This is a genomic window from Acidovorax sp. GW821-FHT10E03 (assembly GCF_059415205.1).
Genome location: NZ_JBWKMU010000017.1, coordinates 1 through 56,617, shown reverse-complemented (window position 1 = coordinate 56,617; position 56,617 = coordinate 1). Strand labels below are relative to the sequence as shown.

Annotated in this window: 51 protein-coding genes and 1 pseudogene (1 of these 52 cut by a window edge); 33 read left to right on the top strand and 19 right to left on the bottom strand. The window is 68.6% G+C overall.

The annotated features are described in order from the left end of the window. From AC07OD_RS25735 to AC07OD_RS25725, 3 genes are all read left to right on the top strand, one after another. Window positions 1-402 carry the 3' portion of a response regulator gene (locus tag AC07OD_RS25735; protein ID WP_494598347.1) on the top strand. Its footprint begins 258 nt before the window's first position, so only the last 402 of its 660 coding nucleotides appear in the window; its start codon lies beyond the left edge, outside the window; its stop codon occupies window positions 400-402. Continuing rightward, window positions 399-1,859 (top strand): sensor histidine kinase, encoded by a 1,461-nt coding sequence (locus AC07OD_RS25730; RefSeq protein ID WP_492253762.1) that lies wholly within the window; start codon window positions 399-401, stop codon window positions 1,857-1,859. The genes AC07OD_RS25735 and AC07OD_RS25730 overlap by 4 nt, the downstream gene beginning before the upstream one ends. 69 nt (window positions 1,860-1,928) lie before the next feature. Continuing rightward, window positions 1,929-2,573 (top strand): DUF2306 domain-containing protein, encoded by a 645-nt coding sequence (locus tag AC07OD_RS25725; protein WP_218295886.1) that lies wholly within the window; start codon window positions 1,929-1,931, stop codon window positions 2,571-2,573. Window positions 2,574-2,628: 55 nt separating this feature from the next. Here AC07OD_RS25725 and metG read toward each other — a convergent pair whose 3' ends face one another. Then, complete coding sequence (gene metG / locus AC07OD_RS25720; RefSeq protein ID WP_492244471.1) at window positions 2,629-4,743, bottom strand: methionine--tRNA ligase; 2,115 nt, start codon at window positions 4,741-4,743, stop codon at window positions 2,629-2,631. 181 nt (window positions 4,744-4,924) lie between these two features. On the opposite strand from metG, the gene AC07OD_RS25715 reads away from it, so the two are divergent. Further along, window positions 4,925-6,055, top strand: a complete 1,131-nt coding sequence (locus tag AC07OD_RS25715; protein WP_494598346.1) for an SMP-30/gluconolactonase/LRE family protein — start codon at window positions 4,925-4,927, stop codon at window positions 6,053-6,055. A 27-nt stretch (window positions 6,056-6,082) separates the two neighbouring features. Here AC07OD_RS25715 and AC07OD_RS25710 read toward each other — a convergent pair whose 3' ends face one another. Together AC07OD_RS25710 and AC07OD_RS25705 are read right to left on the bottom strand one after the other, a co-directional pair. Then, entirely contained in the window at window positions 6,083-7,357 is a 1,275-nt protein-coding gene (locus AC07OD_RS25710; RefSeq protein WP_218295883.1) for a patatin-like phospholipase family protein, read from the bottom strand. Between the two features lie 103 nt (window positions 7,358-7,460). Further along, on the bottom strand, window positions 7,461-8,045 hold the full coding sequence (locus AC07OD_RS25705) for a restriction endonuclease (RefSeq protein ID WP_494598345.1): 585 nt from the start codon (window positions 8,043-8,045) through the stop codon (window positions 7,461-7,463). Between the two features lie 115 nt (window positions 8,046-8,160). Between AC07OD_RS25705 and apbC the strand changes: the two genes are divergently transcribed. Continuing rightward, window positions 8,161-9,252: an iron-sulfur cluster carrier protein ApbC gene (gene apbC / locus AC07OD_RS25700; RefSeq protein WP_494598344.1), complete on the top strand. Its 1,092-nt coding sequence runs from the start codon at window positions 8,161-8,163 to the stop codon at window positions 9,250-9,252. A 25-nt stretch (window positions 9,253-9,277) separates the two neighbouring features. Then, the gene (locus tag AC07OD_RS25695) at window positions 9,278-10,222 is read left to right on the top strand and encodes a LysR substrate-binding domain-containing protein (protein ID WP_218339540.1); all 945 of its coding nucleotides are present in this window, start codon (window positions 9,278-9,280) and stop codon (window positions 10,220-10,222) included. Window positions 10,223-10,398: 176 nt separating this feature from the next. On the opposite strand, the gene AC07OD_RS25690 is transcribed toward AC07OD_RS25695, so the two are convergent. The 14 genes and pseudogenes from AC07OD_RS25690 to AC07OD_RS25625 all read right to left on the bottom strand — a co-directional run bounded on the left by AC07OD_RS25690 (window position 10,399) and on the right by AC07OD_RS25625 (window position 23,755). Next, a complete protein-coding gene (locus AC07OD_RS25690) occupies window positions 10,399-11,745 on the bottom strand; it encodes an ABC transporter substrate-binding protein (RefSeq protein ID WP_218339539.1) in 1,347 nt (448 codons plus the stop codon). 31 nt (window positions 11,746-11,776) lie between these two features. Then, on the bottom strand, window positions 11,777-12,331 hold the full coding sequence (locus AC07OD_RS25685) for a cache domain-containing protein (protein WP_370627781.1): 555 nt from the start codon (window positions 12,329-12,331) through the stop codon (window positions 11,777-11,779). A gap of 3 nt (window positions 12,332-12,334) precedes the next feature. Beyond that, window positions 12,335-12,949, bottom strand: a pseudogene (locus AC07OD_RS25680) (methyl-accepting chemotaxis protein); the annotation flags it as partial. A gap of 415 nt (window positions 12,950-13,364) precedes the next feature. After that, window positions 13,365-14,189, bottom strand: coding sequence for a carbohydrate ABC transporter permease (locus tag AC07OD_RS25675; RefSeq protein WP_218295878.1), 825 nt, complete (start codon window positions 14,187-14,189; stop codon window positions 13,365-13,367). A gap of 19 nt (window positions 14,190-14,208) precedes the next feature. Beyond that, window positions 14,209-15,084, bottom strand: a complete 876-nt coding sequence (locus tag AC07OD_RS25670; RefSeq protein WP_218339537.1) for a carbohydrate ABC transporter permease — start codon at window positions 15,082-15,084, stop codon at window positions 14,209-14,211. Window positions 15,085-15,096: 12 nt separating this feature from the next. Next, window positions 15,097-16,428, bottom strand: coding sequence for an ABC transporter substrate-binding protein (locus tag AC07OD_RS25665; protein WP_369643164.1), 1,332 nt, complete (start codon window positions 16,426-16,428; stop codon window positions 15,097-15,099). Between the two features lie 34 nt (window positions 16,429-16,462). Then, entirely contained in the window at window positions 16,463-17,557 is a 1,095-nt protein-coding gene (locus AC07OD_RS25660; RefSeq protein ID WP_218295875.1) for an ABC transporter ATP-binding protein, read from the bottom strand. Window positions 17,558-17,572: 15 nt separating this feature from the next. Beyond that, window positions 17,573-18,337 carry a cytochrome b561 domain-containing protein gene (locus AC07OD_RS25655; protein WP_218295874.1) on the bottom strand — a complete coding sequence of 255 codons (765 nt, stop codon included), beginning with the start codon at window positions 18,335-18,337 and terminating at the stop codon, window positions 17,573-17,575. After that, window positions 18,334-19,284, bottom strand: coding sequence for a YncE family protein (locus tag AC07OD_RS25650; RefSeq protein ID WP_369643161.1), 951 nt, complete (start codon window positions 19,282-19,284; stop codon window positions 18,334-18,336). The genes AC07OD_RS25655 and AC07OD_RS25650 overlap by 4 nt, the downstream gene beginning before the upstream one ends. Further along, window positions 19,281-20,228, bottom strand: a complete 948-nt coding sequence (locus AC07OD_RS25645) for an SMP-30/gluconolactonase/LRE family protein (protein WP_494598343.1) — start codon at window positions 20,226-20,228, stop codon at window positions 19,281-19,283. The genes AC07OD_RS25650 and AC07OD_RS25645 overlap by 4 nt, the downstream gene beginning before the upstream one ends. Then, window positions 20,225-20,563, bottom strand: coding sequence for a hypothetical protein (locus AC07OD_RS25640; RefSeq protein ID WP_218339533.1), 339 nt, complete (start codon window positions 20,561-20,563; stop codon window positions 20,225-20,227). Before AC07OD_RS25640 ends, AC07OD_RS25645 begins: the two co-directional genes overlap by 4 nt. A 14-nt stretch (window positions 20,564-20,577) precedes the next feature. Beyond that, window positions 20,578-21,507, bottom strand: coding sequence for a dihydrodipicolinate synthase family protein (locus tag AC07OD_RS25635; protein WP_369643158.1), 930 nt, complete (start codon window positions 21,505-21,507; stop codon window positions 20,578-20,580). A 10-nt stretch (window positions 21,508-21,517) separates the two neighbouring features. Continuing rightward, complete coding sequence (locus tag AC07OD_RS25630; protein ID WP_218295869.1) at window positions 21,518-22,690, bottom strand: L-rhamnonate dehydratase; 1,173 nt, start codon at window positions 22,688-22,690, stop codon at window positions 21,518-21,520. Window positions 22,691-22,708: 18 nt separating this feature from the next. Continuing rightward, on the bottom strand, window positions 22,709-23,755 hold the full coding sequence (locus AC07OD_RS25625; RefSeq protein ID WP_218339531.1) for a 4-hydroxythreonine-4-phosphate dehydrogenase PdxA: 1,047 nt from the start codon (window positions 23,753-23,755) through the stop codon (window positions 22,709-22,711). A gap of 154 nt (window positions 23,756-23,909) precedes the next feature. On the opposite strand from AC07OD_RS25625, the gene AC07OD_RS25620 reads away from it, so the two are divergent. The 24 genes from AC07OD_RS25620 to AC07OD_RS25505 all read left to right on the top strand — a co-directional run bounded on the left by AC07OD_RS25620 (window position 23,910) and on the right by AC07OD_RS25505 (window position 51,918). Then, window positions 23,910-24,860 (top strand): LysR family transcriptional regulator, encoded by a 951-nt coding sequence (locus AC07OD_RS25620; RefSeq protein ID WP_494598342.1) that lies wholly within the window; start codon window positions 23,910-23,912, stop codon window positions 24,858-24,860. A gap of 161 nt (window positions 24,861-25,021) precedes the next feature. Further along, a complete protein-coding gene (locus AC07OD_RS25615; RefSeq protein ID WP_494598341.1) occupies window positions 25,022-26,932 on the top strand; it encodes an NADH-ubiquinone oxidoreductase-F iron-sulfur binding region domain-containing protein in 1,911 nt (636 codons plus the stop codon). Continuing rightward, entirely contained in the window at window positions 26,929-29,838 is a 2,910-nt protein-coding gene (gene fdhF, locus AC07OD_RS25610) for a formate dehydrogenase subunit alpha (protein WP_494598340.1), read from the top strand. Before AC07OD_RS25615 ends, fdhF begins: the two co-directional genes overlap by 4 nt. 63 nt (window positions 29,839-29,901) lie before the next feature. After that, a complete protein-coding gene (locus tag AC07OD_RS25605; RefSeq protein ID WP_494598339.1) occupies window positions 29,902-30,489 on the top strand; it encodes a DUF3305 domain-containing protein in 588 nt (195 codons plus the stop codon). Then, window positions 30,482-31,201: a DUF3306 domain-containing protein gene (locus AC07OD_RS25600; RefSeq protein ID WP_494598338.1), complete on the top strand. Its 720-nt coding sequence runs from the start codon at window positions 30,482-30,484 to the stop codon at window positions 31,199-31,201. The genes AC07OD_RS25605 and AC07OD_RS25600 overlap by 8 nt, the downstream gene beginning before the upstream one ends. Then, window positions 31,161-33,236 (top strand): 4Fe-4S binding protein, encoded by a 2,076-nt coding sequence (locus AC07OD_RS25595; protein ID WP_494598381.1) that lies wholly within the window; start codon window positions 31,161-31,163, stop codon window positions 33,234-33,236. Before AC07OD_RS25600 ends, AC07OD_RS25595 begins: the two co-directional genes overlap by 41 nt. 14 nt (window positions 33,237-33,250) lie before the next feature. Next, window positions 33,251-33,865 (top strand): TorD/DmsD family molecular chaperone, encoded by a 615-nt coding sequence (locus tag AC07OD_RS25590; protein ID WP_494598337.1) that lies wholly within the window; start codon window positions 33,251-33,253, stop codon window positions 33,863-33,865. 146 nt (window positions 33,866-34,011) lie between these two features. Then, window positions 34,012-34,224, top strand: coding sequence for a formate dehydrogenase (locus tag AC07OD_RS25585; protein ID WP_492807080.1), 213 nt, complete (start codon window positions 34,012-34,014; stop codon window positions 34,222-34,224). A gap of 13 nt (window positions 34,225-34,237) precedes the next feature. Next, on the top strand, window positions 34,238-37,204 hold the full coding sequence (locus AC07OD_RS25580; protein ID WP_492253748.1) for a formate dehydrogenase subunit alpha: 2,967 nt from the start codon (window positions 34,238-34,240) through the stop codon (window positions 37,202-37,204). Between the two features lie 112 nt (window positions 37,205-37,316). Beyond that, the gene (gene fdh3B, locus AC07OD_RS25575) at window positions 37,317-37,934 is read left to right on the top strand and encodes a formate dehydrogenase FDH3 subunit beta (RefSeq protein WP_218295860.1); all 618 of its coding nucleotides are present in this window, start codon (window positions 37,317-37,319) and stop codon (window positions 37,932-37,934) included. Beyond that, window positions 37,931-38,167 carry a hypothetical protein gene (locus tag AC07OD_RS25570; RefSeq protein ID WP_494598336.1) on the top strand — a complete coding sequence of 79 codons (237 nt, stop codon included), beginning with the start codon at window positions 37,931-37,933 and terminating at the stop codon, window positions 38,165-38,167. Before fdh3B ends, AC07OD_RS25570 begins: the two co-directional genes overlap by 4 nt. A 13-nt stretch (window positions 38,168-38,180) precedes the next feature. After that, complete coding sequence (locus tag AC07OD_RS25565) at window positions 38,181-39,407, top strand: formate dehydrogenase subunit gamma (RefSeq protein ID WP_218295858.1); 1,227 nt, start codon at window positions 38,181-38,183, stop codon at window positions 39,405-39,407. A gap of 11 nt (window positions 39,408-39,418) precedes the next feature. Then, window positions 39,419-39,808, top strand: a complete 390-nt coding sequence (locus AC07OD_RS25560) for a hypothetical protein (protein WP_218295857.1) — start codon at window positions 39,419-39,421, stop codon at window positions 39,806-39,808. A gap of 126 nt (window positions 39,809-39,934) precedes the next feature. Next, window positions 39,935-40,876 (top strand): formate dehydrogenase accessory sulfurtransferase FdhD, encoded by a 942-nt coding sequence (locus tag AC07OD_RS25555; RefSeq protein WP_369643151.1) that lies wholly within the window; start codon window positions 39,935-39,937, stop codon window positions 40,874-40,876. 98 nt (window positions 40,877-40,974) lie between these two features. Continuing rightward, window positions 40,975-42,597 carry a C13 family peptidase gene (locus AC07OD_RS25550; RefSeq protein WP_494598335.1) on the top strand — a complete coding sequence of 541 codons (1,623 nt, stop codon included), beginning with the start codon at window positions 40,975-40,977 and terminating at the stop codon, window positions 42,595-42,597. Between the two features lie 40 nt (window positions 42,598-42,637). Then, window positions 42,638-45,157 carry an ABC transporter permease gene (locus AC07OD_RS25545; RefSeq protein WP_218295854.1) on the top strand — a complete coding sequence of 840 codons (2,520 nt, stop codon included), beginning with the start codon at window positions 42,638-42,640 and terminating at the stop codon, window positions 45,155-45,157. A 72-nt stretch (window positions 45,158-45,229) separates the two neighbouring features. After that, complete coding sequence (locus AC07OD_RS25540; RefSeq protein ID WP_494598334.1) at window positions 45,230-45,664, top strand: group II truncated hemoglobin; 435 nt, start codon at window positions 45,230-45,232, stop codon at window positions 45,662-45,664. Between the two features lie 343 nt (window positions 45,665-46,007). Next, entirely contained in the window at window positions 46,008-46,604 is a 597-nt protein-coding gene (locus AC07OD_RS25535) for a LemA family protein (protein WP_369643149.1), read from the top strand. 171 nt (window positions 46,605-46,775) lie between these two features. Next, window positions 46,776-47,867: a M48 family metalloprotease gene (locus AC07OD_RS25530; RefSeq protein ID WP_218295851.1), complete on the top strand. Its 1,092-nt coding sequence runs from the start codon at window positions 46,776-46,778 to the stop codon at window positions 47,865-47,867. Window positions 47,868-47,979: 112 nt separating this feature from the next. Continuing rightward, window positions 47,980-48,471, top strand: coding sequence for a RidA family protein (locus AC07OD_RS25525; RefSeq protein WP_492253742.1), 492 nt, complete (start codon window positions 47,980-47,982; stop codon window positions 48,469-48,471). Between the two features lie 49 nt (window positions 48,472-48,520). Then, entirely contained in the window at window positions 48,521-48,934 is a 414-nt protein-coding gene (locus AC07OD_RS25520; protein ID WP_494598333.1) for a GFA family protein, read from the top strand. A gap of 26 nt (window positions 48,935-48,960) precedes the next feature. Continuing rightward, a complete protein-coding gene (locus AC07OD_RS25515; RefSeq protein ID WP_218295848.1) occupies window positions 48,961-49,197 on the top strand; it encodes a DUF7661 family protein in 237 nt (78 codons plus the stop codon). 323 nt (window positions 49,198-49,520) lie between these two features. Next, entirely contained in the window at window positions 49,521-49,748 is a 228-nt protein-coding gene (locus AC07OD_RS25510) for a hypothetical protein (protein ID WP_218295847.1), read from the top strand. Window positions 49,749-49,842: 94 nt separating this feature from the next. Next, window positions 49,843-51,918, top strand: a complete 2,076-nt coding sequence (locus tag AC07OD_RS25505) for a bifunctional 2',3'-cyclic-nucleotide 2'-phosphodiesterase/3'-nucleotidase (protein ID WP_494598332.1) — start codon at window positions 49,843-49,845, stop codon at window positions 51,916-51,918. Between the two features lie 141 nt (window positions 51,919-52,059). Here AC07OD_RS25505 and AC07OD_RS25500 read toward each other — a convergent pair whose 3' ends face one another. Continuing rightward, window positions 52,060-52,707 carry a PepSY domain-containing protein gene (locus AC07OD_RS25500; RefSeq protein WP_492253739.1) on the bottom strand — a complete coding sequence of 216 codons (648 nt, stop codon included), beginning with the start codon at window positions 52,705-52,707 and terminating at the stop codon, window positions 52,060-52,062. A 123-nt stretch (window positions 52,708-52,830) separates the two neighbouring features. On the opposite strand from AC07OD_RS25500, the gene AC07OD_RS25495 reads away from it, so the two are divergent. The 3 genes from AC07OD_RS25495 to AC07OD_RS25485 are packed head-to-tail and all read left to right on the top strand — an operon-like array spanning window position 52,831 to window position 55,753. Beyond that, on the top strand, window positions 52,831-53,565 hold the full coding sequence (locus AC07OD_RS25495; protein WP_492253738.1) for a PepSY domain-containing protein: 735 nt from the start codon (window positions 52,831-52,833) through the stop codon (window positions 53,563-53,565). Further along, window positions 53,565-54,239, top strand: a complete 675-nt coding sequence (locus AC07OD_RS25490; protein ID WP_494598331.1) for a response regulator transcription factor — start codon at window positions 53,565-53,567, stop codon at window positions 54,237-54,239. The genes AC07OD_RS25495 and AC07OD_RS25490 overlap by 1 nt, the downstream gene beginning before the upstream one ends. Then, on the top strand, window positions 54,239-55,753 hold the full coding sequence (locus AC07OD_RS25485) for a sensor histidine kinase (protein ID WP_494598330.1): 1,515 nt from the start codon (window positions 54,239-54,241) through the stop codon (window positions 55,751-55,753). Before AC07OD_RS25490 ends, AC07OD_RS25485 begins: the two co-directional genes overlap by 1 nt. Window positions 55,754-55,883: 130 nt before the next feature. Here the strand turns inward: AC07OD_RS25485 and AC07OD_RS25480 are convergent, their stop codons facing one another. After that, window positions 55,884-56,528 (bottom strand): Smr/MutS family protein, encoded by a 645-nt coding sequence (locus tag AC07OD_RS25480; RefSeq protein ID WP_218339917.1) that lies wholly within the window; start codon window positions 56,526-56,528, stop codon window positions 55,884-55,886. Between the last annotated feature and the right edge of the window lie 89 nt (window positions 56,529-56,617).

Here is a 56,617-nt window from a genome sequence, read left to right as displayed (position 1 = left end):
CGCGTGCACGGCCTGGACATCGGTGCCGACGATTACCTGCTCAAACCCTTCGAGGTGGCCGAGCTGCTGGCCCGCATGCGCGCCGTGGTGCGCCGGCGCAGCGGCGTGGCCCAGTCGCTGATGGGCAATGGTGCCCTGCAGCTGGACCTGGCCACGCGCGAGGTGCTGCAGGGCGGCGCCCGCGAGGCCCTCACCGCCCGCGAATTCGCGCTGCTGCATGCGCTGCTGGAGCGCCCCGGCGCCATCCTGTCGCGCGAGCAGCTGGAAAACCGCATCTACGGCTGGGGCGAGGAGGTCAGCAGCAACGCGGTGGACGTGCTCATCCACGGCATGCGCCGCAAGCTCGGGCCCGACGCCATCCGCAACGTGCGCGGCCTGGGCTGGCGGGTGGCGGCGCCATGACGGGGCCGGTGCGCGAGCACGCGGCCCGCTGGTACCGCCCCCGGTCCCTGCGCGGGCAGATCCTGCTGTGGCTCGCGCCCTGGATCCTGGTGGGCGCCGTGGTGGCGGGCTGCGCGTTCTGGGCGAGCTACAGCGCGCTCATCCACACCTTCATGCAGTACCAGATGGAGGTGTTGGCGCGTTCCCATGCAGCCGGCGGGCAGGGGCCGGCGGGCACCAGCGATGGCGGCGACGGCCGGGACGCTGGCCACGGGGTCGAGCCCCTGCCGCTGCTCAGCGACACCAACATCCTGGACTGGGGCGCCTTTGCCGTGCAGGTGTGGTCGGCCGACGGGCGGCTGCTGGCCACGTCGCGGCCCGACACCGGTGTGCCACTGCAGGCCGCGCCAGGGCACGGTCTGCTGCGCACCCACGATGCCTGGGCGCCTGGGTGGCGCGTCTACACCGCGCCAGCGGCCGGGCCGCACCAGCGCCGCGTGCAGGTGCTGCAAAGCGAGAAATTCCTGCAGGAAGAAGTGGCGGTGCGCACGCTGTACGTCATCGTGCCCATGGCGCTGCTGGTACCGGCGCTGCTGTTCTCGCTGTGGCTGGTGGTGGGGCGCGCATCGCGCTCGCTGCGCATGGTGGCCGATGAAGTGGCCCAGCGCGACGACCGCAGCCTGGGCGCCATCCGCATGGACCGCGTGCCCGAGGAGATCGTGCCCCTGGTGGGTTCCTTCAATGCACTGCTGGCGCGCCTGGGCGAGGCCTTTGCCGCGCAGCGCCGCTTCGTACAGGACGCCGCCCACGAGCTGCGCACGCCCATGGCCGCGATGGCGCTGCAGCTGGAGAACCTGCGCCCCTTCGTGCCTGCGGGCGATGCGCAGCAGCAGTTCGCGCAACTGGACGCGGGCATGCGCCGGGCGCGGCACCTGGTCGGCCAGTTGCTGCGCCTGTCGCGGCAGGAGGCGCCGGTGTCTGCGCAGGCACCCACTGCGCCCGTGGACATCACGGCCCTGCTGCGCGACTGCGTGGGCCAGCTGATGCCCCTGGCGGACCAGCGCCGCATCGAGGTCGGTTTTGCCGGAGACGGGCAGGTGGCGGTCCACGCCGCTGCCAGCGAACTGCGCAGCGTGTTCGACAACCTGCTGGACAACGCCCTGCGCTACACGCCCGAGGGCGGTGCGGTCGAAGTGCGGCTGCACCGTCTGGACAGCGGCGCGGTGGTGGACATCGTCGACAACGGCCCCGGCATTCCGCCAGAGCTGCTGGAGCGGGTCTTCGACCGCTTCTTCCGCGTGCCCGGCAACGACGCCGACGGCAGCGGGCTGGGCCTGGCCATCACCCGCGCGGCAGCGCTGCGCCAGGGCTTGCGGGTGGAGCTGCGGGCGCGGGACGACGGCGCCGCGGGCCTGCTGGCGCGGGTGCATCTGCCCCCACTCCAGCCCGCGCCCGCGCCGCTGCTAACACCCGCCTAAGGCGCTGCTAACACGGGGCTCAGACGCAATTTCTAGAGTGGATGGACTTCCATTTCACAGAAAGTTGCCATGTCTCCACGTACTCTCGCCCCCGCCCTGGCTTGGGGTTTGCTCGCGCTGTCGGCCCTGGCCGTCGGCATTGTCTCGTTGCGCTATGCGCTGCCCGGCATGCCCTTCCCGATGGACCTGCCCAGCCTGCAGTCGGCGCCCCGGGCTTTCGTGGTGCATGCGGTCAGCGCATCGCTGGCACTGATGCTGGGCCCGCTGCAATTGATGGCGGCATGGCGCACCCGGTTTCCGGCCCTGCACCGCTGGGTGGGGCGCGGGTATGTGGCGGCGATTGCGGTGGGCTGGCTCTCGTCGTTGCCCCTGGCACTGGATGCGATGACGGGTCCCGTGGCCGTCCTGGGTTTCCTGGCGCTGGGCGTGGCCTGGATCGTGGCGACCGGCATGGGCCTGCTGCGCGCGCTGCAGCGCCGTTTTGCCGAGCACCGGCGCTGGATGGTGCGCAGCTATGCGCTCACGGCGGCAGCCATCACGCTGCGCGTCTACCTGGGGGGCAGCATGGCCCTGGGGGTGGATGAGCAGGTGTCCTACCCCTTCATCGCCTGGCTGTGCTGGGTGCCCAACCTGCTGGGCGCCGAGTGGTACCTGCGGCGTCAGGCGTTGCGCGCGGGCCGGCCGCAGCGGTCGCCGCCGCTGGCATCGCTGTGAGCGAACGAGCGGCGGGGCCCGGGAAGGCAACGGCCGGCGCGGCCGTTGCAGTGCTTCAGCGCACCCGCATGCCGGGCGTGGCGCCGGGCCAGGGGTTGAGCACGTAGATGCCGGGGTTGGCCTTCTCGTCGCCATGGCTGGCGGCCAGCACCATGCCTTCGGAGACGCCGAACTTCATCTTGCGCGGCGCGAGGTTGGCCACCATCACCGTGTGCTTGCCGATCAGGTCGGCGGGCTGGTAGGCGCTGGCGATGCCTGAAAAGACATTGCGCGTGCGGCCTTCGCCCACGTCCAGCGTCAGGCGCAGCAACTTGGTGGAGCCTTCGACCGGCTCGCAATTCACGATCAGCGCGATGCGCAGGTCGATCTTGGTGAAGTCGTCGATGGTGATGGTGGGGGCCAGTTCCTCGCCGCCGGGGGATGCTATTGTTTCAGTAGCTGCTGGCGCTTGTTCTGCCTGCGCTGGAGCCTCAAACAATGCTTCCAGCTGCTCGGGGGTCACGCGCTGCATCAGGTGCTGGTAGGGGGTGATCGCCTGCACGTCGCCCGCCACGTGCCACTGCCGCATGTCCACACCCACAAAGCCTTGCACGGCCTGGGCCAGGCCCGGCAGCACGGGCGCCAGGTAGCGCGTGAGCGCGGCGAAGGTGTTGATGAGCACCGAGCAGACCTGGTGCAGCGCCTCGTTGTTGGCCGCGTCCTTGGCCAGGTCCCAGGGCTTGTTCTGGTCCACATAGGCGTTGACCTTGTCGGCCAGCTGCATGATCTCGCGCGTGGCCTTGCTGTACTCGCGGGTTTCGTACATCTGCGCGATGGCGCCGCTGGCACCGCGCACCTCGGCCAGCAGGGCCGCGCCCGTGGCGCCGAAGTCGCTGGTGAGCTTGCCGTCGAAGCGCTTGGTCAGGAATCCCGCAGCGCGGCTGGCAATGTTCACGTACTTGCCGATCAGATCGCTGTTCACGCGCAGCATGAAGTCCTCGGCGTTGAAGTCGATGTCTTCGTTGCGCGCGCTGAGCTTGGCCGCCAGGTAGTAGCGCAGCCATTCGGCGTTCATGTTCAGGCTCAGGTACTTGAGCGGGTCCAGGCCGGTGCCACGGCTCTTGCTCATCTTCTCGCCGTTGTTCACGGTGAGAAAGCCATGCACGAACACGTTGTCGGGCGTCTTGCGGCCGCTGAAGTGCAGCATGGCGGGCCAGAACAGCGTGTGGAAGGTGACGATGTCCTTGCCGATGAAGTGGTACTGCTCGGTGTCGGCAGCGGCCATGTATTCGTCGAACGAGCGGGTGTCGCCGTGTTTTGCCTTGGGGCCGCCCTTGTCGAACCAGTTCTTGAGCGAGGCCAGGTAGCCCACGGGGGCGTCGAGCCACACGTAGAAGTATTTGCCCGGCGCGTCGGGGATCTCGATGCCGAAGTAGGGCGCGTCGCGGCTGATGTCCCAGTCGCCCAGGCCTTCGCTGGTCGTGCCGTCCGGATTGGTGCGCACGGTGAACCATTCCTTGATCTTGTTGGCCACCTCGGGCTGCAGCTTGCCGTCCTGCGTCCACTTCTCCAGGAACTCCACGCAGCGCGGGTCCGAGAGCTTGAAAAAGAAATGCTCGGAGTTCTTCAGCTCGGGCTTGGCGCCGGACAAGGCCGAGAACGGGTTGATCAGGTCGGTGGGCGCGTACACCGTGCCGCACACCTCGCAGTTGTCGCCATACTGGTCCTTGGCATGGCACTTGGGGCATTCGCCCTTGATGTAGCGGTCGGGCAGGAACATGTTCTTCTCGGGGTCGAAGAACTGCTCGATGGTGCGCACCTCGATCAGCGAGCCGTCGGCGCGGTCGCGCAGGTCGCGGTAGATCTGGCGGGCCAGCTCGTGGTTCTCTGGCGCGTCGGTGCTGTGCCAGTTGTCGAAGCTGATGTGAAAGCCGTCCAGGTACTGCTTGCGGCCCGCGGCGATGTTGGCCACGAACTGCTGTGGCGTGACGCCCGCCTTCTCGGCGGCGATCATGATGGGCGCGCCATGCGTGTCGTCGGCGCCCACGAAGTTCACCGCGTGGCCCTGCATGCGCTGGAACCGCACCCAGATGTCGGCCTGGATGTATTCCATGATGTGGCCGATGTGGAAGTTGCCGTTGGCGTAGGGCAGAGCGGTGGTGACGAAGAGTTTGCGTGCGGATGACGTCATGAAAAGCGGCTTTCTCAGGCGGAACCCGCGATTTTAGGCGTTTGGCGCCCTGCCTCGCGGCCGCGGGCGCTCCAGCCCCGCGCGCGGGTCGCGCAGGTGCCAGCGAACGGGCCCCGGGCAGGGTGCGCGGGGGCTCGCCGGGCCCACAATGCCTGGCACCGACCACAACGGAGGAACGCCGATGGCAAAGAAGCTGGTGAGGAGACTGGGATGGAGCGCCGCTGGCGCCGTGCTGGTGCTGGCGGCCTACCTGGCATGGTGGCCCGTGCCCATCCGGCCCGTGGCCTGGAGCGCCCCGCCCGCGCCCGGCTACCAGGGCGTGCATGCGCCCAACACGCGGCTGGCCCAGCTGCAGGTGATCGACCTCCACGGCGAGGTCGGCCCCGAGCACATCGCCGTGGGCAGGGACGGCAAGCTCTACACCACGGTGCTCAGCGGCAACATCCTGCGCATGAACCCCGATGGATCGGGCCAGGAGGTCTTTGCCAATACCGGCGGGCGGGTGCTGGGCTTTGACTTCGACGCGGCGGGCCACCTCATCGCGGCCGATGCGGTCAAGGGCCTGCTGTCCATCGCGCCCGATGGCAAGGTCACCGTGCTGGCCGACAAGGTGGGCAGCGATCCCATCCGCTATGCCGACGGCGTGGTGGTGGCCCAAAGCGGCAAGATGTACCTGAGCGACGCCTCCACGCGTTTTGCCCCCCAGGACTGGGGCGGCACCTTCGAGGCCAGCGTGCTCGACATCCTGGAGCAGGCCAGCACGGGCCGGGTGCTGGAGTACGACCCCGCGACTCGCGCCACGCGCGTGGTGGCCCGGGGCCTGAGCTTCGCCAACGGCGTGGCGCTCAGCCAGGACGAAAAGAGCCTGTTCGTCAACGAAACCGGCAAGTACAGGGTGTGGAAGATCGCGGTGGACGCGAACGACCTGGACATCAGCCTGCCCGGAGCCCAGGCTAGCGTGCTGCTCGACAACCTGCCCGGCTACCCCGACAACCTGATGCGCGGGATGGACGGCCGCATCTGGCTGGGCTTTGCCAAGCCGCGCGGCGCGGCCATCGACAACATGGCCGGCAAGCCCTGGCTGCGCAGCCTGACGCTGCGCCTGCCGCGTGCGCTGTGGCCCATCCCCCAGCCGTACGGCCACGTGATCGCGTTCACCGACGACGGCAAGGTGGTGGCTGACCTGCAGGACCCGGCGGGCGCCTACCCGGAAACCACGGCCATCACCGAGACGGCGGACCGGCTGTATGTGCAGAGCCTGCACGCGCACGGCCTGGGCTGGCTGCGCAAGGACGTGCTCAAGGCGCGGTAGCGGACGCCGGGGCGGACCGGCGGCCCTTCAGGCGTGCTCGCGGGTCTGAATGTCCGCGCCGCTGTCGGTCCAGCCGAAAAAGCGGCACACCTCGGCGCGCATGGCTAGCGTGTCGGCCCGGCCCAGGGCCATCAGCTCTTGCGTGTAGCCGGATTCGAACAGCAGGTAGCTGGCCAGCGCCGCGCCGCGCACATCCGCCATGTTGGACGTGACGCCCAGCGCCGCCAGCATGGCGCGCACGGGGGCCGGCAGATCGCCCACGTGGCGCGCGGCCACCGCGTCGAGCCGCTGCGAAGGCGCGATCACCAGCAGTTCGATGGGCCGCAGCGCGCTGTGCGCGCGCACGTCGGGGGGGATCAGCGACAGCGTCTGGTTGACCCGCTGCACCCGCTCCACGTCGACCGCCAGCGCGTCCAGAAAGATGTTGGACAGCGCATGCCCCGCGATCTGCGCGAGCGTGGGGTAGCTGGGCGTGGGGTTGGCCGCGGCGTCGCCCCGGGGCTCGTGCATGCGGCCCGCGCCGATCACCAGGATGCGCTCGGCCCCCAGGTGGATGGCGGGTGCGATCGGGGCCGACTGGCGCATGGAGCCATCGCCAAAGTACTCGGTATGGTCGTCGATCGTGATGCCCTTGGCCGGGAAGATGAACGGAATGGCCGAGGACGCGAGCAGGTGCTCGTGCGTGATGCGGTCGCGCGCGGCCTTGCGCTGCGAGCGCACCCAGGGCTGCACCGGCGCGTTGGATTCGAAGAACGTGACGTGCTCGCCCGAGCTGTAGCTCGATGCCGTGACCGCCAGCGCGGTGAGGTGCCCCTTGCGGATGAGCCGGGGCAGGCGCACCAGGGGCACCATCTTCACCAGCAGTTTCTCCAGGGGCGAGTTGTCCAGCAGCGACCGGGGCCGCATGCGGCGCCACCGCGCCAGCGCCCAGCCCATGGACAGCAGCGTGAGCCAGCGCGCCCCGCTGCGCATCACGGACAGCGAATCGGCGCCATACACCTGGCTGGCATGGAACTGGCGCCACACGCGTGCGATGCGGCGCACCGCGCGGTCGAAGTTGTCGGCCCCGCAGGCCAGCGCCGCCGCGTTGATGGCGCCCGCGGAGGTGCCCGTGATGATGGGAAACGGATTGGGCCCGCCGCCCGCGCCACAGGCATTGCGGATGTCGGCGATCGCCTCCAGCACGCCCACCTGGTAGGCGGCGCGGGCACCGCCGCCGGTCAGCAGCAGGCCGGTGGGGCGGGCGGGCGGGGCCGCGGGAGCGGGGGCGCAAGCGTCGGTGGGGGGGCTGATCGATGGCATCGTCGAAGGGGTGGGTGATGTGCCAAGTGTGGAGTCCGCCACCGGTCGCTCCATCTGGGAAAACCCGCATGGCGGGCTGCGGGGCGGGCCGGCGGGGCGTGGATCAGCGCCGGCTGCTCAGCAGCAGGGCCGCCACTGCATCGCCCTGCAGCACGGCGATCCCATGGTCGCGGGCATACAGGCGCGCGTTGTCGCTGACCTGCCCCAGGGCCGCCACATAGATGCCCGCCGGAGCGTCGCTGGCCACCATGGCCGCGTGCAGTTCGCGCAGGGGCTCCACGCCATGGGTGGCGGCCTTCCAGCGCTTGGCGCTCACCAGCGTGGTCTTGCCGCTCAGGGTCAGGCGCATGTCGGCCCCGGCGTTGTTGCCGTTGATCCGCTCCACGGTGTAGCCCGCCCGGGTCCAGGCGGATGCCAGGGTGTCGGCAAAGCTGCGCCAGGGCATGCTGCCCACGGCCTCCAGCATGTCGGCCACCTGGGCCGGGTTGGGGGCGCGCAGCTGCTTCCAGGCCGCGATGCAGCCCACCACGAAGATGGGGAAACCCGCGAGCGCTCCCACCACGAAGTACTCCTTGGGCAACAGGGCGCCCGCCGCCAGGACAATGAGGCCGACCACCACGAAGCTGACCCACCAGGGCGAGCGCAGCAGCATGGCAAACAGGGACTTTTCGGCCATCTTGAATTTCACGGGGGTCCTTTTCTTTCGGTTTTGGGCGCAGGCGGCGGCAACGCGGCGCATTGTCCTTCAGACGCGGAGGGCACGGCGCTTGGATAGACTACCCGCCTCTTCTGGAGATTATTGAATGGCAGTCACCGAACAGGGCCTCTTGGCCGCACTTTCCAGCGTGCTGGACCCCCACACCGGCAAGGATTTCGTCAGCACCCGGGCCCTGCGCAACGTGCAGATCACCGGCGGCGACGTGGCCTTCGACGTGGAACTGGGCTACCCCGCCAAGAGCCTGGTGCCTGAGCTGCGCCGCAGCCTCGTGGCGGCCGCCAAGGGGATTGCCGGGGTGGAGAACGTGTCGGTCAACATCACCACCAAGGTCATCGCGCACGCCGTGCAGCGCGGCGTGCAGCTGTTGCCCCAGGTCAAGAACATCATCGCCGTGGCCTCGGGCAAGGGCGGCGTGGGCAAGAGCACCACGGCCGCCAACCTGGCCCTGGCGCTGGCTGCCGAGGGCGCCAGCGTGGGTGTGCTCGACGCCGACATCTACGGCCCCAGCCAACCCATGATGCTGGGCATCAACCGCCGCCCCGAAAGCGACGATGGCAAGACCATGGAGCCGCTGGAGAACTATGGCGTGCAGGTCATGTCCATCGGCTTCCTGGTGGACCAGGACGAAGCCATGATCTGGCGCGGCCCCATGGCCACCCAGGCGCTGGAGCAGCTGCTGCGCCAGACCAACTGGAAGGACCTGGACTACCTCATCGTCGACATGCCGCCCGGTACCGGCGACATCCAGCTCACGCTGAGCCAGCGCGTGCCCATGACCGGCGCCGTGATCGTCACCACGCCGCAGGACATCGCGCTGCTGGACGCCAAGAAGGGCATCAAGATGTTCGAGAAGGTGGGCGTGCCCATCCTGGGCATCGTCGAGAACATGGCCGCCCACGTGTGCAGCAACTGCGGCCATGTGGAGCATATCTTTGGCGCCGACGGCGGCAAGAAGATGGCGGCCGACTACCACATGGACTACCTGGGCGCGCTGCCGCTCGACATGAGCATCCGCCTGCAGGCCGACAGCGGCAAGCCCACCGTGGTGGCCGACCCCGACGGGGACGTGGCCAAGATCTACAAGAAGGTGGCGCGCGACGTGGCGGTGAAGATCGCCCAGCAGGCCAAGGACTTCTCCAACAAGTTCCCCACCATCTCGATCAGCAAGAACACCTGATCTCCGTGGGCTGCCGCACTGTGCCATGAACCTGCTCGCGTCCCTGCGCTACCTCGTGGCGCTGCACGAGCACCGGCACTTCGGCCGGGCGGCGCAGGCCTGCCACATCACGCAACCCGCGCTGTCGAACGCGCTGCGGGCGCTGGAAAAAGAGTTTGGGGTGGTGGTGGTGCGCCGGGGCCGCAGCTTCGAGGGCTTCACGCCCGAGGGGGAGCGTGTGCTGGCCTCGGCCCAGCGCATGCTGCATGAACACCAGGTGCTGCAGCAGGACCTGTTGAGCGATGCCGCCCATCCGCGCGGCACCTTGCGCCTGGGCGCCGTGCCCACGGCCATGCCCATCCTGGCGCGGTTTGCGGCGCAGCTGCAGGCGCGGCACCCCGGCATCGCGCCCGTCGCGCTGTCCATGAGCTCGCAGGCGCTGGAGGCGGGGCTGGAAAGTATTTCCCTGGACCTCGCGCTGGGCTACACCGAGCGCATGCCCGCGCGCGGCGGCCAACTGCGGGCCTGGCCGCAGTACGTGGAGCACTACTTCCTGCTGCGGCGGGCCAGCAGCCCGAAAGGGCACGGCCTGCAGATGGGCGGGCCCGTTGGCTGGGCCGAGGCGGCGCGCCTGCCGCTGTGCCTGCTCACGCCCGAGATGCACAACCGCAGCCTGGTGGATGGCGCCTTCCGCAGCGCGGGGGCCACGGTGCGGCCCGCCATGGAAACCGATTCGGTCCTCACGCTGGCCTTGAGCGTGGTGGCCGGCAACCTGTGCAGCGTGCTGCCGGGCGCGCTGGTGGATGCGGTGCGGGGCCATGACGGGCTAGAGGCGCTGCCCCTTCTGGCGCCCGTGCTCACCACGCCCATCGGCTTCATGTCGCACCGCCAGGTGCAGCCCACCCGCGCGCTCGATGCCGCGCTGGCCTTGGCGCAGGATGCCGACTGGCTGCGCCACGCCGCCGCGCACAGCGGATTGCTGGCGGCGTAGCCGCAGGACTCTAGGGCCTTGCCGGCTGAGCCCGTGCGGCGCTCGGGACGGCCTGCACCGTGGCTGCCCCGGCCGCCACACGGGATGCCAGGTGATGAAAGCCGGCGCTTCGCCAGCTTGAGCAGCGTGAAACTCATGACGGCGAAGCAGGGGCGCCGCAAGCCGGACCAGCGGAACTAGCGGACCGGTGGCGGGGTGGTGAGGTACCCTTCGCGGCGCATCAGGTCGGCCACCGCCTTCGCGGCCTGCGCCAGCGCCGTCTCTGCGGGCTGCTTGCCTGAAATCACCTCGTGGATGCTCTTGCCCAGTATGTCGGTATTGATGGTGTCCCACTCCGGAATGATGGGCCGCCAGTTGGGGTTGGCATCCCCGATGCTGCGCAGGAGCATCTGGAACTCGGGGTATTTCCTCCCCAGGTCGGGGTCGGCCAGGGTGGACAGCCGGTGGGGCACGCCGCCCAGGTGGCAAACCGACTTGTCCTGCTGCTTGGCGGTGAGCCATTGCATCAGCAGGAATGCGCTGTCCGGGTTCTTCGACTGGGCGGGGATGGCCAGTCCCAGGCCTCCGGTCTGGGACGCATAGCGCGCGCCGCGGGGATGGCGCACATAACTTACCTTGCCATTGATCTTCGAGATCTTCTCGTCGCGGACCGCACCGAAGATGAGGGTCGAGTCCAGGTACATGGAGGCCTGCCCTTGCAGGAACGCATTGAGCATCTCCGTCTGGCCCGCCGCCAGCGCGTTGGGAGGGCCGGTGTCGATGATCTTCTTGAGCAGGTTGGCGGCTCGGACTCCGGCCGAATCATGCAGGCGGGGCTGCCAGTTGTTCTCGAACACGCCGCCATTGAGCGGGTTCAGGTGCAACAGCCAGGCATGCACGCACTGGTGGCCTTCCTTGCCGCGCGAGGCCAGCGACCCCATGGCGGTCTTTTCCCGCAGGAGCGGCAGCAGCTGTTCCAGCTGGAAGTACGACTCGGGCGGCTTCAGGTTGAACTTCTCGAAGATGTCGTGCCGGTAGGCCAGCACCGAGGTCTCGGCTCCATAGGGCAGCCCGTAGAGCTTGGCGGCCCCGCCGGCCAGGTAGCCTTTCCATCCCCCGACCAGGCCGATGTTCTCCCGGAATCCCGCGATGATGTCGGGCAGGTCGAAGTCCTCGGGGGTGAGCTGCCGGTTGTTCAGGTAGGGCTCGATATCCCGGATGAGGCGCTTCTTGACGTACTCGCCTTTCCACATCACCACATACGACACGAGGTCGAAGTCGCACTGCGGCTTGGCCATCTCCTCCAGCTGCCTCTTTTTCATCTCCGCGATGGGGAGCTGTTCAAACTCGACCTGAATGCCGGTTTCGCTGGTGAACGTGGGGAACAGTTTCGTGGCGGCGTCGTAGTGGTGGTGCCTGGGGATGCTGATCCTGAGCTTCTGGCCCCGGTAGGGGGCATACCTGTTCCGGGCGCGCGATGCCCCCGGGAAGAAGGCGGGGATGGTGGCGGCGCACAGCGATTGGACGAGCAGTCTGCGTTGCATGGGTTTTTTCCTGTCTCTGGGGGAGCGTCGATCAATCCAGGTCCACGGCGTAGATTCCGGACGAGACGAAGGTCTCTCCCACACGCTGGACAAACGCCTTCTTGACCATGATCTTCTGGGTGACCGGATTCAGGATGTGGTACGGCGCGGACCATCCAGAGCCCCTTTGCGTGGCCAGGTCGCGCGAGTTCCTGACGATCGCCACGCCATTCGCGTCGCGCATGTCGATGAGGACCTTTCCGACGTTGGCGGGATTGGCTCCGTGCGCGAGATTGCGGCCGTTGAAGTCGTAGACCGTGATGTACAGGTCCCGGTCCTTGAACGAGGTGCCGTGCGTGAATTCGCGGTAGGCCTTCTCGGCGCCGATGTCGCGGATCAGGTCCACGGCCCTTCGCACCTGCTCTTCGGCTTCGGACGGGCTCCCGTTGAGCGTGAACACGTTCACCGACCCGACGAGGCGCGCGGCCTGCGCCCGCAGTTGCTGCGAGGCGGAGGCTGTCTGCTCCACCAGGGCCGCGTTCTGTTGCGTGGCCTGGTCAATCAGCTCCACGGACTCGATGACCTTGCCCACGCTCTCGCGCTGCATCTGGCTGGAATGGGCGATCTCCGCCATGATCTGCGTCACCCGCTGTATGGCCTCGGTCATGCCGCCCAGCTGCTGGGCGGCCGTCTGCACCAGGGTCGCGCCGGTTTCGATGCGGGCGTTGCCGCGGGTCAGCAGCGCCTTGATGTCCTTGGCCGCGCTGGCGCTGCGCTGCGCCAGCGCGCGCACCTCGCTGGCGACCACGGCAAAGCCCCGGCCCTGCTCGCCGGCGCGTGCCGCCTCGACGGCCGCGTTCAGGGCGAGGATGTTGGTCTGGAACGCGATCCCGTCAATGAGCGCGATGATGTCGAAGGCCCGCGCGGAGTCCGACGCAATTTCCTGCATGGTCTGCTGCACGGACGCGAAGGCACGGTTGCCGTGATCTCCCGCCAGGGCGGTCTGCTGCGCGATGGCGTTGCCCGCATCCGCCTTCTGCCCCACCAGCAGGGCGCTGCTGGCGAACGCCTCCACCGCGTCCGTGGTGTCCTTCAGCGACAGCGCCTGGCGTTCCGTCCGTGCGGACAGATCGGTGTTCGCCTGGGATATCTCGTCGCTGGCCAGGGCCACCTCCTGCGCGCCCGCCCTGACCTTGGTGACGACCCTGGTCAGGGATTCCTGCATTTCGCGCATGGCCGCCATCAAGGGCGAGAACTCGTCGCGCTGCGCGTCGTGAATCAGGCTCGTCAGGTTGCCGATGCGCACATCGTCCGTGAATTTGCGGGCGACGGCGACGCGCGTGCGCAGCGCGCGGCCAATCCACCATGCCAGGGCCAGGCAGCCCCCCGCCACCACGGCGCTGGTCAGGGCCAGTATCCGCAGCGCGGCGGCCGCGCTTTCCACGACGGGATCGGCGTCTGGCAGCGCCGCGCCGAAATGCGAGATCGCCAGCAGGCAGCGCGCGACCTGCCAGGCCCCGAGGAAGAAGCACGCCACCAGCAGGAGCGCGAAGAGGAGCAGCTTCTGCGAAATGCGCAGTGTCTGGACGAATCTCATGGGGTGGGGCGGTAAGCGGGGGTATGCAGGCCAGGGTGCGTCCCTAGCCCTTGACGGCGCCTGCCGTGAGCCCGGTGATGATCTGGCGAGCTGCCACGAAGGTGAAGATCAGCGGGGGAATGGCGATGAGGCTGCCCATGGCCATGACCCGCCCCCAGTCCACCCCCATGTCGGTGACGAAAAGCGAGGCCGCCACGGGCAGGGTGCGCGAGTGGCGATCGGTGAGCACCAGCGCCAGGATGAACTCGTTCCAGGCGATGCGGAAGGTGAAGATCGAGGCCGCGGCGAGCCCGGGCGCCATGAGCGGAAGCAGCACCTTGGTGAACACGCGCAGGGGGCCGCAGCCGTCGATGGCGGCTGCCTCCTCCAGCTCCACGGGGACCTGCAGCACGAAGCCATAGAGCAGCCAGATCGTGAATGGCAGGTTGACCGCCACGTACAGCAGGATCAGGCCCCACAGGCTGTTGACCAGGTGCCATTCGTTCCAGATCAGGAAGACCGGTATGGCCATGACCGCCAGCGGCACGGTGCGCAGCAGCAAGGTGGTGTAGGCCAGCGCGCGCCGGCCGGGGAAGCGGAACCGCGCGAGGCCGTAGGCCGCCATGCAGCCCAGCACCAGGGTGGCGGCCGTGGAAATGAGCCCGACAAAAAGGCTGTTGTACAGATACCGGTCGAACTTGTCTTCCTGCAGGACGGCCCGGTAGTTCTCCAGGGTGGGGGTGAAGATGAAGTTCAGCGGCTCGGCGAAGATGTCCACCTGCTGGCGCAGGCTGGTGGCGAAGATGACCGCGATGGGGGCGATGCACAGCACGGCCAGGCCGACCAGCATGGCGTAGTGCGCGGTGGCGAGCAGGGGAGAGCGTTTCATGGGCATCTCGCGTTCCCGGTTACTTCTCGTTGTCCAGAGGGTTCGAGATGCGCAGGGCGATCCATGACAGCACGGCCACCACCACGAGCAGCAGCACGGAGATGGCGGCGGCCACGCCCAGCTGCTGGCCCACGAAGGCCGTCTTGTAGATGTGCAGCGCGAGGATTTCGGTGGAGTCGCCCGGGCCGCCGAATGTCAGCACGTAGATCACTTCGAGAACCCGGAAGGCATCCACCAGCCGCATCATCAGCGTGATGGCGATCACGTGCGCGATCATGGGCAGCTTGACGAGGGTGGTCATCTGCCACCAGTTCGCCCCGTCGATCCGCGAGGCCTCGATGACCGCGCTGTCCACGTTCGCCAGGGCGGCCACCATCATGATGAAGACGAAGGGCGTCCACTGCCAGACGTCCGCGATCACGATGGCGGCGAACGCGAGCGTGGGATCCGCCAGCCAGGTCAGGGGCGCGATCCTGAGCAGGCCGAGCACGGCGTTGATGAGCCCGAACTGCGCGTCGAACATGTAGCGCCAGGCCAGGCCCACGGCAATGGGCGCGATCATCATGGGCAGGATGAACAAGGTGCGAAAGACCGCCGTGCCCCGCACCGGCCGCTCCAGCGCCAGTGCCAGCGCGATGCCCAGCAGCATCTCGGCGGTGACGCAGACGCCGGCGAACAGCAGGGTTGTCCAGAGCGAGGACCACACCCGGGGATTGCTGAACGCCGCGGCGAATGCATCCAGCCCCACCCAGCGGGCCGCGCTCCAGGGGGTGCCCATGCTCCAGTCGTAGAGCCCCAGCTGGAAGGCCGAGATGACCGGGTAGAGGCACGCTGCCGCCATGATCGCGGCGGCAGGCCCCACGTAGAGGAGCGGAACCCAGGAAGGGGTGCGCATGGCGGGCGCGCCTCAGACTTTGTACCCGGCTTCACGCATGATCTGCATGACCGGGGCCACCAGGTCATTGAGCGCTGCCTCGGCCGTCTTCTTGCCGGTCAGGGCCTCGGAGATGCCGACCCCGAGCGCCTGCACGTTGATCTTGTCCCACACCGCGATGATGGGCCGCCAGTCGGGGTTGGAGTACTTGAGCGCCTCCTTGAAGGTGATGAACTCCGGGTACTGCCGCACGAGGTCGGTGTCGGCCAGCGTGGAGTTGCGGGTGGGCGCGCCGCCCGCCCGGGTGACGGCCTTGTCCTGGGCCTTGGAGGTGAGCCACTGCATGAGCAGGAAGCCCGCATCGGCGTTCTTCGCGTTCTTGGCGATGGCCAGGCCCAGCCCGCCGGACTGGGAGGCGCGGCGCGTTCCCATGGGGTGCAGGGCCCAGCTGACCTTGCCGGCGATGCGGGACTTGGCCGGGTCGTTCACCAGCCCGGCGAGGGAGGTGGAGTCCAGGTACATGGCGGCCTGGCCCTGCAGGAAGGCCGTGTTGCTTTCCCCCTGGCCATACCCCGCGATGCCCGCGGGGCCCGTGGCCACCACTTCCTGCAGGAACTTGAGCGCCTGCACGCCCGCCTTGTCATTGAAGCGCACGCGCCATTGATCGTCGAAGACGCTGCCGCCCAGCGGGTTCAGGTGCAGCAGCCAGGCGTGCACGGCCTGATGGCCCGCCTGGCCCCGGGACGCCAGCGCGCCGATACCCTCCTTGTCCTTGATCACGCGCAGCAACTGCGCGAACTCCGCATAGTTCTCGGGCACCTTGAGGCCGTGCTTGGCAAAGATGTCCTTGCGGTAGGCCAGCACCGAGGTTTCCGCGCCATAGGGCAGACCGTAGAGCTTGGCGCCCGGCCCCGCCAGGTAACCCTTGGGGCCCCCCACGAGCCCCAGGTTTTCGAGATAGACCGGAATGATGTCCTTGATGTCGTAGGCGGGGTCCGCCAGGGCTGGGTTCTGCAGGAACGGGTCGAGCGGCCGGATGAGATTCTTGGCGACGTACTCGCCCTTCCACATCACGACGTAGCAGCCCAGGTCGTAGTCGCCCTGCGGCTTGGCCATCTCCAGCAGCTGCTTTTCCTTCATGCGCCCCATGGCCAGGCGGTCGGTTTCCACCTTGATCCCGGTTTCCCTGGTGAAATCCGGCAGGATCTTCATCATCGCGTCGTAGTGGGGATGGGCCGGCACGCTGAAGGTGACCGTCTGGCCCGCGTACCTGGAATAGCGGCTCTGCGCACGGATTCCGCTCAAGGGCAGGCTGGCACCGAACACCGTGGCACTGGTTTTCGTTACGAAATCGCGTCTTTTCATGGTCTTGTCTCCTGGGTGGGGGTGTCGCGGTGTGTCAGGGGCGCAGGGAGCGCCCCGAGGCGGTGTCGAAAACGTGCATGTCCTGCGGGTCGAAGCTCAGGTCGACCCGCTGGCGCAGCCGGTCCTGCGCGTTGCCCGGCAGCATGGCGGCCACGCGCTGGCCGGAGGGAGTGTTCATGTGTCCCACCACCTGGCTTTCGGTGCCGAGGTACTCCACGACGTCCACCTGCAGGCTGAGCAGGCTCACGCCCGCGTTGGAAGGGTGCAGCGCCTGGGGGCGCAGGCCCAGCGTGAGCGACTGGTCCGCCCGTGGGGCCTGTGCCACCAGCCAGTCCGGCGCGATCCACGCGAAGCCTTCTCCGCGAAGCAGCTTGAGGCCATGTTCCTGGCTGTAGCGGGCCCGGAAGAAATTCATGGTCGGCGTGCCGATGAACCCCGCCACGAACAGGCTGGCCGGGCGTGTGAAGACGTCGGAGGGGGTGCCGATCTGCTGGATCTCCCCCTTGTCGAAGATCACGATGCGCGAGGCGAGCGTCATCGCCTCGACCTGGTCGTGGGTCACATACACCGTGGTCTTTCCCAGGCGCTCGTGCAGGATGGCCAGTTCCGCCCGCATGTGGCCGCGCAGCTTGGCATCCAGGTTGGACAGCGGTTCGTCGAACAGGAAAACCTTGGGTTCCCGCACGATGGCGCGCCCGATGGCCACGCGCTGGCGCTGGCCGCCAGACAGCTCCCTGGGCTTGCGTTCCAGCAGGTGTTCGATGCTCAGGATGCGGGCCGCGGACCTGACCTTCTCGAAGATCTCGGCGTAGGGCCGGCCGGACAGGCGCAGCGCAAAGGACATGTTCTCCGCCACGTTCATGTGGGGGTACAGCGCATAGTTCTGGAACACCATGGCGATGTCGCGGTCCATGGGCGCGGCATGGGTCACATCCCTGTCGCCGATCAGGATCTGCCCCTGCGTCACCTCCTCCAGCCCCGCGATCATCCGCAGCGTCGTGCTTTTCCCGCAGCCCGATTCGCCCAGCAGCACGACGAATTCGCCCTCGTGGATCGCCAGGTCCATCTGCTGGACGACGGTCACCTCGCCGAAACGCTTGACCACGTTGCGTAGCTCCAGTCCTGCCATGGGTGCTCCCGTCATCTATCGTTGTGGAGTGCGGCCGGGCGTGTGGCGCTGCCCGAATTTCCGCTGCCACTGGGCCGCCGTGTAGCGCCTGATGCCCCAGCCCACGGGCCGCTTGCGGCTGGCGGCCGTGCCGCTGCCGGGGCCCCAGATGGCCTGGTAGGTGTCGATGCACCGCCCCTGGCGCTGCAGGACCACGAATGCGCTCGCCAGCAGCAGCCACCACAGCGCGAGCGCCAGCCCCATCCAGCGGGGCGCGTCGGCCACCACCAGGCCCAGGACGATCGTGGCGATCGACAGAAGAATGGCGGCATAGCCTCCGGCCTTGTGCACGGATTCAAAGGCCACGCGCCCCGGGGTCATGTCGTAGTGGTCTCCGCGCAGCCGCACGTCGGTGGGGCCGCCCTTGCTGCCCCTGGCCCACGCCGATGCCAGCTGCATGAGCCCCAGCCCCAGCACCCCCCACCCCAGAATGGCGTGCCATGCCGCGGCCTGGCTCACGCCGCGGGCGTTGCCCCAGGCCAGCCCGATGCCTGCCAGCATCAGCGCCATGCCGCCGTACTGCAGCACGCGGTGCGCGTGCCACCAGGTCTTGTTGTCGCGCACCGCCGGCCAGTCCTGGCCGGGCATGATCTTGAAGAAGCGAGCAACCAGCACACCCAGCGGCAGCAGGATGGCCCAGGCCAGAACCATGAGGCGGGCGTGCCAGAAAGCCCACGGCGCGATCTCGTGGTGCGCCGCTCCGCTGATGGGCGTCAGCAGCCACTGCATGAGGCCGTTCATGCACCGCCCCGTGCAGGAAAGCGGGACAGCACGCGCGAGACATCCGGCTCGCGCTGGGTCGCGATCCAGCGTTCGAACTGCAGCGTCTCCATGTTGAGGCAGCCCAGCAGGTCGTTGTCCTGGCTCACGAAGGCCAGCGGCCGCGACGGGTGGAAGCTCAGGGCGATGGCCCGCGCCTCCATCGGCACGTGGGCCAGCTCCCGCAGCGTGGCGGGGTCCACCACGGACAGGCTGCGTTCGCCGTAGTTGGTGACCACCAGCCTGCCGTCCCGATACAGGTACAGGCGCGTGGGATCGTCGCGCGAGGGCGCCCGGTCCTTGACCTGCATGGTCGCGGTGTCGATCGCGCAAAGCGTGTTGCTCAAGCGGCAGCTCACGTACAGCGTCTTCTCGTCCCCGCTCAGCGCATAGCCTTCGGGTTTCTCGCCGGGAGCGCAGGCCACGGGAGCCACCGTGGCATCGTGGGGCCGGATCCTGGTCACGGTGTGCGACAGCAGGTTCATCGCATAGGCTGTCTGTCCGTCGCGGGTGAGCGCGAACAGGTGGCTCTTGATGCCCCCGGTGCTCACGGCCCTGCGCGGGGCCGTGTCCGTGGCGGGATGGTCCAGGACCACGAGTTGCGCTCGGTCTTCGCTGAGCGCGTACAGGCGATCCTGTGCGTCCATCTGCATGCCGTGCAGCCGGTTGAAGGGGGCGATGTCGATGCAGCGCACCAGCGTCCTGCGGGCGATGTCCACCTGAAGGATCTGTGTGCCCCCAGCGCCCGGATGGCCCGAGGTTTCCACGCCATAGTGGCCGATGTAGGCATAGGCCTGGTGCGAGTCGATCACGAACTCGTGCGGGAAGTCGGGCAGCGCAATGCTGGCCAGCCGTTCACCGCTGCCGATGTCGTAATAGCTCAGGCAGTGGCTGCACTTTTCCACCAGAAGCAGGACGTCGTCGGTCATGGCCGGGGGGCTCCGCGTGTGTTGAGAACGATGCTGTACAGCGAGGTGCTGGCGGCGATGAAGAGGGTGTCCCTGCGCGTTCCCCCGAAGGTCATGTTGCCCACCTTCTCGGGCACGGGAATCTTGCCCAGCAGCGTTCCGTCGGGGTGCAGCACCTGCACGCTGTCTTCGCTGCTGGTGTAGATCCGGCCGCGGTGGTCCACGCGGAAACCGTCCGGCACGCCCGGCGAGACCCGGGCGAACACGCGGGGGTCCTCCAGCGCATGTTCCCGCACGTCGAAGACCACGATGTGGTGGTGGCCCGTGCCGTCCGGGCGCAGCGCGGCCGAGGTGTCGCTCACGTACAGCAGGCTTTCGTCGGGAGAAAAAGCGAGGCCGTTGGGCTCCTGCAGGAACCCGGACGCCTTGTGCAGCTGTCCGTCCGACGGGTCGTAGCAGAACACGTAGTTGCCGCCCAGCTCGGGGGGCGCCTTGTGGCCTTCCCGGTCGCCGAGGATGCCGTAGGGCGGGTCGGTGAACCAGATGCAGCCGTTGCTCTGCACCACCACGTCGTTGGGGGAGTTGAGCCGCTTGCCGTGGAAGTGGCTGACCACCACCTCATCGGGCGTGTCCGCATGCAGGCGCCCCCCGACCTGGGGCGTGCGCACGATGGCGCGTTGCCCGTGGGAGCAATGCAGCAGGTTGCCCGCGCCATCGAGCGCGTGGCCGTTGGTGAAATCGACCTGGTCGCGCCAGACGCTCATGCCGTCGGCGGGGGACCAGCGCAGCATGCGATTGTTGGGAATGTCGCTCCACAGCACCGAATCGTCCTGGGGCAGCCAGACCGGCCCCTCGCTCCAGGCGGCCCCCGTGCACAGCCGCCGCAGCGCCGCGCCCTCGAAGACAGGGGCCAGGCGCGCATCCAGGATGTGGGGTGGTGGGGCGAGGAATTCGGTCACGGTCATCCCTGGGCGTGGTGTGCCTTGGCCGTGGCGGACGGCAGGTGGCAGTGGGTGCCCGCCGTGGGCGGGTTGGCTGTCGCCATCCCGGCCTGGCTGTGGCATTGGAAGCGCGCGGCGTGCGGGAGGCGGGGCCCGGCAAAGTCCGCGGGCAGGGCGGCGAAGGGCCTGCCCTGGGTGCCTTCATCCCCCTTGGCGCGGACCGCGCCGGCCACGGGGCGAAAGGCTTCCTCGCGGCGGATGCGCGGCGCGGCGGCGGTGGGGTGGGCGGGGCGGCGGTCATCGCTGGCCCACGCGGCAGCCCGGGGCCTGCGGGTGGTGAGGTGATCGCGAGGGCGCATGGCGGGCAGGGCTTTCAATGCGCCCAGCGCAGCACCAGCGGATCGAGCGGGCGTGCGATGGCCAGCAGCTGGCGGCGCACCTCCGGGTGCATGGGCGGCCAGGGCGCGCGCGGTGCGTCGCAGGCGATCACGCGGCCTTCCTTCATCAGCGTCTTGGCCGCCAGGAAGCCCGCCTGGCGGTTCTCGTGGTTGATCAGCGGCAGCCAGCGCTGGTACTGGGCGAAGGCCTGGTCCCTGTCGCCCTGGCGGTGGGCTTCGATGATGGGGCGTATGCCGTCCGCGAACCCGCCGCCCGTCATCGATCCGGTGGCCCCGGCTTCCAGGTCCGCCAGCAGGGTGATGGCCTCCTCCCCGTCCCAGGGGCCTTCGATGGCCTCGCCGCCCAGCGCGATGAGCTCGCGCAGCTTGCTCGCCGCCCCCGCGGTTTCCATCTTGAAGTAGCAGACCTGTTCGATCTCCTGCGCCATCCGGGCCAGGAAGGCCGCAGACAGCGGCGTGCCCGCGGCCGGTGCGTCCTGGACCATGACGGGGATGCCGACGGCGTCGGACACGCCCTGGAAGAAGCTCCGGATGCGTGCCTCGCTGAAGCGGAAGGTGGCGCCGTGGTAGGGCGGCATCACCATCACCATGGCCGCGCCCATGTCCTGTGCGCGGCGGCTGCGCGCGGCGCAGACGGCGGTGCTGGTGTGGGTGGTGGTGACGATGACGGGCACGCGGCCCGCCACATGCTCCAGTGCCGTGCGGGTGAGGGTTTCGCGTTCTTCGTCCGACAGCAGGAACTGCTCGGAGAAGTTGGCCAGGATGCACAGGCCGTCCACGCCCGAGTCGATCATGAAGTCCAGGCAGCGCTTCTGGCTGGCCAGGTCGAGCGTGCCGTCCTCGTGGAAGGTGGTGGGCACCACGGGGAAGATGCCACGGTAGCGGGGGGTGGAGCGTCCTGGCATGCCGCGACCCTTATCCGACGATGTGGAACTGGTCGAGGTACTCGGTCTTGAGCGCGAGGCCCAGGCCCGGTGCGTCGTCCCTGAGCTGCAGGAAACCGTTCTCCGCCACGGGCTCGCCATCGAAGAGGTACCAGAACAGTTCGTTGCCGACCTCCACGTCGAAGATGGGGAAGTACTCGGCCATGGGCGAGGCCAGCGTGCTCATGGTCAGGTGGTAGTTGTGCATCTGCCCCGCATGCGGCACCACCGGCACGCTGTGGGCCTCGCACAGGGCGTTGATCTTGTGGGCGGCGGTGATGCCGCCCACGCGGTTGGTGTCGTACTGCACGACGCTCACGGCCTTCTTGTCCAGCAGCTGCCTGAAGCCGTAGAGGCTGAACTCATGCTCTCCGCCCGAAATGGGGATGCTGCCCATGGCATTGAGTTCGGCATAGCCGTCGATGTCGTCGGCGATCACGGGCTCTTCCAGCCAGCGGGGCTCGAACTTCTCGAGCTTGGGCAGCATGCGCCTGGCGTATTCGAGGCTCCAGCCCATGTAGCACTCGAGCATCAGGTCGTTGTCGTAGCCGATGACCTCGCGCACGGCCTCGACGGACCTGAGGTTTTCCTGCACACCCTGCTGCAGATGGGCGGGCCCGTAGCCGAAGCGCATCTTGAATGCGGTGAAGCCCTGGTCCAGGAACTTCTGCGCTTCGGCCTGCATGGCGTCCAGGTCGGTGCGGTAGAGCTTGGAGTAGTAGCAGGGGATCTTTTCCTTGGTGCGCCCGCCCAGCAGCTTGAACACCGGCTTGTTCACGCTCTTGCCCAGGATGTCCCAGATGGCCAGGTCCACAGCCGAGATGGCGGCCATGGTCACGCCCTTGCGGCCCCAGGCATGGGTGGCGCGGTACATGCGCTGCCACAGGTACTCGTAGTCCCAGGGGTCCTGTCCGATGACCAGCGGCGCGAGGTACTCGTCGATGATGGCCTTGGCGATGCGCGGCGCCAGCGCCACGTTGCCCAGGCCCACGATGCCGTCATCGGTCTCCATCTCCACCACGGTCCAAGAGTGGAAGCGGAAGGTGCTCATGGTCTCGGTCCTGGAGTAGACGAGGTCCATGGCGTTGGCGCAGAAGTTGTCCTGGGGCGCGATGGTCTTGCCCTTCCATTCGTAGACGCGCGCGCGGACGGATTTGATTTTCATGGCGATTTCTTTTTTCTGTCATTCACCGGCCAGCGGGTCGCCCTGGCGGGCGCGCAGCTGGTTCGAGCCCATGCGTGCGGCGATCCGGAATGCGTTGTGCGTGGCATTGACATCGGCCACGCCCCTGCCCGCGATGTCGAAGGCCGTGCCATGGGCGGGCGTGGTGATGGGGATGGGAAGGCCGCCCTGGACGGTGACCCCCCGGCTGAATCCCAGCAGCTTGATCGCGATCTGGCCCTGGTCGTGGTACATGGTCACCACCGCCTGGTAGTGGCCGTCGCGCGCTTTCAGGAACACCGTGTCCGCGGGGAAGGGGCCTTCCACCGGCACTCCGGCTTCCTGGAGCGTCCTGACGGCCGGCGCGATGATGTCGATCTCCTCGCGCCCGCACATGCCGCCGTCCCCCGCGTGCGGATTGAAGGCCGCCACGGCCACCCTGGGATCGGGGAACCCGCTGTCCCGCAGCGACTGGTGGATGAGCCTGGCGGCGGCCACGATGCGTTCCTGACTCAGTGCCCGCGCGGCATCCTTGAGGGGAATGTGCGAGGACACCCGCGATGTCCACAGGCGGCCCAGGGTGTTGAACTCGCAGAAGTAGCCCTGCACTCCCAGGTACGCGGCGAAATGGTGCAGTTCGTCCTCGTGGCGGAGCCCGCCCAGCTTCATGGCGTGTTTGTTCAGGGGGGCGAAGCAGATGGCGTCCACATGGGCGGCCTGGGCCGCGTCCATGCAGAGGTTCAGCACCTGAAGGACGGAGGCCCCGCATTCCGCCGCCACGCGGCCGCAGCGGACCTTGCCGGCATCGATGGACGCCACCGGCACAAAGGCAGGTCGGTCCTGATGGGGGCGGTCGCGCACTTCGGCCAGCGTCGCGACGGGGTGTGTCGGCACGGCGACGCCAGCGGTCTGCTGGCCGGCATTCCACACCCAGATGTCGCCCACCACGACCACGTTGGCCTCCTCGTGGACATCAGGCCGGCTGAGCAACTTCGCGATGAGCTCAGGACCGATGCCCGCGGGGTCGCCCAGGGTCAGGGCCACGACCGGTTTTGCGGCGTTTGTCATGGATGGGATTCGGTTTTGGGTGGTGTCGCCTGCTGCATGTGGGCTGATTATTGGGAGGCGGATAGTTAACGTAAATTCAAAAATTGAACATAACTAATAATCACTGGTTATGATTTGACGCTGGGTTTTCCCGTAAGCCAGAGGCGGTTCCTCCATGCACAAAACAAGTCCTTTTGTCGTCTCGCAACTGCTCAACCGGCTGCGCATGCGGCAGGTCGCCCTCATGCTGGCTTTTGCCGAACATGGCACCTTGCGGGGGGCGGCGGTCGAGCTGGGAATGAGCCAGCCCGCCGCCACGAAGATGATTCAGGAGCTGGAGTCGGCGCTGGGGCAGCGCCTGTTCGAACGCGAGGGGCGGGGGCAGCGGATGACACCGGCCGGCGAGCGCGTGCTGGGGTACTTCCAGGGCATGCGCGGCTCGATGGAGTCCATGGCCCGCGAACTCGATGAACTGAAACTGGGAAGCGCGGGGCGCCTGGCGGTGGGCTGCATCATGGCGCCGCTGCCCACCTTGCTGAACCAGGCCATCATCGCTTTCAACAAGACCTATCCGCTGACCACCATCCAGGTGACGCTGGACACCAGCGACAGGCTGGTCGAACTGCTCAAGGACGGCCTGATCGACATCGCCATCGGGCGCGTGCGGCCGGAGCACAAGGCCCTGTTCGGCTTTCAGCCGCTGGCCAACGAGTCGCTGGCCGTGGTGGTGGGGATGGGGCACCCGCTGTCCAAGAAAAGGCAGGTTCCCTTCTCCAGCTTGCTGGACTACCCCTGGATACTGCAGCCCTCCGGCAGCCCCATGCGCGAGGTGCTGGACCAGGAGTTCCGCTCGCTCCACGCGCCGCCGCCCCGTGGCCTGATCGAGACGGCCTCCATCCTGACCACCATGCAGCTGATCGCGGACACCTCCATGGTGGCCGTGATTCCGCTGTCGATCGCCACGATCTATGCGCGGCACCATCTGCTCAAGATCCTGCCCTGCCACATCAAGCACAAGATGGGCGAGTTCGGCGCCATCACGCGCAGGGACCGCCCCCTGCCCCAGGCCGCGCGCTACTTCCTGTCGGCGCTGCATCGCAGCCGCCCGCCGCCGCCGCAGGCGTAGCGGCCGCGCAGGGGACGGCCCGGGCTCATTTGTTTTTGTGATCGTCCCATGTGCGTAAGCAATTTGACGCCCCCGCGGGCCTCGTCGACACTGCGCTCGCCAGCCTGCGGTATGCAGGCGGCTTCATAACCACCGCTGCGCGCCCCCCACGATCCCGATCCATGAATCCTGCACCCGAAGCCCCCACCGTGGCCGCCGTGTCCGTCAACGACATGCGCGAGCGCATCCGCCGCAAGAGCCGCCTGAAGGGCCGCCAGCCAGAGGATGCCGCACTGGCCGAGGTGGCGCAGCTGCTAGGGCCGCGCCCGGCCGATGGTTTTCGGCGCGATCTCCTCATCGAATACCTGCACCGGCTGAACGACCACTTTGGCGTGCTGCACGACCGCCACCTGGTGGCGCTGGCCAAGCAGCTCAACCGCCCGATGGCCGAGGTGTATGAAGTGGCCAGCTTCTACCACCACTTCGACATCGTGCGCGGCGAGGATGCCCAGGCCCCGCGCCTGGTGCTGCGGGTGTGCGACAGCCTGAGCTGTAGCCTGGCCGGCGCACATGAACTGCTGGCCGAGCTGCCCGGGCGCCTGCGCGCGATGAACCTTGGTGCAGGGCAGGGCGATGTGCAGGTGGTGGCCGTGCCCTGCGTGGGCCGCTGCGAGCAGGCGCCCGTGGCCGTGGTGCACCAGTGCCCGGTGCCACACGCCACGGTGGATGCCGTGCTGGACACCATCATTTCGAAGCCAAATCGGGCCCTGGCGCTTCATCCACAAGCGCTGGCAGCTATCAATTTTGATATTGCCGCGCTGGCCGAACACAGCGTGCCTGCGCAGCCAGACCCGGTCAGTCCCGCCCACACCGACCTCGCCACCTACCGCGCGCACGGCGGCTACCAGACGGCCGCCGCGCTGGTCAACGGCGAAATGGATGCCGAGGCAGTGCTCTCGGCCATGGAGAACTCGGGCTTGCGCGGCCTGGGCGGCGCAGGCTTTCCGGCGGGACGCAAATGGCGCATCGTGCGCGACCAGCCCGCGCCACGGCTGATGGCCGTCAACATCGACGAGGGCGAGCCCGGCACGTTCAAGGACCGCACCTACCTCGAACGCGACCCGCACCGTTTTCTGGAAGGCGTGCTCATCGCCGCGCAGGTGGTGGGCACCGAGGCGGTCTACATCTACCTGCGCGACGAGTACCACGGCTGCCGCGCGCTGCTGCAAGCGGCGCTGGACGACCTGCACGCCCAGCCGCCATGCCCGCTGCCCCACATCGAGCTGCGGCGCGGCGCGGGTGCCTACATCTGCGGCGAAGAGTCGGCCATGATCGAGAGCATCGAAGGCAAACGCGGCGAGCCCCGCATGCGCCCGCCCTACATCGCGCAGGTGGGCCTGTTCGGCCGGCCCACGCTGGAGCACAACTTCGAGACGCTGTACTGGGTGCGCGACATCGTCGAGCGCGGGCCCGAGTGGTTTGCCAGCTTCGGCCGCCACGGGCGCAAGGGGCTGCGCAGTTTCAGCGTCAGCGGGCGCGTCCGGCAGCCGGGCGTCAAGCTCGCGCCTGCGGGCATCACGGTGCAGGAACTCATCGACGAATACTGCGGCGGCATGGCCGATGGCCACCAGCTCTACGCCTACCTGCCCGGCGGCGCGTCGGGCGGCATCCTGCCCGCCAGCCTGAGCAACATCCCGCTCGATTTCGACACGCTGCAGCCCTACGGCTGCTTCATCGGCTCGGCCGCCGTCATCGTGCTCAGCCAGCACGACCGGGCGCGCGATGCGGCGTTGAACGTGATGCGGTTCTTCGAGCACGAAAGCTGCGGCCAGTGCACGCCCTGCCGGGTAGGCACGGCCAAGGCTGCGGCGTTGATGCGCGCCCCGCAGTGGGACGAAGAGCTGCTGGACGACCTGGCGCAGGTGATGGGCGACGCGTCCATCTGCGGCCTGGGCCAGGCGGCGCCCAACCCCATCCGCTGCATCCACAAATATTTTGCGCACGAGGTGGGCGAGGCGCCCTGGCCGGGCGACTTGCCCCGGCCGCGCAGCAGCCCGCTTGCCGAGCAACTGCCCGGAGGGCTGCAGCCATGAGCGCCGTGTTGACATCCACTGCAGTGCAGCCCGGCGTGGCCTTCGAGCTGGACGGCCAACCGGTCACCGCCCACCCCGGCGAAACCATCCTCAAAGCCGCGCAGCGCCATGGCGTGGAGATCCCGCACCTGTGCTACACCGACGGCCTGCGCCCCGACGGCAACTGCCGCGCCTGCGTGGTCGAGATCGCGGGCGAGCGCACGCTGGCCCCCAGCTGCTGCCGCGCACCCACGCCCGGCATGAAGGTGCAGGCCACCAGCCCGCGCGCCTGCAAGAGCCAGCAGATGGTGGTGGAGATGCTGCTGTCCGACATGCCCGATGTCGGATACCGGTGGAACGACGAAAAGACGTACACTCCTGATTTGATAGCTGTTAGCGCACGTCCATCCAGCGATAGCGGCAATTTTGATTCAAAAAATGATGCCCCAGTGGGCCAGCATGGCGAGTTGAGCGCCTGGGCCGGCCGCCTGGGCGTCTCGGTGCGCCCGGCCCTCCACGCCCTGCGCCGCGAGCAGCCCGCGCCCGACCTGAGCCACCCCGCCATGGCGGTGAACCTGGACGCCTGCATCCAGTGCAACCGCTGCGTGCGCGCCTGCCGCGAAGAACAGGTCAACGACGTGATCGGCTACGCGCTGCGCGGCGCGCAGAGCAAGATCGTGTTCGACCTCGACGACCCCATGGCCGAGAGCACCTGCGTGGCCTGCGGCGAATGCGTGCAGGCCTGCCCCACGGGCGCGCTCAGCCCCAAGACGCACATCGGCCCGCAGGCGGTGGACCGCAAGGTCGATTCGGTCTGCCCGTTCTGCGGCGTGGGCTGCCTCATCACCTACAACGTGCGCGATGAAAAAATCATCAGCGTCGAGGGCCGCGACGGCCCGGCCAACCATGGCCGCCTGTGCGTGAAAGGGCGCTTTGGCTTCGACTACGCCCACCACCCCGACCGCCTGACGGTGCCGCTGATCCGCAAGAGCGGTGTGCTCAAGGAGGTGCGGCCCTACGGCGCGGACTGGCGCGACACTTTCCGCGAAGCGACCTGGGATGAAGCGCTGGGCCTGGCCGCCGGCACGCTCAGGTCGCTGCGCGACACGCACGGCCCCAAGGCGCTGGCGGGCTTCGGCTCGGCCAAGGGCAGCAACGAAGAGGCCTACCTGTTCCAGAAGCTGGTGCGCACCGGCTTTGGCAGCAACAACGTGGACCACTGCACGCGGCTGTGCCACGCCTCTAGCGTGGCCGCGCTGCTCGAAGGCGTGGGCTCCGGCGCGGTGAGCAACCCGGTGCACGACGTGGAGCATGCGGAACTGATCTTCGTGATCGGCTCCAACCCCACCGCTAACCACCCGGTTGCCGCCACGTGGATGAAGAATGCCGCACAGCGTGGTGCGAAGATCGTGCTGGCCGACCCGCGCATCACGGACATTGGCCGCCATGCCTGGCGCACCCTGCAGTTCAAGGCCGACACCGATGTGGCCATGCTCAACGCGCTGATCCACACGGTGATCGACGAAGGCCTGGTGGATGAAGCCTTCATCCGCGACCGCGCCAACAACTTCGAGGCCTTGAAGGCCAACGTGATGGGCTGCAGCCCCGAGGCCATGGCCCCGGTGTGCGGCATCCCGGCCGAGACGCTGCGCGAGGTGGCGCGGGCGTTTGCAAAAAGCAAAGCCTCGATGATCTTGTGGGGCATGGGTGTGAGCCAGCACGTGCACGGCACCGACAACGCGCGCGGCCTGATCGCGCTGTGCGCCGTCACCGGCCAGATCGGCAAGCCCGGCTCGGGCCTGCACCCGCTGCGTGGCCAGAACAACGTGCAGGGCGCGAGCGACGCGGGGCTGATCCCCATGATGTTCCCCAACTACCAGCGTGTGGACAACGCCGGGGCGCATGCGTGGTTTGAACAGTTTTGGGGCACCCCGCTGGACGAGACCCCCGGCTACACCGTGGTCGAGATCATGCACAAGGCCCTGGCGCCTGACAGCGACCCGCACAAGGTGCGCGGCATGTACATCATGGGCGAGAACCCCGCCATGAGCGACCCCGACCTGAACCACGCGCGCCACGCGCTGGCCAGCCTGTCGCACCTGGTGGTGCAGGACATCTTCCTGACCGAGACCGCCTGGCTGGCCGACGTGGTGCTGCCCGCCAGCGCCTGGCCCGAAAAGACCGGCACCGCCAGCAACACCGACCGCATGGTGCAGATGGGCCGCCGCGCCTTGAACCCGCCGGGCGACGCGCAGCCCGACCTGTGGATCATCCAGCAGATCGCCGCGCGCATGGGGCTTGGCTGGAACTACGAGGGCGAAGAGTCGGGCGTGGCCGCTGTCTACGACGAAATGCGTCAGGCCATGCATGCCAGCATCGAGGGCATCACGTGGGAGCGCCTCGCGCGCGACTCCAGCGTGACCTACCCCTGCCTCACGCCTGACGACCCGGGCCAGCCCATCGTCTTCACCGAGAAATTCCCCACGCCCACGGGCCGCCTGCAACTGGTGCCCGCCAGCGTGATCCCGGCGGCCGAAAAGCCCGATGCCGACTACCCTCTGGTGCTCATCACAGGCCGCCAGCTGGAGCACTGGCACACGGGCAGCATGACCCGGCGCAGCACCGTGCTGGACGCCATCGAGCCCATGGCGACCGCGTCGCTGCATGGCGACGAACTGGCGCGGCTGGGTGTGGCGCCGGGTGCGCTGGTAGGCATCCGCTCGCGGCGCGGCATGGTGCAGGTGCGCGTGCGGCGCGACGACGGCACACCGCACGGCACGGTGTTCATGCCGTTTGCGTATGTGGAGGCAGCGGCCAACCTGCTGACCAACGCGGCGCTGGACCCGTTCGGCAAGATCCCCGAGTTCAAGTACTGCGCGGTGGCCGTCGAGCGGCTGGAGGTGGCGCAGGCCACTGCGCCGCACTGAGAACCCGCAAAGCCGCCTGGTTTTGCCTGAGCGCCGGCTGAGGGCGGAGTACAGTCAACGCCCATGACCGAACGCCCCCACACCGACGTTGCCGTGATCATGCGCTGCGAGCGCATCGACAACCGCTGGCAGCCCTGGCGCTGGTCGCTGGCCGAGGTGGTGATCAACGAGCCCACCTTCGGCACCGCGCCGCGCCGCCTGCTCAGCGACGAGCGCGAGCAGCGCTGGCTGTTCCCCGGCTTCGTGGTGGAGCTGTTCCGCGACGATGCCGAGGGCTACCACCTCAACCTCACCTCGCCGGCCCCGTGCTGGTTCGTGCTGTGGCGCCGCGATGAGGACACCGGCACGGGCGAGATCCCGCTGGCGCGCCCCGTGGCCGTGAGCCTGAGCTACCACGACGCCGGCCGCTGGCTGGACGCGCAGGAAACCGTGGAGCAGGTGCCCGCCCCGCCCGAGGTGCTGCAGGTGCTGCGGGCCTTCGTGGCGGAGCACTACCAGCCCGAGCCCAAGCGCAGGAAGCGCCCCGACAGCTTCCGCCCCCTGCAGGACCGTTTTGGCAACCCTGCGGCCGTTTCCACCGAGAAACAGCGCGGCGGCGGCGGGCGTGGTGGTGGTGACATTGTGGAGCAGGGAAGGGCAGACCGTGGCTGACGGATTCCTCGGGCGCTGGTCGCGCCGCAAGCAGGAGGTGCGCGAGGGCAAGCCGGTGGCAGACCCACCGCCCGCCGCCGCACTGCCCCCCATGCCGGCGCAGGGCTTGCCCGCCACGGCGGCGGCGACGGGGCAGGCCGCCCATCCCCCAGCGGCGGACAACCCGCCGCCCGTCGACCCGGCGCCACCGCCGCCCACGCTGGCCGATGCCCAAGCCCTCACGCCCGCGTCCGACTTCAAGCCCTTCGTGCAGCGCGCGGTCTCGCCCGAGGTGCGCAACCTGGCGATGAAGAAGCTGTTCGCCGACCCGCACTTCAACGTGATGGACGGCCTGGACATCTACATCGGCGACTACACGCAGCCCGATCCCTTGCCCGAGGGCATGCTGCGCAAAATGGCCAGCGCCCATGCCATGGGCTTTTTCGACCATGAAAAGCCCTCCCCGGACGCGGAGGGCGCTGCGGCAAAGCCCCCGGGTCCCGCTCAGCATCGGGATGATGCGGAGGCGCAAGAGGCTGCGGGCGTGGCACAGTCGGGGGTATGCACCGCTGTTCCTAGCGAGTCCTCCAGCGAGCCCGGCGCGCCCGCGCCGTCCACCACCGGGACGGCCGACGCGCCAGCCAGCCAACCCGACCATGACCACGACGCTCATCTGCGACTGCAACCAGACGATGCCCCTCGACGCGAAGGCGTTGGGCGCGGCACTGCATGACGACCAGGGCCTGACCCTTCATTCCACGCTGTGCCGGCGCGAAGCCGGCGCTTTCCAGCAGGCCATCAAGACCGGCCAGGACGTGGTGGTGGCCTGCACGCAGGAGCAGCGCCTGTTCGCCGAACTGGGCCAGCAGACCGAGGGCGCCATCTCCCCCATCCGCTTCGTCAACATCCGCGAGACCGGCGGCTGGAGCCGCGATGCGAGCCAGGCCACCCCCAAGATCGCGGCGCTGCTGGCCGCCGCGCAGTTGCCCGAGCCCGCACCCGTGCCCACGGTCACGTTCAGGAGCGCCGGGCGCCTTCTGATCATCGGGCCGCTGGATGCGGCCGAGCGTGCGGCGGCCATGGTGTCCGACGTGCTGGAGGTGACGGTGTTCACCCAGGGCCCGGGCGCTGCGGGCGGCGCGCAGGCGCGGCGCTTTCCCGTGCTGGGCGGGCGCATCACAGGCCTCACGGGCTGGCTGGGCGCGTTCGATCTGCAATGGACGGCCGACAACCCCATCGACCTGGACCTGTGCACCCGCTGCAATGCCTGCGTGGCCTCGTGCCCCGAAAACGCCATCGGGCTGGACTACCAGATCGACCTGTCGGCCTGCCAGTCGCACCGCACTTGCGTGAAGGTCTGCCAGGTGGCGGGTGCCATCGACTTCACCCGCGAAGCCGCGCCGCACACCGAGCGCTTCGACATCGTGCTCGACCTGCGCGCGGCCACGGCCACGACCACCTTCGTGCAGCACGCGCTGCCGCAGGGGTACTTCCGCTGGGACGGCCGCGACATCGCCACGCTGCTGCGCCTGCGCGAACTGGTGGGCGAGTTCGAGAAACCCAAGTTCTTTGCCTACAAGCAAAAGCTGTGCGCCCACAGCCGCAATGAAACCGTGGGCTGCAATGCCTGCGTGGACATCTGCTCGGCCGAGGCCATTGCCAGCGACAAGAGTCGCCAACAAATCAAGGTGAACCCGCATTTGTGCGTGGGCTGCGGTGCCTGCACCACGGTGTGCCCCACGGGCGCGTTGACCTATGCCTACCCCGGCGCCACGGACCAGGGCACGAAGCTCAAGACGCTGCTGTCCACCTATGCCGCGGCCGGCGGCAAGGACGCCGTGGTGCTGCTGCACAGCCAGGAGCGCGGGCAGGCGCTGGTGGAGGAATTGGGCCGCGCGGCGCAACTCAAGGTGGCGCACGGCGTGCCGGCGCGGGTGATTCCGGTGGCGGTGTGGCACACGGCCAGCCTGGGCGTGGACCTGTGGCTGAGCGCCGTGGCTTACGGTGCCTCGCAGGTCGTGGTGCTGGTGACCGATGAAGAAGCGCCGCAGTACCTCGAAGGCCTGCAGGCGCAGATGGATGTGGCGCAGGCCATCCTGCGCGGGCTGGGCTACACGGGCAGCCACCTGCAGTTGGTCAAAGCGGTGCATCCCACGGCGCTCGATGCCGCGCTGCAGGCGCTGGGGCAGACCCGCCAGGCCGCGCCCGCCGTGGCCGCGCGCTTCGCCGTGGCGCAGGAAAAGCGCAGCACGCTGGAGATGGCGCTGGACCATCTCATCGAACACGCGCCAGCCCCGGCCACGGTGCGGCCCGATGCCATTGCGCTGCCGGCCGCGGGCTCCCCGCTGGGCAGCATCACCGTGGACAAGGACCGCTGCACGCTGTGCCTGAGCTGCGTGAGCGCGTGCCCCGCCAGCGCCCTGCAGGACAACCCGCAACTGCCCCAGTTGCGCTTCATCGAGAAGAACTGCGTGCAGTGCGGCCTGTGCGCCACCACCTGTCCCGAGGACGCGATCACCCTGCAGCCGCGCCTGCTGCTCACGCCCGAGCGCGCGCAGCTGCGCGTGCTCAACGAAGCCAAGCCCTGGGCCTGTGTGCGCTGCAGCAAGCCGTTCGGCACGGTCAAGGCCATCGAGGCCATGCTGGGCAAGCTCTCGGGCCATCCCATGTTCCAGGGCGAGGCGCTGGAGCGCCTGAAGATGTGCAGCGACTGCCGCGTGATCGACCTGTATTCCTCCCAAAGCGAAGCGAAAGTGACGGACCTGTGAGCGCCCAACCTTCAATGACCACCCCTGGCAGCTCGGCGCTGGACGAAGAAACCGCGCGCGCCGAGCTGTATGGCCTGCTGTCGCAGCTGTACTACGCGGCGCCCGGCCCCGAACTGCTGTCCGCCCTGCGCGTGGCCGTGACAGAGACTCCGGCCGCTGGCGGCTTTCTGCAGGAGCCCTGGCAGCAACTGGTGGGTGCGGCGCGCGCGCTGGATGATGCGGCCGTGGCGCTGGAGTTCGACCGCCTGTTCGGCGGCGTGGGCAAGCCCGAGGTCTACCTGTACGCATCGCACTACCTGAGCGGCTTCCTGAACGAAAAGCCCCTGGCCCGCCTGCGCACCGACCTGGCCCGCCTGGGTTTGGCGCGTGATGAGGCGGCCATGCCCGAGACCGAAGACCACATCGCCTACCTGTGCGAGGTGATGCGCTACCTGATTGCCGGTGACGACGTGGCCGTGTGCAACCTGGCGTCCCAGCGCGACTTTTTTGCAACGCACCTGCAGCCCTGGACCGGGGCGCTGTGCGATGCGCTGGCGGCCCACCCCCAGGCCCGCCTGTATGCGGCGCTGGCCGCATTCACGCGGGCTTTCGTGGCCGTGGAGGCGCAGGGCTTCGACATGCTCGATTGAGCGGGGCGCGCTCGCGGCGTCTGGCCGGGCCGCTATAAAAGGTGAGTAACTTGGTGGGAGGTATTTGCCTCAATTGCAGTGTTGCACTCAGTGACATAGACTGTATGAACAGCCTTTCATAGCTGCCAGCCATTCTGGAGACAAGCATGCAGAACAGCCAACCCCCATCCTCGCGCCGCAGCTTCTTTGCCGGCGCCGCCACCGTCGGCGCCGCAGCGGCCGCCGTGGTGGCCCTTCCCCAGGTGGCGCCGTCTTCCGATGCGGCAGTGTCCGCGCCCCCCCGCGTGGCGCCGGAGAAGGGCGGCGGGTACCACCTGTCCGCCCATGTGAAGCAGTACTACAAGACCACCCAACTCTGACGCGGGGCGCCCCATGTTGCTCACCAAGAAATCGCCGCACGCCGCGCCCGGCGCAGCCCCGGCATCTCCCTTTGTCCACAGCCTGCGCCGCGGTTTGTCGCAGGCCCTGCCCACCATGGACCGGCGCTCGTTCCTGCGCCGCTCGGGCCTGGGCGTCGGCGTCGGCATTGCCGCGTCGCAGCTGACCCTGGTCAAGAAGTCCAGTGCCGCCGAAGGCGCCAAGGTGGGCCTGGGCGACAGCAAGATCGAAGTGCGCCGCACCGTGTGCACCCACTGCTCGGTGGGCTGTGCGGTCGATGCGGTGGTCGAGAACGGCGTGTGGGTGCGCCAGGAGCCCGTGTTCGACTCGCCCATCAACCTGGGCGCGCACTGCGCCAAGGGTGCCGCGCTGCGCGAGCATGGCCATGGCGAGTACCGCCTGCGCTACCCCATGAAGCTCGTGAACGGCAAGTACGAGCGCATCAGCTGGGACACGGCGCTGAACGAGATCACCGCCAAGATGCAGGAGCTGCGCAAGGCCAGCGGCCCTGACAGCGTGTACTTCGTGGGCTCGTCCAAGCACAACAACGAGCAGGCCTACCTGCTGCGCAAGTTCGTGAGCTTCTGGGGCACCAACAACTGCGACCACCAGGCGCGCATCTGCCACTCGACCACGGTGGCCGGCGTGGCCAACACATGGGGCTACGGCGCCATGACCAATTCGTACAACGACATGCAGAACAGCAAGGTCGCCCTGTACATCGGATCCAACGCGGCCGAGGCCCACCCGGTGAGCATGCTGCACATGCTGCACGCCAAGGAAACCGGCTGCAAGATGATCGTGGTGGACCCGCGTTTCACCCGCACGGCCGCCAAGGCCGACGAATACGTGCGCATCCGTTCGGGCACCGACATCCCCTTCCTGTTCGGCCTGCTGTACCACATCTTCAAGAACGGCTGGGAAGACAAGAAGTACATCAACGACCGTGTCTACGGCATGGACAAGGTGCGCGAGGACGTGCTGGCCAAGTGGACGCCCGACAAGGTGCAGGATGCCTGCGGCGTGGGCGAGGCGCAGATGCTCAAGGTCGCCACCATGCTGCACGAGAACAACCCGGGCACCATCGTCTGGTGCATGGGCCAGACGCAGCACTCCATCGGCAATGCGATGGTGCGCGCATCGTGCATCCTGCAGCTGGCACTGGGCAATGTGGGCAAGACCGGCGGTGGCACCAACATCTTCCGGGGCCATGACAACGTGCAGGGCGCGACCGACGTGGGCCCCAACCCCGATTCGCTGCCCGGCTACTACGGCCTGGCCGAAGGCTCCTGGAAGCACTTCGCGGCGGTGTGGGGCGTGGATTTCGAATGGATCAAGAAGCAGTACGCCTCGCCCGCGATGATGACCAAGAGCGGCATCACGGTGTCGCGCTGGATCGATGGCGTGCTGGAGAACAACGAGCTCATCGACCAGGACTCCAACCTGCGCGGCGTGTTCTTCTGGGGCCACGCGCCCAACTCGCAGACGCGGGGCCTCGAGATGAAGCGGGCCATGGACAAGCTGGACCTGCTGGTGGTGGTGGACCCGTACCCCTCGGCCACGGCGGCCATGGCCGCGATGCCCGGCAAGGCCGAGGACCTCAACCCCAACCGCGCCGTGTACCTGCTGCCCGCGGCCACGCAGTTCGAGACCAGCGGCTCCTGCACGGCCTCGAACCGTTCGCTGCAGTGGCGCGAGAAAGTGATCGATCCGCTGTGGGAGAGCCGCTCCGACCACATGATCATGCACCAGTTCGCCGAGAAGCTGGGCTTTGCCACCGAGCTGTCCAAGAACTACAAGATGCAGAAGGTCAAGGGCATGGACGAGCCCGTGCCCGAGGACATCCTGCGCGAGATCAACAAGAGCGTGTGGACCATTGGCTACACCGGCCAGAGCCCCGAGCGCCTTAAGGCGCACATGAAGAACATGCACGTGTTCGACGTGAAGACCCTGAAGGCCAAGGGAGGCAAGGACAAGGACACCGGCTACGACTTCACGGGCGACTATTTCGGCCTGCCCTGGCCCTGCTACGGCACGCCCGAGCTCAAGCACCCCGGCTCGGCCAACCTGTACGACACCTCCAAGCACGTGATGGATGGCGGCGGCAACTTCCGCGCCAACTTCGGTGTGGAAAAGGACGGCCAGAACCTGCTGGCCGAGGACGGCTCGCACTCGCTGGGCAGCGAGATCACCACGGGCTACCCCGAGTTCGACCATGTGCTGCTCAAGAAGCTGGGCTGGTGGGACGACCTCACCGACGCCGAGAAAACCAAGGCCGAGGGCAAGAACTGGAAGACCGACCCGACGGGCGCGATCATCCGCGTGGCGATGAAGCATGGCTGCCATCCCTTTGGCAATGCCAAGGCGCGCGCGGTGGTGTGGAACTTCCCCGACGCCATTCCGCAGCACCGCGAGCCGCTGTACGGCACCCGCCCGGACCTTGTCGCCAAATACCCCACCCATGACGACAAGAAGGCGTTCTGGCGCATGCCCACGCTCTACAAGAGCCTTCAGGACAAGAACGTGGCCGACAAGGTGCACGAGAAATTCCCGCTCATCCTGAGCTCGGGCCGACTCGTGGAATACGAAGGCGGCGGCGAGGAAACCCGCTCCAATCCCTGGCTGGCGGAGCTGCAGCAGGAATCGTTCGTCGAGATCAACCCCAAGACGGCGGCGGATCGCGGCATCCGCAACGGCGAGCGCGTGTGGCTCAGTTCTCCCACGGGTGCGCGGCTCAATGTGCAGGCGCTCGTCACCGAGCGCGTGGCGCCCGACACGGTATGGATGCCGTTTCACTTCTCGGGCCGCTGGCAGGGCGCCGACATGCTGGCGTACTACCCCAAGGGCGCGGCGCCCGTGGTGCGCGGCGAGGCCGTGAACACGGCCACCACCTATGGCTACGACAGCGTGACCATGATGCAGGAAACCAAGACCACGATCTGCAACGTGGAACGCGCCTGAAGACATGACCCCCACGCTTGTCACTTTGTGTACTGCGCTGCCCCCCGAGGGGGCCGCGTTTTGCCTTGGGGCGGCCCGGCGGCAAAACCTGAATCGCTGATTGGAGACAGCAATGGCACGAATGAAATTCATCTGTGACGCAGAGCGCTGCATCGAATGCAACGGCTGCGTGACCGCCTGCAAGAACGAGCACGAGGTGCCGTGGGGCGTGAACCGCCGCCGCGTGGTCACGCTCAACGACGGAGTGCCCGGCGAGAAGTCCATCTCGGTGGCCTGCATGCACTGCAGCGACGCACCCTGCATGGCCGTGTGCCCCGTCAACTGCTTCTACCGCACCGAAGAAGGCGTGGTGCTGCACGACAAGGATGTGTGCATCGGCTGCGGCTACTGCAGCTACGCCTGCCCGTTCGGCGCGCCGCAGTTCCCGTCGCAGGGCACCTTCGGCGTGCGCGGCAAGATGGACAAGTGCACCTTCTGCGCCGGGGGGCCCGAGGACCACGGCAGCCAGGCCGAGTTCGACAAGTACGGCCGCAACCGCCTGGCCGAGGGCAAGCTGCCGGCCTGCGCGGAGATGTGCTCCACCAAGGCCCTGCTGGCCGGCGACGGCGATGTGGTGGCCGACATCTTCCGCAACCGCGTGGTGCAGCGTGGCAAGGGCGCCGAAGTGTGGGGCTGGGGCACGGCCTACGGTTCGCAGCAGGCCGGCCAGCCTGCGGGGGGCAAGTCATGAAGCGGCTTCCCTTTCTTGTTGTTCTTGCAGCGGCAGGGGCTGTCGCGGCCCTCGCCGGCTGCGGCGAAAAACCCCAGACGGGCGCGGGCATCCGCAGCGACGCGCCGCCATATGCCGGCACGGGCAGCAACTTCACCCAGCCTGGCTGGAAGGCCGGGGACAAGGCCGGCTGGGAAGCGCAGCTCAAGGCGCGCCAGCAGTACGGCCAGAACGAATACACCCGCACCAAGTGAAGCGAGGTTCACCATGAAACACATCGTGTGTGCCTTGGTCGTGGCGGCGGGTGTGGCCTGGGGGCCCGCGGGTGCCCAGGCGCCAGCGGCGCCCGATGCGGGCACGGCCGCAGCGCCGGCCACGGCCGCAGCGGTGGCGCCGCAAGCACCCGGCGGCATCCAGGGCCAGAACATTTTCGAGGTCAAGCCGGATGCCAGCGCGGACCCCAAGTACGCCGGGCAGACCAACGGCGAGCGTGCCAAGGTGCAGCCTGGCAACAATGCGCCCATGTGGCGCCAGGTGGGGCAGGGCGTGACGGGCTACAGCAGCCTGCCCAAAACGCAGGCGCCCGAGGCCGGCAACCTGATCCAGCCCTTCGTGCAGTATCCCGGCTCGCGTTTCACCAATGCGGGTGAGGCCTGGCGGCAGGTGCGCAACCACTGGATCATTCCCTATGGCGCGGCGCTGTTCGCCATCGTGCTGCTGGCGCTGGGCATCTTCTACTTCGTCAAGGGCCCGCTGGGGCATGACCATCCCGAGGGCGCCGGCACCCGCCGCATCGAGCGTTTCACGCCCTTCGAACGGGCGGCGCACTGGTCCAATGCGTTCGCCTTCTGCACGCTGGCCCTCTCCGGCATCGTGATGGCCTTTGGCAAGTTCTTCCTCCTGCCGGTCCTGGGTGCCTCGCTGTTCGGATGGATCACCTATGCGCTCAAGAACGTGCACAACTTCATGGGCCCGTTGTTCGCCGTGTCGCTGCTCGTGATCATCCTCACCTTCGTCAAGGACAACATTGCCAACCGCGCGGACTTCGTGTGGCTGTCCAAGGGTGGCGGCATGCTGGGCGGTGACCACCAGGTTCCCTCCCACCGCTTCAACGCGGGCGAGAAGGGCCTGTTCTGGTGGGGCATCACCATCCCTGGCATCCTTGTGGTGGCCACGGGCCTGGTGCTCGACAAGCTCATCCCCGGCTTTGGCGACGTGCGCGGCGACATGCAGATCGCCCACATGGTCCATGCCTCCCTGGCCATCTGGATGATGGCGCTGATCTGCGGACACATCTACATGGGCACGGTGGGCATGCGCGGCGCCTACAAGGCCATGAAGACGGGCTACGTGAGCGAGGCCTGGGCCCGGGAGCACCATGAGCTCTGGTATGACGACGTCCAGGCGGGCAAGATTCCCCGCCAGCGCAGTGCCAGCACCCCGGGGGGCGATGCTGCCGCAGCGCCATCGGCAGGCCAACCCGCACAGGTATGAGGTACCGCACCATGACGCATTTTTTCCGTTCCTCGCTCCTGGCCGTGTGCGCGGCCAGTTCCTGCATGCTGGCGGTGGCCAAGCTTCCCGCGCCATCGCCCGAGGCCGCGGCCAAGGCCGCCGAAGCCGCCGCCAAGACGGCCTGGGCGGGCAAGGTGGACAACTACAAGCTGTGCCTGGCCCAGGACCGCGTGGCGGCCCACTATCGCAAGACCAGCCCAGCCGCCAAGCCCGCCACGGCCACCAGTGCCGCCGCATGCACCGACCCCGGACCGTTCGCGTACACGCCGCCGGAGGCCAAGCCCCTGGAGGCCTCTGGCGCCCATTCGCCGCCTGGCACGGCGAGCAGCCCGCCCAGCACGTCGACGCCCGCGGCGGCGGCATCGGCCCCCAAGTCCTGAACGCGGGCCCGGCGGCTGGCGCCCAGCCTCTTCCCAGGGGGCTCCGCGCCCCTGCCCCGGGCAGGACACCATGAGGCATTGCGGCCCCTGGCTGCGGCGCGCACGGAGCCTGCGTATAGTCCGGCCATGACTTCCCGCACCGCCACGGACCCCGCCACCCCGCCGTTGCCGCGCCTCACGCAGGCCCAGGCACCGCTCACCCATGGGGTCGAGGTGGTCAATGAACTGGGTGAACGGGAGCAGGTGTCCATTCCCGCCGAACGGCCGCTCACCGTGTATGTGGACAAGCGCGAGCTGGTCACGCTGATGACGCTGGGCGCTCAGCCTGAGCTCCTGGTGCTGGGCTACCTGCGCAACCAGCGGTTGGTGGAGTCCGTCTTCGACATCGAATCCGTCACCGTCGACTGGGAGGTCCACGCCGCCGCCGTGCGCACGCGCCACGGCATCGCGCGCATCGAGGAGCGGACGGCCAGCAAGGTGGTGACCACCGGCTGCGGGCAGGGCAGCGTGTTTGGCGGGCTGATGGATGAGGTGGACCGGATCGCGCTGCCCGAGGCGCGCCTCACCCAGGCCCAGCTGTATGGCATCGTGAACGCCATCCGCATCAAGGAGACCACGTACAAGTCCGCGGGCTCCGTGCATGGCTGCGCCCTGTTCCAGGGGGAGGAACTGCTCACTTTCGTGGAAGACGTGGGGCGCCACAATGCCATCGATACCATCGCGGGCTGGATGTGGATGAACCCCGAGGCGCCGGCCCGCACCGGTGGCGGGCCCTCCGCGGGGGGGCATGTGCCGATGTCGGGCTCGGACAAGGTGTTCTACACCACAGGCCGCCTCACGAGCGAGATGGTCATCAAGTCGGCCCAGATGGGCGTGCCCATCGTGGTGTCGCGCAGCGGCATGACGCAGATGGGCCATGCCGTGGCCCAGCAGCTGGGCCTGTGCGCCATCGGGCGCGCCACCAACCGCCGCTTCGTCTGCTACAGCGGGGTGCACCGGCTGGTGCTGCAGCCTGAACTGGCGCGGGTGCCTGCCATGGCGCCGGCGGCGTCCGCCAGCGCGGCCTGAGAGGCACTTTCGGGGGTATCCCGCGGCGGTCCGCCCCGGTTCCCCTGCGCATGTTCCCCGGCCCCCGGGCCGTCATCCCGCGGTGGCATGATGCGCGCATGCAAGACCTGAACGCCAAGGGCGCCTGGGCCGATACCCAACCGAGCCAGTGGGCCCCCGAACCCGCCAAGATCGAAATCCCGCTGGATGAGGGGCTGCCCCCCGGTGCGCCCGCCACTGCGCCGGCGGCGGCCTCGGCCGGGGCGCCTGCCCCTCTTCGCCTGCCCCTGGGAGCCTGGGTCCGCGAGGGCCTGCGGGCCACGCTGTTCCTGCCGCCCCGCACGGGGGCCGCGGTTCCCACCCCGTGGCAATTGATCGTTCTGGTGCTGCTCGGCGGCGCGCTGCTGGTGGGGGCGGCGCGGTTCCAGGTGGCAGGGCCCGCCCAGTTCAGCCTGCGGGGCTGGCTCGCGCCGATGTGGAGCGGCCTGGCGCTTCTGTGGCTGGCCTGGTGGGCCATGGCACCCGCGCAGCGCCTTGCGGCCGGCGCGCCGACCCCGGAGGGTGCGCCATCGGGCGGGCTCGCCGCCTGGTATGTGTTGTCGGCGTGGGCTCCGCTGGTGCCCCTGCTCCTGCTGTATGCCCTGCTGGGCGCCACCGTCCACCGGCCCGCGCTGTGGGTCGGAAACACGGCCGGAATCGTTTTCTGGACCGCCTACGGGGTGCTGACGGCGTGGGTTCTGGCGGCGCTGGTCGTGGTGAGCGCGCGCTTCATCCGCTCGCGCCTGCGCACGGCGGTGTTCGCGGTGTCGATGGCGGCGGTCATCGGGGTGGGCATGTGGCAGTTCCAGGACCAGCCCTGGGAGCTGGACGGTGCGGCCCTGGCGGCGGCGCAGGCCGCCGAGGAGGGCCCCGAACCCGCGCAGCTGACCCTGTCGCAGCCGGTGTTCGAGGCGCAGCAGGCGCTGTGGGAGCGCCAGGTGCAAGCGCTGGCGGCCCAGCGGGACGGGGTGGTGGATGTCTACGGCCTCGTGTTCGCTCCCTATGCCGAAGAGAACGTGTTCCGGCGCGAAAGCACCATGGTCAGCACGCTGCTGCAGGAACGGTTCGACGCGCACGGCCGCGTGATCCATCTGCTCAACCATGCCGAGACCGCCGACACCCACGTCTGGGCGACGCCGCAGAACCTGCAGCGCGCCATTTCGGCCCTGGGTGCGCGCATGGACCGCGACCATGACCTGCTGGTGATCTACATGACCTCGCACGGCGCGCGCAACCACGAGCTGGCGGCATCGCACGGGCCGCTGCAGGTGCAGCCCGTCACGCCGGAAATGCTGCGCGCCGCGCTGGATGAAGCCGGCATTCGCCACCGCGTGATCGCGGTGTCGGCCTGCTACTCCGGCGGCTGGATCGGTCCCCTGGCCACCGATGGCACGCTTATCATGACGGCCGCCGACGCCACCCACACATCGTATGGCTGCGGCATGCGGTCCGAGCTCACGTTCTTCGGCCGCGCGGTGTTCAACGAGCAACTGCGCCAGACCCATTCATTCACCGAGGCCTTTGCCAAGGCCGTGCCGCTGATCGCGCAGCGCGAGGTGGAGGCCGGCAAGACCGACGGATTCTCCAACCCCCAGATCCACGTGGGCACACAGATCCAGCCCGTGCTGGAGGCGCTGCAAGCGCGCCTGGATGCGGGGGGGGCCGGTGGCGCGGCGCCGGCGGCCGGCGACACAAAGCCCTGAACAGCGCCAGAGCGCTCCGTTTGCGCTAAGGTTCCGTGCCATGAACCTGTCTTTTCTGCGCCTTGGCTGGCGCACCCTGGCCCGCGACCTGCGCGCGGGCGAACTGCGCCTGCTCATCGTGGCGGTCACGCTGGCGGTGGCGGCGCTCACGTCCGTGGGGTTTTTCGCCGACCGCCTTCAGGGCGGCCTGCAGCGCGATGCGCTGCAGCTGCTGGGCGGCGATGCCGTGGTGGCCAGCGACAACCCCACGCCAGCGGCGTTCGTCGAGCGGGCCGCGGCCCTGGGCTTGCAGGCGGTCACCACGGTGGGCTTTCCCACCATGGGCCGGGCCAGCGATGCGCAGGGTGGTGCCAGCAAGCTGGTGGCCCTCAAGAGCGTGCCGCCGGGCTACCCGCTGCGCGGCAGCCTCAAGGTGGCTGACGCGCCGGGGGCGCTCGACCAGCCCACCCGCGACATCCCTGCCCGGGGCGAGGCGTGGGTGGATGCTCCCCTGCTCGAATCGCTGAACCTGGCCATGGGCGACATGCTGTTGCTGGGCGATGCGCAGCTGCGCATCGCGCGCATCATCGTCATCGAGCCCGACCGGGGCGCGGGCTTCATGAGCTTTGCCCCGCGCGTGATGGTGAACGATGCCGACCTGCCCGCCACCGGCCTGGTGCAGCCGGCCAGCCGCCTCACCTACCGCTTCGCCGTCATCGGGCCGGGCCCCGCGGTCAAGGCCTTCAGCGAATGGGCCGTGGCGGAGGCCAAGAAGCCCGAGGTGCACGGGGTGCGGGTGGAATCCCTCGAAAGCGGCCGCCCCGAGATGCGCCAGACGCTGGACCGCGCGCAGAAGTTCCTGAGCCTCGTGGCGCTGCTCGCGGCGCTGCTGTCGGCCGTGGCCGTGGCGCTGGCCGCGCGCGGTTTCGCGGCAGAGCACCTGGATGCCTCGGCCATGCTGCGGGTGCTGGGGCAGAGCCAGCGCACCATCGCGGGTGCCTACACGGCCGAATTCGCTCTCGTGGGCCTGTTCGCCAGTTCGCTGGGCGTGGCGCTGGGCTATCTGGTGCACTATGCCTTCGTGCTGCTGCTCGCGGGGCTGGTCGAGTCAGCCCTGCCGCCGCCCAGCCTGTGGCCCGTGGCATTTGGCCTGGGCATGGGGCTCACGCTGCTGTTCGCCTTCGGCCTGCCGCCCGTGCTGCAGCTGGCCCAGGTGCCGCCCCTGCGCGTGATCCGGCGCGACGTGGGCGGGCTCAAGCCCGCGTCGCTGGCGGTGCTGGGCATCGGCATCGCCGGTTTCGCGGCCTTGCTGCTGACGGTCAGCAGCGACATCAAGCTGGGGCTGATTGCCGTGGGCGGCTTTGCCGGCGCGGTGGCCCTGTTTGCGGGGCTGTCGTGGGTGGCGGTGAAGCTGCTGCGCAAGAGCGTGAACGAGGCCACCGCCCCGCGCTGGCTGGTGCTGGCCACGCGGCAGATCTCCGCGCGCCCCGCCTACGCCGTGGTGCAGGTGAGCAGCCTGGCCGTGGGCCTGCTGGCGCTGGTGCTGCTGGTGCTGCTGCGCACCGACCTGGTGGACAGCTGGCGCAAGGCCACGCCCCCCGATGCGCCCAACCGCTTCGTCATCAACGTGATGCCCGACCAGTCCGATGCGTTCCAGCAGGCCCTCAAGGACGGCGGCGTGGCCCGGTACGACTGGTATCCCATGATCCGTGGCCGCCTGCTGGCCGTGAACGGCAAGCCCGTGGGCCCCGACAGCTATACCGACGACCGCGCCAAGCGCCTCGTCGACCGGGAGTTCAACCTTTCCAACGCCACCGAACCACCCCCCCACAACCAGATCGTGGCCGGCCAGTGGCGCCAGGGCGAGGAAGGTGCCATCAGCGTCGAGGAGGGAATTGCCGAGACCCTGGGCCTGCAGATGGGCGACCGGCTGCTGTTCGACATGGGCGGCGTGCAGAACGAGGCGCGCATCACCAGCCTGCGCAAGGTGGACTGGGGGTCGATGCGGGCCAACTTCTTCGTGATGTACCCCGTGGCCAGCGTCAAGGACGTGCCGGTCACCTACCTGGCGGCGTACCGCGCCCCCGAGACCAACGGCTTCGACAACGCCCTGGTGCGCCAGTTTCCCAACATCACCAACGTGGACATGGGCGCCACCATCACCCAGGTGCAGCGCGTGCTGGACCAGGTGATCCGCGCGGTGGAATTCCTGTTTGCCTTCACGCTGGCCGCCGGGCTGGTGGTGCTGTTCGCGGCCGTCACCGCCACGCGCGAGGAGCGCGCCCGCGAGTACGCCATCATGCGCGCCGTGGGCGCGCGCGCCAGCCTGCTGCGGCAGGTGCAGCGCGCCGAGCTGGTGGGCGTGGGCCTGCTCGCGGGCTTCCTGGCCAGCGCCGTGGCCGTGGGCGTGGGCTGGGCGCTGGCGCGCTTCGTGTTCGACTTCACCTGGACGGCCGCGCCCTGGGTGCCCCTGGCGGGCGCCGTGGCGGGTGCGGTGCTGGCGCTGGCCGCGGGCTGGTGGGGCCTGCGCGAGGTGCTGGTGCGCCCCGTGGTGGACACGCTGCGCCGTTCGGCGGAATAGGCTGCGTGTCGATTGCTACTCATTTGATAGCTTCCAGCGCTTTATAGGAAAGCGCTGGGGCCAGTTTTTTATATGAATTCCGACGTTCCCAAAGACACCGGCGCCGGCGCAGAAACCGCCACCGCAACCACCCCCTTCGACTGGATCGGTGGCGAAGACCGCGTGCACGCCCTCACCGAACGCTTCTACGACCTGATGGATCTGGAGCCCGGTTACGCCGAACTGCGTGCAGCCCACGGCAGCGACCTCGTGCAGGCGCGGCAAAAACTCTTCTGGTTCTTGTGCGGCTGGCTGGGTGGACCTGACCACTACCAAAGCCGCTTCGGCCACCCGCGACTGCGCATGCGGCACATACCGTTTTCCATCGGCATCCAGGAGCGCGACCAGTGGGTGGCCTGCATGGACCAGGCCATGGGCGAGACGGGCGTGCCCGATGCTCTGCGCGCCCGCTTGAAGGAAAGCTTCATGGGGACGGCCGACTGGATGAGGAATCGGGGCACCCCCTGAGCGGCTACGCCGCCTCCCCCTCAAGGGGGACGCACCCGGTGGACTGGCAAAGCCAGATCCACGGGTGCACTGGCGGGGCTGCTGTCTTTGCAGGCTGTGGGGTGGGGTGGCAACCCTTGAGCGGCTGGGCCGTGTCCCTCGCAGCCTGTGGATGGGCCCGGTGTGCGCTCATAGCATCGATTGCTCTGTTTTTGATAGCTGCTAGCGTTTGGGGGTAAAGCGTTGCAGGCTGTTTTGATGCTTAAATCCCTACCCGCTGAAATGTATGAAGCCTTTGGGCCAGGCGCGCCACTAAGATGCGCCCATCATCCATTCATTCAATTCACAACAAGGAGGGTGGGACATGTCAGCTACTGCTTGGATCGTTCTGGGACTGGTCGCCGTGCTGGCGGTGTGGGCCGTCACTGTGTACAACCGGCTGGTGCAGCTGCGCAACCGCATTGCCAACGCGTTCGGCCAGATCGACGTGCAGCTCAAGCGCCGCCATGACCTGGTGCCCAACCTGGTCGAAGTCGCCAAGGGCTACCTCAGCCACGAGGCCGCCACGCTCGAAGCCGTCATCCAGGCGCGCGGCCAGGCGCAGGGTGCTGCGGCCGCCGTGCGGGCAGAGCCTGGCAGCGCCAACGCCATGGGCGCGCTCGCAGCCGCCGAGGGCATGCTGGGCAGCAGCCTGGGACGCCTGATGGTAGTGGCTGAGGCGTATCCCGAACTCAAGGCCGACGCCACCATGCAGTCGCTGTCCGAAGAGTTGACCAGCACCGAAAACCGCCTGGGCTTCGCGCGCCAGGCGTACAACGACCAGGCGCTGGAATTCAACGACGCGGCGGCGCAGTTTCCTGAACTGGTCGTGGCGCGCCTGCTGGGCTTTCCCACCGTGCCCATGCTCGAGTCCACGCGCAGCGAAGCAGAGCGCGCTGCGCCGCAGGTTCGCTTCTCTTAGGCCGGTTTCTTCGCAGCTGCCTGGTGCGCAGGCCCGACGGGGTACATGCCCCGCGGGCCGCCAAAGCCGTGCCGAATGGTCGCCGGGCGCTGGCGGGCAACACGGCAGCTCCTGTCGTGGCTGCGGGCCGCTTGAAGTCCCGCGCGAGAAAGTCTCATACAGGGAGGGGCCATGAAATTCTGGGACCACCAGGCGGACGCGCGCAGCGAAACGCGCCGCCTGCTGCTGGGCTTTGCGCTGGCGGTGGCGGTGCTGATCGCCGCCGTGCATGCGGCCCTGGCCCTGGCCTGGCTGCTGATGGCGGCCATGCTGCCGGGGCGGTTGCCGTTTCCGCAGGGTTTTCTGGCGGCTAACGTGGGCGTTTCGCTCCTGCTGGTGCTGGGCGGCTGGTGGGTCGAGACCTCCAACCTGCGCGCGGGCGGTGTCAAGCTGGCCCGGCGCGTGGGCGCGCGCGAGTTGCGGCCTTCGCTCTCGCATGCCGAGCAGCGCCTGTCCAACATCGTGGATGAACTCTGCATCGCGGCCCACATGCCGCGCCCCGAAATCATGGTGATGCCGCGCACCGATGCGATCAACGCGTTTGCCGCCGGCTGGGACGAGAGCGACGCCGTGATCGCTGTGACGCAGGGCGCGCTCGACTACCTGAACCGCGAGGAGATGCAGGGCATGGTCGCCCACGAGCTCTCGCACCTGCACGAAGGCGACACGCGCATGAAGATGCAGCTGGCGGGCATGGTGTTCGGACTGGAGCTGGTCTACAACTTCGGCGACACGCTGCGCGAGCGGCGGGGGCTGGCGTGGTGGTTCGGCTCGGCCATCATGCTGGCGGGCTTCGCGGGCTGGATCACCGGCCGCATGCTCAAGGCGGCCGTGTCGCGCCAGCGCGAGTACCTGGCCGACGCGCGCGCCGTGCAATGGACGCGCAGCAAGGACGGCCTGGGCGGCGTGCTGCGCAAGGTCATGGCCCAGCGCCGGGATACCCCGCGCGGCTATGAACAGCACAGCCACAGCGGCCTGAACCATCCTTCGGTGCAGCACATGCTGCTGGTGGACGTGGAAGGCGGCGGCAGGATGGAGCACTGGCTCGATTCCCACCCCACGCTGCAAGAGCGCGTGCAGCGCGTCTACGGCCGGCGCATGTCGCCGCTGAAGGTGGCACCGGTCACCGCAGCCCCCGAGCCGGCAGGGCGCCCGCAGGGCGTGGGCCAGCCGGCCGGCGTGACGATCGCCTCGCTGGTGGACCCGTTCGCGCGGCATATGTGAAGCATCTGTGCCGCCTTCCCCCGGAGGGCGGCGCGCCCGCTGGCCTGGCAACGCCAGGGGCTGCCTGCCGGGTGGCATAGTGGAGGCATTTCACCCGGCGAGGTTTTTTTTCATGTCCCGTGACGCCCGTTTTCAGGAACAAGCCCAGGCCCTCGGCTACAGCTTTGACGGCGAGATCAAGATCGGGGGCAACTACGTGCCCCTGGTGCGCGACGGCCACCACGTCTACCTGAGCGGGCAGATCCCCCGCGTGGGCGATACCGTGGTGGCCACGGGGGCGGCCGGCGCCGGCGCCACCCTGGCCCAGGCGCAGGCGGGGGCCAAGGTGTGCGCCCTGCGCGCCCTGGCCTTGCTGCAGCGTGCGCTGGGCTCTCTGGACGCCGTGCAGTCGGTGCTGCGCATCACCGTGTATGTGCAGTCGGCGCCCGGGTTCACGCAGCAAAGCGAGGTGGCCGACGGCGCCTCTGAAATCCTGTTCGCCGTGCTGGGCGAGGCGGGCGCCCACACCCGCACCTCGGTGGGGGTGCTGCAACTGCCCAAGAATGCGACGGTGGAGGTGGACCTGATCGCCTCCGTGGCCACGCCGGCGGCGCCGCGCGCCTGACCCGGCCGTGTGCTCCACCCAGGCACCCCGTCGAAGGAGAACCCAGGCCATGACCGAATCCGTCGTGCACCACCGGGGCAGCTGCCTGTGCGGCGGCGTGCGCTTCGAAACCACGGCGCCGCTGCGCAGCGCATCGCACTGCCACTGCTCGATGTGCCGCAAGGCCCATGGCGCGGCGTTCGCCAGCTACGGCACGGTGCACCGCGAGCACCACCGCTTCGTGCAGGGGCAGGCGCTGCTGCGCGCCTACCGCTCGTCGCCGCGGGTCACGCGGCAGTTCTGCTCGGCCTGCGGCTCGCCGTTGCTCTGGCACAGCGAAGGCGTGCATGCGGACAGCGTGGCCGTGCCCCTGGGCACGCTCGACACCCCTTTTGACGCGCCGCCGCAAAGGCACATCCACGTGGCTTCCAAGGCCGCGTGGGTGGTGATCTGCGACGGCTACCCGCAGATCGCCGGAGAATAGGCGCGAGACCCGGCACGAGGCAGTCCATGGAAAACACACCACCCCCCGCCCATCCCCGTTTCAATGTCTTTGGCCGCATCGTTGAAGTGCGGCGTGAGGGCCCGCTGTGGCAGGTCTACCGCGTGGGCGGCGACGGCAAGCGCACCCCCGCGGGCTTCGTGGTCCCCGACTTCGTGGAAGAGCACGAACTGGCCCAGTTTCTTGAAGACCTGTTCCATGAGAGTGCTTCACCGCACAACGGCGACGTGCGCCGCATCGCCTGACGCGAACCCTGCGGCTCCATCCCTTGTGCCGGGTGCGGCGGCGCAGGAGGTCGTAAGGCTTTGTCGGCAAACGACTACATACAGCGCGCGCCCAACGGCGCACGCTGGGGCTGCACAGAAGACCACTGGGCTGGGCCTCCTCGCCGCAAGCACCGGCAGCCCCGCCACAGCGGCGCATTGCGGCGCGTGGTGCAAGAGCGCGGTGCAAGAGCGTGGGCGGTCCGGCCTGTGCGCGCTGGCGTCCTCGCACGACCCGGGGCCACGGACCAGGCAGGGTTGCGCACGAACGCGCGGGCTGACAGGCAAGTTATGTGAGGGTTCCCATGGGCAGCACCATCACCGTCGCGCACACGGTCTCGGCAGATGATTTCGAGCAGGTCGAACTTCTGGCGCGCCACCTGCAGGGAAGCGACTACAACTTCAGCGGCCGCGCCATCTGGGTGCTGCGAGGCCCCCATACCACCGTGACCGACACCCACGACGAGTTGCGCGCAGCGCTGCTGCTGCTGATGGTGGAAGGCCTGCTGAGCCGACGGCGCCCCCCGCGCTGACACCCCCGTGGGACGCGCGGCGGCCGCGTGCCGTCATACCGTTGTCAAACCCCCGCCAGACACTCGGTCCTTTGTTTCATCCTGGGCCTTGTTCATGTCTGAACGCATTCGCAGCCAATCCGATTCCTTTCCGTTTTCTTGCTATTCGCGCCGCACCGCCACGCTGAGCGTGCTGGCCCTGGCCGCGTCCCTCTCCGCCTGTGGCGGCGGCGATGGCGGCGGCAGCAACAACAACGCGGGCGCCACGGCCACGCTGGCCGTGCTGGAGACCACCGACCTGCACTTCAACGTGCGCAGCTACGACTACTTCAAGCTGGCCGAGGACAAGAGCTACGGCTTCGAGCGCACCGCCACACTGGTGCGCGCGGCGCGCAAGGAGTTTGCCAACACCCTGCTGGTGGACAACGGCGACACCATCCAGGGCACGGCGCTGGCCGACTATGAAGCCACCATCAGCCCCATCCCGTGCACGCAGCAGCTGTCCATGTACAAGGCGATGGGCGCTTTAGGCTTTGACGCCGGCACGCTGGGCAACCACGAGTTCAACTACGGCCTGCCGTTCCTGAACCAGGTGCTGGGCGGCGGGCTGGAGGTGGACGGTGTGGATGCCGCCAGGAAGTGCGCGGGCGCGGGCTTTCCGATGGTGCTGGCCAACGTGACCAGCAACAAGACCCAGAAGCCGCTGGTGCAGCCCTACACGGTGCTCGAGCGCACGCTGGTGGCCAAGGGCGCGGACGGCAAGGAGGTGAAGCTGCCCATCAAGGTGGGCGTGATCGGTTTCACCACGCCGGGCATCATGAACTGGGACAAGCGCTACCTCGAAGGCAAGGTCACCACGCAAGGCGCGGTCGAGGCCGCGACGAAGTACGTGCCCGAGCTGCGCGCCAAGGGCGCCGACATCGTGATCGCGCTGCTGCACGGCGGCATGGACAGCGCGGCGTATTCGCCCACTATGGAGAACCCGGGCCTGTACCTTTCCAAGGTGGCCGGCATCGACGCGATGGTGATGGGCCACCAGCATGGCGTGTTCCCCGACACCGCCGCCACGCCGGGCTTCAACATGGCCGGCGTGGACCACAAGGCGGGTACGGTGAACGGCGTGCCGGCCGTGATGGCCAGCTCCTGGGGCAAGGCCCTGGGCGTGGTGCAACTGGCGCTGCAGTGGGACGGGGCCAAGTGGGTGGTCAACAAGTCGGCCAGCAAGTCCGAGCTGCGCAACATCCAGTCCAAGAACGCCGCGGGCGCCACGGTGACGGTGGACGCAGATGCCAGCGTGGCGCCGCTCGTCGAGACGCAGCACCAGGCCGCCATCCAGTACGTGAAGACGCCCATCGGCCAGACCGACTTCCGCATGAGCACGCTGTTCGCCGACGTGGGCGACCCGGGCGCGATCCAGATCGTGAACCAGGCGCAGCAGGCCTATGTGGCCGCTTACATCAAGGCCAGCCTGCCGCAGTATGCACAACTGCCGGTGCTGTCGGTGAGCGCGCCGTTCAAGAGCGGCTTCCAGGGCGGCGCCGACTACACCGACGTGGCCGTGGGCCCGCTGGCCATCAACAACGCGGCCGACCTGTACCTGTATCCCAACACGGTGTACGCGGTGAAGGTCAACGGTGGCGACATCAAGAACTGGCTGGAGGCGGCTGCCAAGCGCTTCAACCAGATCGACCCCGTCAAGACCGGCGAGCAGCAGCTCATCAGCACCTTCCCGGGCTACAACTTCGACATGTTCACCACGACAGATGTGCAGTACGAGATCGACGTGACGAAGCCCGTGGGCAGCCGCATCAGGAACCTGACCTACCTGGGCAAGCCCATCGACGTGGCGCAGGAGTTCGTGATCGCCACCAACAACTACCGCGCCACTAGCGGCAAGAGCTTCATCGACAAGCTCGATGGCTCGGGCACCATCTGGGCCTCGCCCGACGCCAACCGGGACGTGGTGATCGACTACATCCGCAAGAACCCGGCGGTGACGCGCAGTGCCAACGGCGCGGCCAAGAGCTGGCGCTTTGCCAAGGCCAGCGTGGCGGGGCCGGTGGTGTTCAGCTCGGGCGGCAATGCGCTCGCCGTGGCGCAGGCGGCAGGCCTGGCCAATGTGTCGTTGCTGGCAGCGGACGACGGCTCGAGCAAGGGCACGTCGAAGTACGCGGTCGATTTGTCCAAGTAAAGCCGGTGCGCGGCACGCTCGGCGTGCCCGCCGCCAACGGCCCTGAAAAGACACCTGGACCGGCTGCCTGGGCATGCCGGGGCCCGGTGCCTTTTTTTGTGGGTTGCTTCAGCACCCTGGCGCAGGGCAGCCGCCGGCCGCTCAATCGTCCAGCTGTTCGCGCAGCACGGTCCCGGTCACGGCGTCCACCCGCAGCTCCACCGCCAGGTTGGCTGTGTTGGTCGCCTCGGCTTCCCAGTAGCCGTCTTCGTATTCGACACCGCGCACGCGGGTGTAGCCGGCCTGCTGCAGGGCTGTCACGACCTGGTCGGCGCTGAGCACGGGCTGGCCGTTCACGGTTCCGCCGCTGCGGCCCACCTGGCTCAATACCTCCAGCGTCACGGGGTGCAGCACGAACTCGACCTTCTCGCGGTTGGTCACGGACTGGCGGGCCTTGGCCTGCCAGAAGCCGTCGTCCAGCTCCACGTCGTACACAAAGCTGTAGCCGGTGGCGCGCACCTGCTGCGCCACCCGTTCCACGCTGGGCAGGGCGGTGCCGATGTCGCCCTTGCGCACGGCGGTGAAGCTGCCGTTGGCATCGTTGACCAGCACGGTGGCGCGCACCCCGTCGTTGGAGACGGCCTCGGCGGTCCAGTAGCCGTATTGCTTTTGCAGGTCGTGCGGCGCCACGTAGTGGTTCTTGGCCATCACGTTGACGGCCTCCTGGGCGCCCATGGCCCAGGCCATGGAGGGCAGGGCGGAGGCCGCGGCGGCGGTTGCGAAGGCCAGGGTCAGAACGGTCTTTTTCATGGTGCTTCCTTTCGGTGTGGCAGTGGTTGTGAAGAACTGGGAGGCAGTGTGCGCAACCGTTCCTAAACCCACCGTGAAGCGTCCGTTCATGGACCGTTTAATGGCCTCCGCAATAATCGCGCGATGACAGATATCAGCTTGCGAACCATCGTGCGGGCTGCGGCCTGCGCTGCGGTGGCGCTGGCCTGCGCGCAGGCCCCCGCCGCCGAGCAGGACGTGGCGCGGCGCGGCGTGCAGAGCGGGCAGCTCAAGCCGCTCAACAGCATCATTGCGGACATGAGCCGCCAGTACGGCGGGCGCGTCATCGACGTGGAGACCAAGCACGGCCGCAAGGGCGAGCTGCGCTACGAGATCAAGATCATCGACGCCCGCGGCACCAAGCACGAGGTGCTGGTGGATGCGGCCACGGGCAGTGTCGTGGCGCAGGAGCGCGACTGGCCCACGCAGCCTGTGGGCCTGGCGCAGATGGCCCGCTACATCCAGCAGCTGGAGCAGCGCTACGGATCGCGCGTGGTGAACGCCGAGTTCGAGCGCGACGCGCAAGGCAAGGCGGTGTACGAGGTCAAGCTCTCGGACCGGCCCGCCGGCGAGATGAAGCTGCTGGTGGATGTGAACACGGGCGAGGTGCTGACCCCGCCGCAAACGGCGGGCACGCCCGCGGCTCCCAAGTCCATGGCCGTGATGCTCGAATCCTTGCGGCCGCGCTTTTCGGGCCTGGTGCTGGAGGTGGAGCTGGAGACGGACCACCGCCGCCGCCCGTATTACAGCGTGGAGCTGCAGCAACCCAACGGCTTCAAGCTGGAGCTCGAAGTGGACGCCGTGAGCCTGGAAGTCACGCGGCAGAAGGTGGACGACTGATGCGCATCCTGGTGGTGGAAGATGATGTGGCGCTGGCGCAGCAACTGCGCGTGGCGCTGGAGGCGGCGGGATTCGCGGTGGATGTGGAGCACGACGGCGAGGCCGCGTCCTTTGCCGGCAGTGCCGAGGCCTACAGCGCCGCCGTGCTGGACCTGGGCCTGCCGCTCAAGGACGGCCTGAGCGTGCTGCGCGACTGGCGCGACGCGGGCCGCGGCTGGCCGGTGCTGGTGCTCACCGCGCGCAACCGCTGGAGCGACAAGGTGGCGGGCTTCAATGCCGGGGCCGACGACTATTTGACCAAGCCCTTCCTGATGGACGAGGTGGTGCTGCGCCTGCGCGCCATGCTGCGCCGCACGGCCGGGTCGGCCGCCGCCGTGCTGACGGCCGGCCCGCTGGAGTACGACGTGGTGCAGGGCCGCTTTTCGCTGCAGGGCCAGAGCCTGCAGCTCACAGCGCAGGAGCACAAGATCCTGGCGTATTTCATGCACCACCCGGGCAAGCTGCTCACTCGCGCCGACATCAGCGAGCATGTGTATGCGCGTGACCTCGACCCGGACTCCAACACGCTGGACGTGCTGATCGGCCGCATCCGCCGCAAGTTGAACGGCGCGCCGCAGCTGGTGACCGAGCGCGGCCAGGGCTTTCGCCTCGTGGCGTCCGACGTGGCGGGCTGATGCGGATCGACCCCGCCACGCCGCCTGGGCCGCCCGCACCGCCTGGGCCGCCTGCACCGGCCCGGGCACACAGCGGCGCCGCGTGGGCGCTGGCGCTGGCCCAGTGGCCCATGGCCACGCGCATTGCGCTGCTGGCGCTGGTCCCCATGCTGCTGCTGGTGGGCGCCGGGGGGCTGTGGCTGCGCGTGCAGATGCACCAGAGCCTGCTGGCCAGCTTCGAGCAGGTGCTGCGCGACAAGGCCCAGCGCGTGGGTGCGCGGCTGCACCTGGGGCCCCAAGGCGGCTTGCGGGAGTCCACCGGCGGCGCCGATGAGTTCAGCGCCATCTACGCCGGTTGGTACTGGCGCGCGCAGGCGGGCAGCGATGTGCTGCGTTCGCGTTCGCTGTGGGACATGGACAGCCTGCCGACCGAGGCCCTGCCCACCACCGGCTCGGCCACGCTGCACCGGGCCACGGGGCCGCTGCAAGAACCCCTGCTGTCGCTGACCCAGCCAGTCGGCCTGGGCCAGCCCCCGGTGCAGGTCATGCTGGCGGTCTACGGCCCGGCCGCGCAGTTGCACAGCAGCATGCGGCAGATCGACCGCACGCTGGTGGTGGCCGGGCTGGTGCTGATGCTGCTCACCGGCGGTTTGGCGTGGCTGCAGGTGCGGGTGGGGCTGGCCCCGCTGCGCCGGCTGGAGGTCATGCTGGGCGCCCTGCGCGCGCCGCAGGGCGCGGGGCCCGATGTGGCGCGGCACCTGGCCGCCCCCACGGGGCGCGACCTGCAGCCCCTGCAGAACGAGCTGGCAGGCCTGCTGGCGCACAACGCGCACGTGGTGGCCCGCGCGCGGGCCCATGCGGTGGACCTGAACCACGCGCTCAAGAAGCCTCTGGCCCTGCTGAGCGCACAGGCCAGCGCGCAGCCGCAGGTGCCCAGCAGCGAGGTGCAGCGCCAGGTCGAGGCCATGGCCCAGCTGGTGGACCGCTACCAGGCCCGCACCTTGAGCGATGCGCTGCACGCCCACCCCGGCAGCACCGGCCAGGCCGTGGACGTGCGCGACTGCGTGGCCCAGCTGCTGCGCATGATGGAGCGCCTGCACGCCGCGCAGGGGTTGGACTGGATGCTGGCAGACGATACCCAAGGCCCGCTGCACTGGCGCGGAGAACGCGCCGACCTGGAGGAGGTGCTGGGCAACCTGCTGGACAACGCGGGCAAGTGGGCCGCCTCGCGGGTGCGGCTGAAGCTGTCGGTGTCTGTGTCGGCGCAAGGTGGCGCAGAACATGCCAACCTGTGCCTGGACATCGAAGACGATGGCCCCGGCATGACGCCCGCACAACTGCTGGCGGCGGGCCAGCGCGGTGTGCGTTTTGACGAGTCCGTGCAGGGCAGCGGGCTGGGCCTGGCGATTGCCAGCCAGATCGCGCAGGCCTATGGGGGCCACTTGCAGTTGCGCAAAAGCGAGGAGCTCAAGGGCTTGGGCGTGCGGCTGGAGATGCGGGGGCTGGCGCCCGCGGGACGCACCAAGACGGCGTGAGGCAGGGTGCATCGCCACAACCGTTGCAGCGGCTGTGGTAGCGGCCGTCGCGGCGGGCGTCGGCAACACGGCAGGCTGCCCGGCTCTCCAGGTGCGCAGGGCGGAGCGGGGCGATCTGGGCTGCGCGTGCCTAGCGCTGGCGTGGATGCACGGGCTGCAGCAGCACCACCAGCGCGCCCGCGCCGCCGTCGATGGGCCGGGCCTGCACGAAGGCCAGCACTTCGCTTTTTTGCACCAGCCAGCGCTGCACGCGGCTCTTGAGCACCGGACTCTTGCCCGGAGAGCCCAGGCCCTTGCCATGCACCACGCGCACGCAGCGCAGGCCAGCCTTGTGGGCGTGGCGGATGAATTCGCCCAGTGCCTCGCGCGCCTCGTCCACGCGCAGGCCGTGCAGGTCCAGCTGGCGCTGGATGCTCCAGTGGCCCGAGCGCAGGCGGCGCGTGATTTCCACGCCGATGCCGGGGCGGCGAAAACTCAGCTGGTCGTCGGTGTCGAGCAGGGTGCTCACGTCGAAGTCGTCGCTGATGGATTCGACCAGCACGCGCTCTTCGTCCAGCCAGTGCTGCACGGGCAGCGGTGGCGGCTTGTGGCGGCGCAGGCGTGCCACGTTGGGGCTGCGCAGCGGCGTGACGGGGCCTACGCTGCGGCTGAAGAGGTGGCGCTCGGCCTCCAGGCGCGCGGCGGCCTCGCGGCGGACCTTTTCGTCGGCCTCGGCGCGCGCGTGCTCCTCGCGCAGGCGGCGGGCGATGCTGGCCAGGTCCTGCAGGTGGGCGATGCGCTCGCTGGCCCGCCGGGGCGGCGGGGGCGCCCGGCGGCGGGCCGGCGCCGCCGGCGCTTGGGTGCCGGGTGCAGGCGGAGGGGGGG

Coding starts and splice junctions, on each gene's coding strand:
- AC07OD_RS25625 (WP_218339531.1), bottom strand. CDS start 23,755: ATGACAAACGCCGCAAAACCGGTCGTGGCCCTGACCCTGGGCGACCCC.
- AC07OD_RS25505 (WP_494598332.1), top strand. CDS start 49,843: ATGTCTGAACGCATTCGCAGCCAATCCGATTCCTTTCCGTTTTCTTGC.
- AC07OD_RS25545 (WP_218295854.1), top strand. CDS start 42,638: ATGAACCTGTCTTTTCTGCGCCTTGGCTGGCGCACCCTGGCCCGCGAC.
- AC07OD_RS25650 (WP_369643161.1), bottom strand. CDS start 19,284: ATGACCGACGACGTCCTGCTTCTGGTGGAAAAGTGCAGCCACTGCCTG.
- AC07OD_RS25690 (WP_218339539.1), bottom strand. CDS start 11,745: ATGCAACGCAGACTGCTCGTCCAATCGCTGTGCGCCGCCACCATCCCC.
- AC07OD_RS25510 (WP_218295847.1), top strand. CDS start 49,521: ATGGGCAGCACCATCACCGTCGCGCACACGGTCTCGGCAGATGATTTC.
- AC07OD_RS25580 (WP_492253748.1), top strand. CDS start 34,238: ATGTTGCTCACCAAGAAATCGCCGCACGCCGCGCCCGGCGCAGCCCCG.
- AC07OD_RS25540 (WP_494598334.1), top strand. CDS start 45,230: ATGAATTCCGACGTTCCCAAAGACACCGGCGCCGGCGCAGAAACCGCC.
- AC07OD_RS25695 (WP_218339540.1), top strand. CDS start 9,278: ATGAACCTGCTCGCGTCCCTGCGCTACCTCGTGGCGCTGCACGAGCAC.
- AC07OD_RS25710 (WP_218295883.1), bottom strand. CDS start 7,357: ATGCCATCGATCAGCCCCCCCACCGACGCTTGCGCCCCCGCTCCCGCG.
- AC07OD_RS25715 (WP_494598346.1), top strand. CDS start 4,925: ATGGCAAAGAAGCTGGTGAGGAGACTGGGATGGAGCGCCGCTGGCGCC.
- AC07OD_RS25570 (WP_494598336.1), top strand. CDS start 37,931: ATGAAGCGGCTTCCCTTTCTTGTTGTTCTTGCAGCGGCAGGGGCTGTC.
- AC07OD_RS25515 (WP_218295848.1), top strand. CDS start 48,961: ATGGAAAACACACCACCCCCCGCCCATCCCCGTTTCAATGTCTTTGGC.
- AC07OD_RS25565 (WP_218295858.1), top strand. CDS start 38,181: ATGAAACACATCGTGTGTGCCTTGGTCGTGGCGGCGGGTGTGGCCTGG.
- AC07OD_RS25640 (WP_218339533.1), bottom strand. CDS start 20,563: ATGCGCCCTCGCGATCACCTCACCACCCGCAGGCCCCGGGCTGCCGCG.
- AC07OD_RS25685 (WP_370627781.1), bottom strand. CDS start 12,331: ATGCAGCGCGAGAGCGTGGGCAAGGTCATCGAGTCCGTGGAGCTGATT.
- AC07OD_RS25630 (WP_218295869.1), bottom strand. CDS start 22,690: ATGAAAATCAAATCCGTCCGCGCGCGCGTCTACGAATGGAAGGGCAAG.
- AC07OD_RS25550 (WP_494598335.1), top strand. CDS start 40,975: ATGCAAGACCTGAACGCCAAGGGCGCCTGGGCCGATACCCAACCGAGC.
- AC07OD_RS25500 (WP_492253739.1), bottom strand. CDS start 52,707: ATGAAAAAGACCGTTCTGACCCTGGCCTTCGCAACCGCCGCCGCGGCC.
- AC07OD_RS25490 (WP_494598331.1), top strand. CDS start 53,565: ATGCGCATCCTGGTGGTGGAAGATGATGTGGCGCTGGCGCAGCAACTG.
- AC07OD_RS25730 (WP_492253762.1), top strand. CDS start 399: ATGACGGGGCCGGTGCGCGAGCACGCGGCCCGCTGGTACCGCCCCCGG.
- fdh3B (WP_218295860.1), top strand. CDS start 37,317: ATGGCACGAATGAAATTCATCTGTGACGCAGAGCGCTGCATCGAATGC.
- AC07OD_RS25725 (WP_218295886.1), top strand. CDS start 1,929: ATGTCTCCACGTACTCTCGCCCCCGCCCTGGCTTGGGGTTTGCTCGCG.
- AC07OD_RS25595 (WP_494598381.1), top strand. CDS start 31,161: ATGCCCCTCGACGCGAAGGCGTTGGGCGCGGCACTGCATGACGACCAG.
- AC07OD_RS25585 (WP_492807080.1), top strand. CDS start 34,012: ATGCAGAACAGCCAACCCCCATCCTCGCGCCGCAGCTTCTTTGCCGGC.
- AC07OD_RS25520 (WP_494598333.1), top strand. CDS start 48,521: ATGACCGAATCCGTCGTGCACCACCGGGGCAGCTGCCTGTGCGGCGGC.
- fdhF (WP_494598340.1), top strand. CDS start 26,929: ATGAGCGCCGTGTTGACATCCACTGCAGTGCAGCCCGGCGTGGCCTTC.
- AC07OD_RS25495 (WP_492253738.1), top strand. CDS start 52,831: ATGACAGATATCAGCTTGCGAACCATCGTGCGGGCTGCGGCCTGCGCT.
- AC07OD_RS25535 (WP_369643149.1), top strand. CDS start 46,008: ATGTCAGCTACTGCTTGGATCGTTCTGGGACTGGTCGCCGTGCTGGCG.
- AC07OD_RS25675 (WP_218295878.1), bottom strand. CDS start 14,189: ATGAAACGCTCTCCCCTGCTCGCCACCGCGCACTACGCCATGCTGGTC.
- AC07OD_RS25560 (WP_218295857.1), top strand. CDS start 39,419: ATGACGCATTTTTTCCGTTCCTCGCTCCTGGCCGTGTGCGCGGCCAGT.
- AC07OD_RS25660 (WP_218295875.1), bottom strand. CDS start 17,557: ATGGCAGGACTGGAGCTACGCAACGTGGTCAAGCGTTTCGGCGAGGTG.
- AC07OD_RS25530 (WP_218295851.1), top strand. CDS start 46,776: ATGAAATTCTGGGACCACCAGGCGGACGCGCGCAGCGAAACGCGCCGC.
- AC07OD_RS25485 (WP_494598330.1), top strand. CDS start 54,239: ATGCGGATCGACCCCGCCACGCCGCCTGGGCCGCCCGCACCGCCTGGG.
- AC07OD_RS25645 (WP_494598343.1), bottom strand. CDS start 20,228: ATGACCGTGACCGAATTCCTCGCCCCACCACCCCACATCCTGGATGCG.
- AC07OD_RS25620 (WP_494598342.1), top strand. CDS start 23,910: ATGCACAAAACAAGTCCTTTTGTCGTCTCGCAACTGCTCAACCGGCTG.
- AC07OD_RS25615 (WP_494598341.1), top strand. CDS start 25,022: ATGAATCCTGCACCCGAAGCCCCCACCGTGGCCGCCGTGTCCGTCAAC.
- AC07OD_RS25590 (WP_494598337.1), top strand. CDS start 33,251: ATGACCACCCCTGGCAGCTCGGCGCTGGACGAAGAAACCGCGCGCGCC.
- AC07OD_RS25555 (WP_369643151.1), top strand. CDS start 39,935: ATGACTTCCCGCACCGCCACGGACCCCGCCACCCCGCCGTTGCCGCGC.
- AC07OD_RS25655 (WP_218295874.1), bottom strand. CDS start 18,337: ATGAACGGCCTCATGCAGTGGCTGCTGACGCCCATCAGCGGAGCGGCG.
- AC07OD_RS25635 (WP_369643158.1), bottom strand. CDS start 21,507: ATGCCAGGACGCTCCACCCCCCGCTACCGTGGCATCTTCCCCGTGGTG.
- metG (WP_492244471.1), bottom strand. CDS start 4,743: ATGACGTCATCCGCACGCAAACTCTTCGTCACCACCGCTCTGCCCTAC.
- apbC (WP_494598344.1), top strand. CDS start 8,161: ATGGCAGTCACCGAACAGGGCCTCTTGGCCGCACTTTCCAGCGTGCTG.
- AC07OD_RS25665 (WP_369643164.1), bottom strand. CDS start 16,428: ATGAAAAGACGCGATTTCGTAACGAAAACCAGTGCCACGGTGTTCGGT.
- AC07OD_RS25525 (WP_492253742.1), top strand. CDS start 47,980: ATGTCCCGTGACGCCCGTTTTCAGGAACAAGCCCAGGCCCTCGGCTAC.
- AC07OD_RS25670 (WP_218339537.1), bottom strand. CDS start 15,084: ATGCGCACCCCTTCCTGGGTTCCGCTCCTCTACGTGGGGCCTGCCGCC.
- AC07OD_RS25605 (WP_494598339.1), top strand. CDS start 29,902: ATGACCGAACGCCCCCACACCGACGTTGCCGTGATCATGCGCTGCGAG.